At 69.7% G+C, this 56,905-nt stretch carries 49 protein-coding genes (2 of these 49 cut by a window edge); 22 read left to right on the top strand and 27 right to left on the bottom strand.

The genetic code is table 11. The annotated features are described in order from the left end of the window. The 4 genes from C9I47_RS01015 to C9I47_RS01000 form a co-directional block, all read right to left on the bottom strand. On the bottom strand, positions 1-186 hold the 5' portion of the coding sequence (locus C9I47_RS01015; protein ID WP_111265080.1) for a GNAT family N-acetyltransferase. The gene continues 330 nt to the left of window position 1, outside the view; only the first 186 of its 516 coding nucleotides appear in the window; its start codon is at positions 184-186; the stop codon falls past the left edge of the window. Positions 187-194: 8 nt separating this feature from the next. Beyond that, the gene (locus C9I47_RS01010; RefSeq protein WP_407067533.1) at positions 195-758 is read right to left on the bottom strand and encodes a superoxide dismutase family protein; all 564 of its coding nucleotides are present in this window, start codon (positions 756-758) and stop codon (positions 195-197) included. A gap of 195 nt (positions 759-953) precedes the next feature. After that, positions 954-2,381 (bottom strand): nitrogen regulation protein NR(I), encoded by a 1,428-nt coding sequence (ntrC, locus tag C9I47_RS01005; protein ID WP_111265079.1) that lies wholly within the window; start codon positions 2,379-2,381, stop codon positions 954-956. Continuing rightward, positions 2,378-3,457, bottom strand: a complete 1,080-nt coding sequence (locus tag C9I47_RS01000) for a two-component system sensor histidine kinase NtrB (RefSeq protein ID WP_111267883.1) — start codon at positions 3,455-3,457, stop codon at positions 2,378-2,380. Before C9I47_RS01000 ends, ntrC begins: the two co-directional genes overlap by 4 nt. Positions 3,458-3,524: 67 nt before the next feature. Between C9I47_RS01000 and C9I47_RS00995 the strand changes: the two genes are divergently transcribed. Next, positions 3,525-5,321, top strand: coding sequence for an O-linked N-acetylglucosamine transferase, SPINDLY family protein (locus C9I47_RS00995; RefSeq protein ID WP_111265078.1), 1,797 nt, complete (start codon positions 3,525-3,527; stop codon positions 5,319-5,321). An 18-nt stretch (positions 5,322-5,339) separates the two neighbouring features. On the opposite strand, the gene C9I47_RS00990 is transcribed toward C9I47_RS00995, so the two are convergent. The 5 genes from C9I47_RS00990 to glnA all read right to left on the bottom strand — a co-directional run bounded on the left by C9I47_RS00990 (position 5,340) and on the right by glnA (position 9,941). Next, the gene (locus C9I47_RS00990; RefSeq protein ID WP_111265077.1) at positions 5,340-5,534 is read right to left on the bottom strand and encodes a hypothetical protein; all 195 of its coding nucleotides are present in this window, start codon (positions 5,532-5,534) and stop codon (positions 5,340-5,342) included. A 158-nt stretch (positions 5,535-5,692) separates the two neighbouring features. Further along, complete coding sequence (locus C9I47_RS00985; protein WP_111267882.1) at positions 5,693-7,075, bottom strand: ammonium transporter; 1,383 nt, start codon at positions 7,073-7,075, stop codon at positions 5,693-5,695. Between the two features lie 25 nt (positions 7,076-7,100). Continuing rightward, positions 7,101-7,439 (bottom strand): P-II family nitrogen regulator, encoded by a 339-nt coding sequence (locus tag C9I47_RS00980; RefSeq protein WP_111265076.1) that lies wholly within the window; start codon positions 7,437-7,439, stop codon positions 7,101-7,103. 45 nt (positions 7,440-7,484) lie between these two features. Beyond that, complete coding sequence (locus tag C9I47_RS00975) at positions 7,485-8,255, bottom strand: TorF family putative porin (protein ID WP_111265075.1); 771 nt, start codon at positions 8,253-8,255, stop codon at positions 7,485-7,487. Positions 8,256-8,531: 276 nt separating this feature from the next. Next, positions 8,532-9,941: a type I glutamate--ammonia ligase gene (gene glnA, locus C9I47_RS00970; protein WP_111265074.1), complete on the bottom strand. Its 1,410-nt coding sequence runs from the start codon at positions 9,939-9,941 to the stop codon at positions 8,532-8,534. Positions 9,942-10,183: 242 nt separating this feature from the next. Here glnA and C9I47_RS00965 point away from each other — a divergent pair, with 242 nt between their 5' ends. Then, positions 10,184-11,221 carry a LacI family DNA-binding transcriptional regulator gene (locus C9I47_RS00965; protein WP_111265073.1) on the top strand — a complete coding sequence of 346 codons (1,038 nt, stop codon included), beginning with the start codon at positions 10,184-10,186 and terminating at the stop codon, positions 11,219-11,221. Positions 11,222-11,281: 60 nt separating this feature from the next. On the opposite strand, the gene C9I47_RS00960 is transcribed toward C9I47_RS00965, so the two are convergent. Together C9I47_RS00960 and C9I47_RS00955 are read right to left on the bottom strand one after the other, a co-directional pair. Next, positions 11,282-13,018: an alpha-amylase family glycosyl hydrolase gene (locus C9I47_RS00960; protein ID WP_111265072.1), complete on the bottom strand. Its 1,737-nt coding sequence runs from the start codon at positions 13,016-13,018 to the stop codon at positions 11,282-11,284. Further along, the gene (locus C9I47_RS00955) at positions 13,015-14,520 is read right to left on the bottom strand and encodes an MFS transporter (protein ID WP_111265071.1); all 1,506 of its coding nucleotides are present in this window, start codon (positions 14,518-14,520) and stop codon (positions 13,015-13,017) included. The genes C9I47_RS00960 and C9I47_RS00955 overlap by 4 nt, the downstream gene beginning before the upstream one ends. A 360-nt stretch (positions 14,521-14,880) precedes the next feature. On the opposite strand from C9I47_RS00955, the gene C9I47_RS00950 reads away from it, so the two are divergent. From C9I47_RS00950 to C9I47_RS00940, 3 genes are all read left to right on the top strand, one after another. Continuing rightward, the gene (locus C9I47_RS00950; protein ID WP_111265070.1) at positions 14,881-16,497 is read left to right on the top strand and encodes an alpha-glucosidase family protein; all 1,617 of its coding nucleotides are present in this window, start codon (positions 14,881-14,883) and stop codon (positions 16,495-16,497) included. 115 nt (positions 16,498-16,612) lie between these two features. After that, positions 16,613-18,616, top strand: coding sequence for a glycoside hydrolase family 97 protein (locus tag C9I47_RS00945; protein ID WP_223250400.1), 2,004 nt, complete (start codon positions 16,613-16,615; stop codon positions 18,614-18,616). Between the two features lie 79 nt (positions 18,617-18,695). Beyond that, on the top strand, positions 18,696-19,745 hold the full coding sequence (locus C9I47_RS00940; protein ID WP_111265068.1) for an NAD(P)H-dependent flavin oxidoreductase: 1,050 nt from the start codon (positions 18,696-18,698) through the stop codon (positions 19,743-19,745). Positions 19,746-19,829: 84 nt separating this feature from the next. Here C9I47_RS00940 and C9I47_RS00935 read toward each other — a convergent pair whose 3' ends face one another. Further along, positions 19,830-20,333, bottom strand: coding sequence for a MarR family winged helix-turn-helix transcriptional regulator (locus tag C9I47_RS00935; RefSeq protein WP_111265067.1), 504 nt, complete (start codon positions 20,331-20,333; stop codon positions 19,830-19,832). Positions 20,334-20,484: 151 nt separating this feature from the next. Here C9I47_RS00935 and C9I47_RS00930 point away from each other — a divergent pair, with 151 nt between their 5' ends. Then, the gene (locus C9I47_RS00930; RefSeq protein ID WP_223250220.1) at positions 20,485-21,684 is read left to right on the top strand and encodes a serine hydrolase domain-containing protein; all 1,200 of its coding nucleotides are present in this window, start codon (positions 20,485-20,487) and stop codon (positions 21,682-21,684) included. Positions 21,685-21,967: 283 nt separating this feature from the next. Here the strand turns inward: C9I47_RS00930 and C9I47_RS00925 are convergent, their stop codons facing one another. The 3 genes from C9I47_RS00925 to C9I47_RS00915 form a co-directional block, all read right to left on the bottom strand. Beyond that, positions 21,968-22,573, bottom strand: a complete 606-nt coding sequence (locus C9I47_RS00925) for a TetR/AcrR family transcriptional regulator (protein WP_111265066.1) — start codon at positions 22,571-22,573, stop codon at positions 21,968-21,970. Positions 22,574-22,581: 8 nt separating this feature from the next. Further along, positions 22,582-23,067 (bottom strand): hypothetical protein, encoded by a 486-nt coding sequence (locus C9I47_RS00920; RefSeq protein ID WP_111265065.1) that lies wholly within the window; start codon positions 23,065-23,067, stop codon positions 22,582-22,584. A gap of 273 nt (positions 23,068-23,340) precedes the next feature. Further along, entirely contained in the window at positions 23,341-24,861 is a 1,521-nt protein-coding gene (locus C9I47_RS00915; RefSeq protein WP_145985392.1) for a hypothetical protein, read from the bottom strand. A gap of 166 nt (positions 24,862-25,027) precedes the next feature. Between C9I47_RS00915 and C9I47_RS00910 the strand changes: the two genes are divergently transcribed. Further along, positions 25,028-25,333, top strand: coding sequence for a hypothetical protein (locus tag C9I47_RS00910; RefSeq protein ID WP_145985391.1), 306 nt, complete (start codon positions 25,028-25,030; stop codon positions 25,331-25,333). A 264-nt stretch (positions 25,334-25,597) separates the two neighbouring features. Here the strand turns inward: C9I47_RS00910 and C9I47_RS00905 are convergent, their stop codons facing one another. After that, positions 25,598-25,951, bottom strand: coding sequence for a hypothetical protein (locus C9I47_RS00905; RefSeq protein ID WP_111265062.1), 354 nt, complete (start codon positions 25,949-25,951; stop codon positions 25,598-25,600). A 171-nt stretch (positions 25,952-26,122) separates the two neighbouring features. On the opposite strand from C9I47_RS00905, the gene C9I47_RS00900 reads away from it, so the two are divergent. Next, the gene (locus C9I47_RS00900; protein WP_111265061.1) at positions 26,123-28,042 is read left to right on the top strand and encodes a beta-propeller domain-containing protein; all 1,920 of its coding nucleotides are present in this window, start codon (positions 26,123-26,125) and stop codon (positions 28,040-28,042) included. 121 nt (positions 28,043-28,163) lie between these two features. Here the strand turns inward: C9I47_RS00900 and C9I47_RS00895 are convergent, their stop codons facing one another. From C9I47_RS00895 to C9I47_RS00885, 3 genes are all read right to left on the bottom strand, one after another. After that, positions 28,164-29,837 (bottom strand): M56 family metallopeptidase, encoded by a 1,674-nt coding sequence (locus C9I47_RS00895; RefSeq protein ID WP_111265060.1) that lies wholly within the window; start codon positions 29,835-29,837, stop codon positions 28,164-28,166. Between the two features lie 3 nt (positions 29,838-29,840). Then, entirely contained in the window at positions 29,841-30,227 is a 387-nt protein-coding gene (locus C9I47_RS00890; protein WP_111265059.1) for a BlaI/MecI/CopY family transcriptional regulator, read from the bottom strand. Between the two features lie 268 nt (positions 30,228-30,495). After that, a complete protein-coding gene (locus tag C9I47_RS00885; RefSeq protein ID WP_111265058.1) occupies positions 30,496-33,150 on the bottom strand; it encodes an alpha-amylase family glycosyl hydrolase in 2,655 nt (884 codons plus the stop codon). Positions 33,151-33,435: 285 nt separating this feature from the next. On the opposite strand from C9I47_RS00885, the gene C9I47_RS00880 reads away from it, so the two are divergent. Then, positions 33,436-36,225: a TonB-dependent receptor gene (locus tag C9I47_RS00880; RefSeq protein WP_111265057.1), complete on the top strand. Its 2,790-nt coding sequence runs from the start codon at positions 33,436-33,438 to the stop codon at positions 36,223-36,225. Positions 36,226-36,321: 96 nt separating this feature from the next. Here the strand turns inward: C9I47_RS00880 and C9I47_RS00875 are convergent, their stop codons facing one another. From C9I47_RS00875 to glk, 3 genes are all read right to left on the bottom strand, one after another. Beyond that, a complete protein-coding gene (locus C9I47_RS00875; protein ID WP_111265056.1) occupies positions 36,322-36,543 on the bottom strand; it encodes a hypothetical protein in 222 nt (73 codons plus the stop codon). Between the two features lie 198 nt (positions 36,544-36,741). Then, a complete protein-coding gene (locus C9I47_RS00870) occupies positions 36,742-37,056 on the bottom strand; it encodes a hypothetical protein (protein WP_111265055.1) in 315 nt (104 codons plus the stop codon). An 81-nt stretch (positions 37,057-37,137) separates the two neighbouring features. Further along, complete coding sequence (gene glk, locus C9I47_RS00865; protein ID WP_111265054.1) at positions 37,138-38,160, bottom strand: glucokinase; 1,023 nt, start codon at positions 38,158-38,160, stop codon at positions 37,138-37,140. A gap of 168 nt (positions 38,161-38,328) precedes the next feature. On the opposite strand from glk, the gene C9I47_RS00860 reads away from it, so the two are divergent. Together C9I47_RS00860 and C9I47_RS00855 are read left to right on the top strand one after the other, a co-directional pair. Next, complete coding sequence (locus C9I47_RS00860) at positions 38,329-39,141, top strand: undecaprenyl-diphosphate phosphatase (protein ID WP_111265053.1); 813 nt, start codon at positions 38,329-38,331, stop codon at positions 39,139-39,141. 79 nt (positions 39,142-39,220) lie between these two features. Beyond that, positions 39,221-40,054 carry an META and DUF4377 domain-containing protein gene (locus C9I47_RS00855; RefSeq protein ID WP_190238565.1) on the top strand — a complete coding sequence of 278 codons (834 nt, stop codon included), beginning with the start codon at positions 39,221-39,223 and terminating at the stop codon, positions 40,052-40,054. A 52-nt stretch (positions 40,055-40,106) separates the two neighbouring features. Here the strand turns inward: C9I47_RS00855 and C9I47_RS00850 are convergent, their stop codons facing one another. The 4 genes from C9I47_RS00850 to C9I47_RS00835 form a co-directional block, all read right to left on the bottom strand. Beyond that, complete coding sequence (locus C9I47_RS00850; protein WP_111265051.1) at positions 40,107-40,805, bottom strand: hypothetical protein; 699 nt, start codon at positions 40,803-40,805, stop codon at positions 40,107-40,109. Continuing rightward, positions 40,805-41,683 carry a hypothetical protein gene (locus C9I47_RS00845; protein ID WP_145985390.1) on the bottom strand — a complete coding sequence of 293 codons (879 nt, stop codon included), beginning with the start codon at positions 41,681-41,683 and terminating at the stop codon, positions 40,805-40,807. The genes C9I47_RS00850 and C9I47_RS00845 overlap by 1 nt, the downstream gene beginning before the upstream one ends. 167 nt (positions 41,684-41,850) lie before the next feature. Further along, on the bottom strand, positions 41,851-42,504 hold the full coding sequence (locus tag C9I47_RS00840; RefSeq protein ID WP_111265049.1) for a YbhB/YbcL family Raf kinase inhibitor-like protein: 654 nt from the start codon (positions 42,502-42,504) through the stop codon (positions 41,851-41,853). A 130-nt stretch (positions 42,505-42,634) separates the two neighbouring features. After that, entirely contained in the window at positions 42,635-44,704 is a 2,070-nt protein-coding gene (locus tag C9I47_RS00835) for a tetratricopeptide repeat protein (RefSeq protein WP_111265048.1), read from the bottom strand. Between C9I47_RS00835 and C9I47_RS17380 the strand changes: the two genes are divergently transcribed. Then, complete coding sequence (locus C9I47_RS17380; protein ID WP_145985389.1) at positions 44,688-44,918, top strand: hypothetical protein; 231 nt, start codon at positions 44,688-44,690, stop codon at positions 44,916-44,918. The two genes, C9I47_RS00835 and C9I47_RS17380, sit on opposite strands and share 17 nt — an antisense overlap. A gap of 238 nt (positions 44,919-45,156) precedes the next feature. Beyond that, positions 45,157-45,390 (top strand): hypothetical protein, encoded by a 234-nt coding sequence (locus tag C9I47_RS17375; protein WP_145985388.1) that lies wholly within the window; start codon positions 45,157-45,159, stop codon positions 45,388-45,390. A 1,510-nt stretch (positions 45,391-46,900) separates the two neighbouring features. Here C9I47_RS17375 and C9I47_RS00830 read toward each other — a convergent pair. Next, positions 46,901-48,328: an aldehyde dehydrogenase family protein gene (locus C9I47_RS00830; protein ID WP_111265047.1), complete on the bottom strand. Its 1,428-nt coding sequence runs from the start codon at positions 48,326-48,328 to the stop codon at positions 46,901-46,903. Positions 48,329-48,466: 138 nt separating this feature from the next. Between C9I47_RS00830 and C9I47_RS00825 the strand changes: the two genes are divergently transcribed. The 9 genes from C9I47_RS00825 to C9I47_RS00785 form a co-directional block, all read left to right on the top strand. Further along, positions 48,467-49,006, top strand: coding sequence for a gamma carbonic anhydrase family protein (locus C9I47_RS00825; protein ID WP_111265046.1), 540 nt, complete (start codon positions 48,467-48,469; stop codon positions 49,004-49,006). 46 nt (positions 49,007-49,052) lie between these two features. Further along, a complete protein-coding gene (locus tag C9I47_RS00820) occupies positions 49,053-49,487 on the top strand; it encodes an energy transducer TonB (RefSeq protein WP_111265045.1) in 435 nt (144 codons plus the stop codon). Positions 49,488-49,530: 43 nt separating this feature from the next. Beyond that, positions 49,531-50,226, top strand: a complete 696-nt coding sequence (locus tag C9I47_RS00815) for an RDD family protein (RefSeq protein WP_111265044.1) — start codon at positions 49,531-49,533, stop codon at positions 50,224-50,226. A gap of 10 nt (positions 50,227-50,236) precedes the next feature. After that, on the top strand, positions 50,237-51,289 hold the full coding sequence (locus tag C9I47_RS00810) for a stage II sporulation protein M (protein WP_111265043.1): 1,053 nt from the start codon (positions 50,237-50,239) through the stop codon (positions 51,287-51,289). After that, positions 51,286-53,007, top strand: a complete 1,722-nt coding sequence (locus tag C9I47_RS00805) for a DUF4129 domain-containing protein (protein ID WP_111265042.1) — start codon at positions 51,286-51,288, stop codon at positions 53,005-53,007. Before C9I47_RS00810 ends, C9I47_RS00805 begins: the two co-directional genes overlap by 4 nt. Further along, positions 53,004-54,182 carry a DUF4350 domain-containing protein gene (locus tag C9I47_RS00800; protein WP_111265041.1) on the top strand — a complete coding sequence of 393 codons (1,179 nt, stop codon included), beginning with the start codon at positions 53,004-53,006 and terminating at the stop codon, positions 54,180-54,182. The genes C9I47_RS00805 and C9I47_RS00800 overlap by 4 nt, the downstream gene beginning before the upstream one ends. Next, complete coding sequence (locus C9I47_RS00795) at positions 54,179-55,231, top strand: AAA family ATPase (protein ID WP_111265040.1); 1,053 nt, start codon at positions 54,179-54,181, stop codon at positions 55,229-55,231. The genes C9I47_RS00800 and C9I47_RS00795 overlap by 4 nt, the downstream gene beginning before the upstream one ends. Positions 55,232-55,338: 107 nt before the next feature. Further along, positions 55,339-56,637: a DUF58 domain-containing protein gene (locus tag C9I47_RS00790; protein ID WP_111267880.1), complete on the top strand. Its 1,299-nt coding sequence runs from the start codon at positions 55,339-55,341 to the stop codon at positions 56,635-56,637. 76 nt (positions 56,638-56,713) lie between these two features. Further along, positions 56,714-56,905, top strand: partial view of a hypothetical protein gene (locus C9I47_RS00785; RefSeq protein ID WP_111265039.1) — the 5' end (the start) only. The gene runs 225 nt beyond the window's last position; 192 of the gene's 417 nt are visible here — the first part of the coding sequence; it begins with the start codon at positions 56,714-56,716; the stop codon falls past the right edge of the window.

Raw genomic sequence — 56,905 nt, 5'->3', positions numbered from 1 at the left:
CGGCGCATCGCGCATCGCGATCAGATAGCGGGCCCTGGCCGGATCGACGATGCCGGCATGGACGCCGGCCAGCACCGTCTCCGGGTCCAGCCGCTTGTGCTCGGTCTCCCACGCCATCGCCTGCGCCCACTGCGCCAGCAGCGGGGCATCGGCGGCGTGAGCATCGCGGATGCGCAGGCTCGACATCGGCGCCCTCAGCGGGTGACCTTGATGATCCCGCAGGCCACCCGCTTGCCGGCGTTGCCGGAGGGCTGGCTGGCGTAGTCGTCGGCCGCGGCATGGACGATTACCGCGCGGCCGGCGACGTCGTTGACCGCGCCGCCGCCGAGGGTCACGCCCAGCGCATGCACGTTGACCTGGGCCACGCCCTCGCCATTGGCCTGGATGTTGTCCATGTCGCCGCCATGGTGGGGGCCATGCCCGACCCGGCCATGCGGGTTGGCGGAAGGATTGAAGTGGCCACCGGCGCTGGACGCGTCGACCGCACTGCAATCGCCCTTCTCGTGGATATGGATCGCGTGCAGGCTGCCGGGGGTCAGGCCGCCGATCTCGCCGGCCAGGAACACGCCGCCCTCGCCGGGGCGGACATTGAGCTTGCCGCTGACCAGGCTGGCCGAGGCCGAGGCCAGGATCACCTCGCCCGCCTGCGCGGTCGATACCGGGGCCGGCGGCGGCTCGGGGGCGGGCGCCGGCCGCGGCGCCGGCGTGGAGCAGGCCGCCAGCGCGGCCAGCACGGCGATGCCCAGGCAGAGCCTGATCGGCTGCGGCACGGACGGGGCGGTCATCATCGATACGGTCATGGTCGAACTCCCTGGGAGATGGGGCATGCGCCGGCCCTGGGTGGCCGACGGAGGGGGAAGCGGAGGCACCATGTCGTGCCCCCGCACAGTAAGGCGGCGCCGGTCCAGAACCGGTGAAGCGAAGCCGGCGCGGCGGTGGGTTTGCCGCGACACTCAGCCACGCGAACGCTTGGCGCGCAGCTTGCGCGCGACGGTGTTGCGGCCCAGGCCCAGGCGCGCCGCGGCCTCGGCCTGGCGGCCGGCGGTGTGCTCCAGCGCGGCATCGAGCAGCAACTGTTCCATCCGCTGCAACACCCGGGCATGGATGTCGTTGCGACCGGCGGCCAGCTCCTCGCGGACCCAGGCGGCCAGGGCCGCTTCCCAGGCCGGCATGCCGTCGGCGGTCGCTACTGCGGCCCCGGCGCCTTCGCGCGCGATCACCGCGTCGACGTCGGCGGCGCCGATCGACTCGCCCGGCGCCAGCGCCGACAGCCGCCAGCACAGGTTTTCCAGTTCACGCACATTGCCGGGCCAGTCGTGCGCCAGCAGCCGCTCCAGCGCCGCCCGCGACAGCCGCTTGGGCGGCGCCTGGAAGCGAACCGCCGCAGCGGCGAGAAAGCGCTCGGCCAGGCGCGGCACGTCCTCGCGCCGTTCGCGCAGCGGCGGCAGGTGCAGGCGGACGACATCGAGCCGGTGCAGCAGGTCGGCGCGGAAGCGGCGCTCGGCGACCAGGGTATCCAGGGCCTGGTGGGTGGCCGCGATCACCCGCACGTCGACCCGGATCAGCTCGCGCCCGCCGACCCGGAAGAACTCGCCCTCGGCCAGCACCCGCAACAGCCGGGTCTGCAGCGGCAGCGGCATGTCGCCGATCTCGTCGAGGAACAGGGTGCCGCCGTTGGCCTGCTCGAAACGGCCGACATGGCGCTTGCCGGCACCGGTGAAGGCGCCGGCCTCGTGGCCGAACAGCTCGCTCTCCAGCAGCTCGGCCGGGATCGCCGCGGTGTTGAGCGCGACGAACGGCCGCTGCGCGCGCGGCGATTCGCGATGCAGGGCGCGGGCGACCAGCTCCTTGCCGGTGCCGGTCTCGCCGGTGATCAACACCGACAGCGGTGCCTGCGCCAGCCGCCCGATCGCGCGGAACAGGGTGCGCATGGCCGGGGTGTCGCCGATCAGGGCATCGGTCCCGGCCGTTCCGGTCCCGGCCTCCGGCGCCTGTTCGGCCGCGTCCTCGTCCGCGGCGGTGCCCAGCGCCTGCGCCGCCAGCGCCACCGCTTCGTCCAGATCGAACGGCTTGGACAAAAATTCGTGGGCGCCGCCACGGAACGCGCCGGCGGTGCTGGCCACGTCGGTGTAGGCGCTCATCACGATCACCGGCAGCGCCGGATGCGCCTGCTTGAGCCTGTCCAGCAGGACCAGACCGTCGTCGCCGGGCATGCGCACGTCGGTGAACAGCAGATCCGGCGGTCCGTGCAGTTCCAGCGCCCGCAGCGCTTCGGCGGCGCTGGCGAAGTCCTCGGTCGCGTGCCCGGCCTGGCGCAACGCCGCCGCCAGCACGAAGCGCACGCTGCGATCGTCGTCGACCACCCAGACGCGCGAGCTCATGGCGTCGCCTCCGGCGCATCGGCCGGCGCCCCGGCGTCGGCCTCGGGCGCTGCCGGCATCGGCAACAGCAGGGTGAACACCGTGTGTCCGGGACGCGAACGGTAGGCCAGCGAACCGCGATGCTCGCGGGCGACCTGCTGGGCCAACGCCAGGCCCAGCCCGCTGCCCTCGGCACGGCCGGAGACCAGCGGCAGGAACAGGCGCTCGGCCAGCTCGTCGGGAATGCCGCGGCCGTCATCGACGATCTCCAGCCTCAGCGCGACCGGGTACAGGGTCTCGCCGATGCGCACGCCGTGCTCGGCGCGGGTGCGCAGGGTCACGTGGGTGGCGCCGGCCTCGATCGCGTTGCGGACCAGGTTCCAGACCGCCTGCACCAGACGATCGGCGTCGCCCATCAGTTCCGGCAGGCTGGGGTCGTAGTCGCGCAGCAGGCGCACCGCCCAGCCGGCATCGCTCTCGGCCAGCCGCAGCACCCGTTCGAGCACGGCGTGGATGTTGAGCGGCGACGGCGGCCGCGACGGCGCCGGGCTCAACAGCTGATCGAGCAGGCCGGTCAGGCGTGCGACCTCGTCCTCGATCAGCCCCACCAGTTCGCGCGATTCGGCGTCGTCGACGCGACGCGACAGCAACTGCGCCGCGCCCTTGAGGCCGGCCAGCGGATTGCGCAGTTCGTGGGCCAGCCCCTTCAACGAGGCCGACAGCGCCGACGGCAGCAGCAGGGCCGGGTCGTCGCCGGGAAACTCGTCGACCGGATGCGCCTCCATCCGCCAACCGCCGTCGCCGGTACGGCTGAGCCAGACATCGGCGAAACACTCGTCGTGGTCGGTGAATCGCAGCCGCGCGCGGCGCACCCGCAACGGCGCATCGTCGTCGCCGTCGCGGCTCAACGCCGCGGCCAGGCGACCGTCGCCGGCGTCGAGCGCGGCCATCGGCCAGCCCTGCAGGCGCCGCACGCCGACCCCGAGCCAGCCCGACATCGCCGCATTGCTGGCCACGATCGCGCCCGAACCGTCGCACCACGCGACCGGTGTGGTCAGGCTGTCGAACGGGCTGTCGATGGCGGCGGGGGACGGCATGCTGGCATGGTAGAGCAAGTGCCCGCTGCCAGCTTTCGAAGTCATCGTCAGGCCCTACACTCAATCGATGGATGCAAACACCGTTGGTCAGGCCCACGCGCTGCTGCGGCGGGGCGACATCTCCGGCGCGATCGGGCTGTTGCGCGGCGCGCTCACCGCGACGCCGGCGCAACCCCAGTCGTTGAAGCTGCTGGCACGCCTGGCCCTGCGCGAACAACAATCGGCGCTGGCGGCCAGCGCGCTGGAGCGGGCGCAGGCGGCGCTGCCGGACGATGCCGAGATCCATGCGCTGCGCGCCGCCGCGGCCAAGATCGCCGGCGACATCGATGCGCTGGTTCCGGCCGCGCGGCATGCGCTGACCCTGGACCCGGGCGAACCGCTGGCGGCGGCCCTGCTCACCGAAGCACTGCGCGATCGCCTGCAACTGGGCGAAGCGCTCGCGGTCGCCGATGCCTGCCTGGCCCGACGCCCGCACGACTGGGGTACCCGACTGGCCCGCGCCGACGTGCTGCAGTTCGCCGGCGAGGCCGCCGCGGCCGCCGCCGATGCCCGGCATACGCTGGATCACGCCCCCTCGCTGCAGGCCATCACGTTCGCCTGCCAGAGTCTGCTGTACTTGGACGAGCCCGCCCTGGACGAGCCCGCGCGGGACGAATCCGCCCCGGCCGCGCCCGCTGACGGCGCGCCCGCCGCCGCGATCCTCGCCCGCCATCGCGAGCTGGCCGCGCGTATTCCGCCGTTGCGCCTGCCGCCACCGCGCGATACCGGCTGGCGCCCCGGCCAACGCCCGCTTCGGGTCGCGCTGCTGTCGCCGGACCTGCGCCGGCACCCGGTCGGCATGTTCGTCGAGCCGCTGCTGGCCGGCTGGGACCGCGACCGCGTTGCGCCGATCTGCTACAGCGACGGTCAGCCCGATGCCACCACCCAGCGCCTGCGCGCGCTATGCCCGCAATGGCGCGACCTGCGCGGCCAGCCCGACGAGGCGGTGGCGCGGCAACTGCATGAGGACGGCATCGACGTGCTGCTGGACCTGGCCGGGCACACTCACGGCAGCCGGCCGCGCCTGCTGGCCTCGCACTGCGTGCCGCGCCAGCTGGGCTGGCTGGGCTATCTGTTCGACAGCGGCTATGCCAGCAGCGACGGCGTGATCGGCGATGCCGCGACCCTGCCCGAGGGCACGTCCAGCGCGCGCCAGGCGTGGCGGCTTCCCGGCAGCCTGCTGTGCCTGCCGCAGGTCCAGGATGCGCCGGACGTGGTCGCGCGCGCCTCCTCGGGCGCGCCGGTGTTCGGCAGCTTCAACCACCTGGCCAAGCTGTCGCCACGAACGGTGGCGCTGTGGGCGCGGGTGCTGGCCGCGGTGCCCGGCTCGCGGCTGGTGCTGTGCGCGCTCGGCCTGGCCGATGCGCCGACCCGCGAACGGATCGGCGCCCGCTTCGCCGCCGCCGGCGTCGATCCGGACCGGCTGCAGCTGCGCCCGCCGGTGCTCGACCCGCAGGCGTTCCTGTCGCAGTACGCCGACGTCGACATCGCCCTCGACCCGCTGCCTTTCAACGGCGGCACCACCACCTTGCAGGCGCTGTGGCAGGGCGTGCCGGTGGTGAGCCTGCCGGGCGAGCGGATGGCCGCGCGCACCGGACTGTCGCTGCTGGATGCGGCCGGGCTGGCGCAGGGGCCGGAGCGTCTGGTCGCACGCGATGCCGGGGACTATGTCGGCATCGCCGCCGGACTCGCCGAGGACGGTGCACGCCGCGCCCGGATGCGCGGCTCGATGCGCCAGCGCCTGCTCGACTCGGGCTTGTGCGATGGCCGTCGCTTTGCCGACGGCTTCGCCACGCTGCTGGAATCGGCGGCCTCGGCCCCCTGATCGGCGCCGCCGCCGGGGTCAGTCCTGCTGCGACAGGGCCGCGGCAGGCAGGCTGCCGGCCGGACCGGAGCGCTCGGCGGCGGACACCTTGCCGGCAATCACCGCGGTCATCGCGAACAATGCCCAAAGACAGATCCAGCCGATGATTCGCCATCGCCGGTGTCGGCGCCGGCGGTCGCGACGCCCATTGGCGTCATGCAGGGTCTGGTCCATGGCGATGGTGGTCGATCGGGGGAGATTGGCAGCACGTTACGCCGCCCGGAAGTGGAAGTCGTGTGAAGCCCACCCCGAAACTGTTCAGTTTTACAGGGCGCGCCGCGCCATCGCCGATGCGCGGGCGCCGGAGCCGGGCCCCGGCGCCCGCTGCCATATCAACCCTCGTAGGCCGATTCGCCGTGCGAGCTGATGTCCAGGCCCTCGCGCTCGGCCTCCTCGGCCACCCGCAGTCCGACCGTCAGCTTGACCAGCCCGAACGCGGCCACGGCGACGATGCCCGACCAGACCAGGGTGATCAGCACGCCCTCGGCCTGCACCAGCAACTGCGAGGCGATCGAGAAGTCCTCACCACCGGTGCCGCCCAGCGACGGTGCGGTGAACACGCCGGTCAGCAACGCGCCGACGATCCCGCCCAGGCCGTGCACGCCGAACACGTCGAGCGAGTCGTCGGCGTTCAACAGCCGCTTCAGTCCGGTCACCCCCCACACGCACAGTGCGCCGCAGGCCAACCCGATCGCGATCGCCCCCATCGGCCCGACCGAGCCGCAGGCCGGGGTGATCCCGACCAGGCCGGCGACCACGCCCGAGGCCGCGCCCAGCATCGACGGCTTGCCCTTCAGCAGCGCCTCGACCGCGCTCCAGGCCAGCGCCGCCGCCGCCGGTGCCAGCAGGGTGTTGAGGAAGGCGAGCGCCGCGCCCGAGGTCGCCTCCAGGTTGGAGCCGGCGTTGAAGCCGAACCAACCGACCCACAACAGCGAGGCGCCGACCATGCAGAAGGTCAGACTGTGCGGCTTGAGCGCCTCGCGGCCGTAACCGATGCGCTTGCCGACCAGCCAGGCGCCGACCAGACCGGCGACGCCGGCATTGATGTGGACGACGGTACCGCCGGCGAAGTCGAGCGCGCCCTTGCCCAGCAGGTAGCCGCCCTCGCCCCAGACCATGTGCGCGATCGGCAGGTAGGCGAAGGTGAACCACAGCACCGAGAACAGCAGCACCGCGCGGAACAGGATGCGCTCGGCCAGGGCACCGACGATCAGCGCCGCGGTGATGCCGGCGAAGGTCGCCTGGAACGCGATGAAGGCGTACTCGGGCAACGACACACCGTCGGTGAAGGTCGCCGCCAGACTGTCCGGGGTGACCCCCGCCAGGAACAGCTTGTCGAACCCGCCGATCACCGGCCCGGCGCCGCCGAACGCCAGCGAGTAGCCGTACACCGCCCACAGCAGCACGATCACCGAGAACACCACCAGCACCTGCATCAGCACCGACAGCACGTTCTTGGCCCGCACCAGGCCGCCATAGAACAACGCCAGCCCGGGCACGGTCATCAGCAGCACCAGCAGGGTCGAGGTCAGGATCCAGGCGACGTCGCCCTTGTCCACGACCGGCGCCGCCGCCGCGGCGTTGCCGGCCAGGTCGGCGGCCTGGGCCAGGCCATCCTGCGCCTGCGCGCCGCCGGCCAGCAGCAGCGCCATCAACGGCAGCGCACGCCACCGGGACGCCGGAAGCGCGCCACCGCGCGGGGTTCCGGCCTGCATGTTCGTCGCGGTCGTCGCGGTCGTGTCAAAGCGCATCATCGTCGAGCTCCCCGGTGCGGATACGGATGGTTTCTTCCAGGTGGCTGACGAAGATCTTTCCGTCGCCGACCTTGCCGGTGCGTGCGCCGGCCTGGACCGCTTCCAGTGCGGCCTCGAGCATCGCGTCGGGGACGGCGCACTCGACCTTCAGCTTGGGCAGGAAGTCGACGACGTACTCGGCGCCGCGATACAGCTCGGTATGCCCCTTCTGGCGGCCGAATCCCTTGACCTCGGTGACGGTGATGCCCGACACGCCGACTTCGGTGAGCGCTTCGCGCACCTCGTCGAGCTTGAATGGCCGGATGATGGCGGTGATCAGTTTCATTCACGTGCTCCGTAGCGACATGGTTTGCAGTCGAATGGGTGGGATTCAGAAGGACTTGGTGATGGCCACGGTCAAGGTCTCGTCGGGACCGATCAGGTCGTTGTCGTTCCAGGCGACGGCGACATCGATGCCGTTGTCGAAGGCCTTGCCGACGCCGAGCTTCCAGTACGCGTAGTCGCCGCCGTCGAGGTTCTCGACCCACTGCTTGCCGACCGCGGCGTCGAGCGTCCACGAGGGCACGAACTCCCAGCTCGCGCCCAGGTCGAGCGCGTGGCTGCCGTCGGAGTCGGGAATGCCGAACAGGTCGGTGAGCGCGTAGGAGTACTTGGCGCTGAGCACGGACCAGCCGAGACCGGCGTAGACCTCGGTGGTGTCGGCGCTGTTGAAGCCCGACGGGTAGTCGCCCGGGTACCAGTAGTGGATCGCGCCGACGTCCCAGCTGACGCCGCTGTCGGCGAACTCGCCGCGCAGGCCAAGGTAGCCGTCGAGTTCGAGCTGGCTGGAGATGTCCGGATCCGAGTCCGAAAGCCAGCTGATGCTGCTGCCCCAGACGCCGGCGTAGAAGCCGCTGTCGGTGGCGTACTCGACGCCGGCCTGCAGCGCGGGCTCTTCATCGGTCTGGGTGATGCCGCGGAACAGATAGTCGCTGGTCAGGCTGACCGATCCGGACAGCTCCCCTGCCCGTGCCTGCCCCATTGCCAGCATGGTGGCCATCGTCGCGATGGCGGTCAGCGCCGCGAGCGGCGCCGGTGCGGTTTCCCTGATCCCCTGGATGCGCCCACCGGGCGCATGGAATGCGGTGTGCTGAGACGACATGACGCAGGCTCCTCATAAGCGGTGGCCCCTCCCGTGGTCATTGGTCCGTGCTCGTTTTGCGTCGGCGTCCGCGTGCCGTTCGCTGTTTCTCCGGGCCGCAGTCGCCCGGCGCCGGGCATTGCCCGTCGTTTTCATGCCCTCCTGTGTTGTGGGGGTGGCGGCCGTCCGCTCCGCCGGGACCGGAGACGGTGGCCGGCTCTGCGTCCGGTCCACCGCCGCCTTCACCGGCCGACCGCGCACCCTGCGCGGCCAGCCGTTTCGATCAGTTCGCGCGCATCAGTTCGCGTAGTACAGCTGGTATTCCAACGGGTGGGTCGCGGCGCGGAACTTGGTGACCTCCTGCATCTTCAGCGCGATGTAACCGTCGATGAAGTCGTCGGAGAACACGCCGCCGGCCTTGAGGAAGTCGCGATCCTTGTCGAGCGCCTCCAGCGCCTGGTCGAGGCTGTGGCAGACGGTCGGGATGTTCTTCTCCTCCTCCGGCGGCAGGTCGTACAGGTCCTTGTCGCTGGGCGCGCCCGGATCGATCTGGTTCTTGATGCCGTCCAGGCCGGCCATCATCAGCGCGGCGAAGGTCAGGTAGCCGGACTGCACCGGATCCGGGAAGCGGAACTCGATGCGGCGCGCCTTCGGATTGGACACGAACGGAATGCGGCAGCTGGCCGAACGGTTGCGGGCCGAGTAGGCCAGCATCACCGGCGCCTCGAAGCCCGGCACCAGGCGCTTGTAGCTGTTGGTGGCGGCATTGGTGAAGGCGTTGATCGCGCGCGCGTGCTTGAACACGCCGCCGATGTACCACAGCGCCAGCTGACTCAGGCCGCCGTAGCCGTCGCCGGAGAACAGGTTCTTGCCGTCCTTCGCCAGCGACTGGTGCACGTGCATGCCGCTGCCGTTGTCGCCGACGATCGGCTTGGGCATGAAGGTCGCGGTCTTGCCGTTGCGGAAGGCGACGTTCTTGATGATGTACTTCATCATCAGCAGCTCGTCGGCCTTCTTGACCAGCGAGTTGAACTTGGTGCCGATCTCGCACTGGCCGGCGTTGGCGACCTCGTGGTGGTGGACCTCGACTTCGATGCCGACCTCTTCCAGGGTCTTGCACATCTCGGCGCGGATGTCGTGCAGCGAGTCGACCGGCGCGACCGGGAAGTAGCCGCCCTTGACGCCCGGACGGTAGCCGCTGTTGCCGCCCTCGTACTCGCGCGCGGAGTTCCAGTGCGCTTCCTCGGAGTCGATGTGGAAGAAGGTATGGCCCATCTCATTGCCGTAGCGGACCGAGTCGAAGATGAAGAACTCCGGCTCCGGGCCGAAGAACGCCTGCTCGGCGATGCCGCTGGCCTTGAGGTAGGCCTCGGCGCGCTTGGCGACGCCGCGCGGGTCGCGCGAGTAGGCCTGCATCGTGGTCGGGTCGAGCACGTCGCAGGTCATCACCAGGGTCGGATCGGCGGTGAACGGGTCCAGGAACGCGGTCGAGGCGTCCGGCATCAGCACCATGTCGGACTCGTTGATGCCCTTCCAGCCGTTGATCGAGGAGCCGTCGAACATCTTGCCTTCCTCGAACAGGCCGGCATCGACGATCGACTTGGGATAGGTGACGTGATGCTGCACGCCGCGCATGTCGGCGAAGCGCAGGTCGACGAATTCGACCTTGTGGTCACGGATGAGCTTTTCGACGTTCTCGAGCGACATGGAGGTACGGCCTTTCCGGTTGGAGGGGATACCCAGATAGATAGCAAGCCCTGTGCCAACCCACAGACTCTCGCAACCCATTGATTTAAAAACACTCCGGATCTGAGTTCGCACGCGATTGCACCAATGTGGTGCATCCCTTCCTGCCAATTGCACTAATATGGTGCAATCGCCGCACGGTTCCGGCCCCTCGCGACCGGGCCATTACACTGTTGCGGTTCCGTCCCAGGGAGGAGGGCCCGGTGGGCAGGCGCTCGAAGACCACATCCATCGACATCGCACATCGCGCCGGCGTATCGCAGGCGACGGTGTCGCGGGTGCTGCGCGGCAGCCCGCTGGTCAACGCCGAGACCCGGCGCCGGGTCGAGGAGGCGGTGCGCGAACTCAACTACAAGGTCGACCGCCACGCCTCCAGCCTGCGCACCCAGCGCTCGGGCACCCTCGCCCTGCTGCTGTTCGAGGACCCGACCCCGGACGACTCGCACATCAATCCGTTCTTCCTGTCGATGCTGGGCTCGATCACCCGCGCCTGCGCCCGCCACGGCCACGACCTGCTGGTCTCGTTCCAGCAACTGTCCGACGACTGGCACGCCGACTACGAGGACAGCATGAAGGCCGACGGCCTGATCCTGCTCGGCTACGGCGACTACCTCGCCTACCGCGGCAAGCTCGAGAGCCTGGTCGAGCAGGGCACCCGCTTCGTCCGCTGGGGCGCAGTGCTGCCGGGCCAGCCGGGGATCTCGATCGGCTGCGACAACCACCATGGCGGCCGCCTGATCGGCGAACACCTGCTCGGCCTGGGCCGCAAGCGGATCGCCTTCCTCGGCGACGCCTCCAGCCACTATCCGGAGTTCTTCGACCGCTACCGCGGCTGCGACGCCGCGTTGCGCGAGGCCGGCCTGGCCATGGAAGAGGGCCTGCAGGTGGATGCGGTCAGCTCGGAGGAGGCCGGCTTCGACGCCGCCCGCACCCTGCTGGAGCGTGCGCTGCCGTTCGACGCAGTGTTCGCCGCCAGCGACCTGATCGCGATCGGCGCGATGCGCGCACTGGCCGAGGCCGGACGGCGGGTCCCCGAGGACATCGCGGTCGCCGGCTTCGACGACATCCCGATGGCCCGCTTCGCCCAGCCCGCACTGACCACGGTGTTCCAGGACACCTCACGCGCCGGCGCCCTGCTGGTCGAATCGCTGCTGGCGCAGATCCGCAGCGAGCCGGTCGAGAGCATCACCCTGCCCGCCTCGCTGGTGGTGCGCCGCTCCAGCGGCGCCGGTCCGGCCTAGACCAGACACCCCGTAGGAGCGGCGTAAGCCGCGAGGGCCTTCCCATGAACCTCGCCGCGGCTACCGGGTCCCGGGTGCCTCCGGGCCGCCGAGACGGCCGGCCATTGCGGTGTCCAGCGCCGCGCGCAGGTCGGCGCGACGGATCGGGGCGTTCAACACCCAGACCTCGACCCCGTGTGCCGGCACCCGGGTGTTCAGAGTCCCGCCCTCGCCAACCTCCTGCGCCTCGCCCGCGATCGCCGCCTGCCAGCGGCCGGCCTGCAGCCAGCGGGCGATCTCGAAATCCGCCGGCGCATCGCCCTTGTTCAGCAGCACCAGGGCGATCTGGGCGAAGTCGCCGTCCTGCAGCACCCGGTAGAACGCGGCGCGGTCGCCGGCCATCTCCAGGTTCAACTGCAGCCCGCGCTGCAGCGCCGGAGTCGCCTCGCGCACCCGCGCGATCCGCCGCAGCGCATCGTGGATCGGGTGGCCGGCGGCGCCATCGATGCGGGCCTGGCCGAAGTAGTTGCGGTTGCCGGCGTGCTCGGCGGCGCCACGCATGAAACCCACCTCCGAGCCCTGGTAGACCACCGGGATGCCGCGCGCGGTGAACAGGAAATTGTGCGCATCGATGAAACCGTTGTCGCCGGCGTCCATCCGCGGCATGTCGTGGTTGTCGTAGAAGGTCATCAGCTCGTACGGATTCGCGTACGGCCCGCCGCTCAGGTACAGGCGCTCGGCGATGCGTTCGTAGCCGGGCGCCGGCGCGCCGTCCGGGCGCCGTGCGAACACCTCGTCGATACGCTCCTTAAGCGGGAAGTCGAGCACGCTGACCGCGCCGTTCTGCGGCCAGGTGAACGGCGCGATCTTGTCCGGATCATGGTCGAAGGCCTCGCCGAACATGAAGAAGCCCGGGTGATCGGCGCGGATGCAGTCGCTGAACCCCTTCCAGAACGCCCCCGGCATGTGGCGGATGGTGTCGATGCGGAACGCCGCCGCGCCCTGGTCGATCCACTGCCGGTAGGCGCGGCAGAAGTAGTCCAGCACCTGCGGACTGGTATCGTCGTTGTTGGACAGCTGGGCCAGGTCGGGCTCGGTGTGGAAGAAGCGGTGCAACGGGTTGTGCGCCGGGTCCAGCTGGTCCGGCGCCAGGTTCTGGTGGTCGGCGACCAGGCGGCCGTCGGCGTCGTATATCTCGCCGAAGCCGGGCTGGTCGACCGGCATCGTGAACGACGGCGAGCCGTGGTTGCCGACGATGTCGAGCACGGTCTTCAGTCCGTGTTCCTGCAGGCCCGCGGTCAGGCCGGCGAAATCGAGGTCGCGGCTGGGCAGGTGCTCGTCGAGGCGGAAGAAGTTCACCCCCCAGTAGCCGTGGTAGCCGGTCTTGCCTCGATCCTTGAAGAACGCGTCCGAGCCGACCGGATCGCCACCGGTGAAGGCCTCGTCGGGGTTGTCGACGATCGGGGTCAGCCAGACCGCGCCGAAGCCCATGTCGGCGATGTAGCCGGCATTGTCGAGCAGGCCGCGGAAGTCGCCGCCCAGATAGCCGATGTTGGCATCGTTGGCGTCAGGCAATGGGCGATCGAAGGTGCGCCGCTCGGGGTCCGGGCCGCCCTGCTCGCGGTGGTCGTTGGACCGGTCGCCGTTGACGAATCGGTCGGTCATCACGAAGTAGACCGCATCGGAGGCGAACGGCTCCAGGGTGCCGTAGTAGGGCGTGCGCAGGGTCGGCGCCGGCGCCGCGGGCGCGACCGGTTCGACGTGCGCGCAGCCTCCCAGCAGGGCGACGGCGACGGCCAGTGCCGACAGCCGCCTCATCGCAGCGCCTCCGTGGCCGTCGCGGCGCCGGCGATGCGCGGCTCGCGCACCCACAGCACGCACAGGCCGGCGACCAGCAGGCTGACCCCGCCGACCGCCAGCGCGTTGATCGGTGCGCCGCCGAGGAACTGCTTGAGCAGGAAGCCCAGCAGGCTGGCGGCGACCAGCTGCGGGATCACGATGAAGAAATTGAAGATGCCCATGTACACGCCCATCTTGCCCGCAGGCAGGCTATCGGAAAGCAGCGCGTAGGGCAGCGACAGGATCGAGGCCCAGGCGAAGCCGACCCCGACCATCGACAGCAGCAGCCAGTGCGGGTCGCGGAACCACAGGAACGACAGCAGCCCGAGCCCGCCGAGGCCGACATTGACCAGGTGGCTGATCCGCAGCCCCCAGGCCCGCACCATCAGCGGGATCACGATCGCCGCCAGCGCGGCGAAACCGTTGTAGGCGGCGAACAGCACCCCGACCCAGTTGGCGCCGGCGTTGTAGGCGGCCGAGCCGGTGTCGGTGCTGCCGAAATGCACTTCGGTCACCGCACCGGTGGTGTAGATCCACATCGCGAACAGCGCGAACCAGGAGAAGAACTGCACGACCGCCAACTGCACCATGGTCCAGGGCATGTCGTACAGGTCGTCGACGATCCGCGCGAACGCGTTGTCGCCGCCCACCTGCTGGCGCAGCAGGATGGCGATGCCCAGGGCGGCGATCATCCCGCCCAGCACGGTCAGCGCCTTGTCGAAGCCGTAATGCAGGATCGTGAAGACCGCGCCGGCGCCCAGCAGCAGGCAGGCGATCCCGATCGCGCGCAGCAGCCCCTGGTTGCGCGGCCGCCGCGCCAGCGTCGGCGCCTCGTCCCAGCGCGCGTTGAGTTCCGGTGGGTACTCGCGGGTGCTGACGATGGTCCAGCCGACCGCGGCCAGCAGCACCGCGCCGCCGGCGTAGAACGCGTAGCGCACCGTCGCCGGCACCTCGCCCGGCGCGGCGGTGTTGGCCACGCCCAGGTGTTCGAGCAGATAGGGCAGCAGACTGGCGACGACCGCGCCGACGCCAATGAAGAAGCTCTGCATCGCGTAGCCGCTGGCGCGCTGGCGGGCCGGCAGCTGGTCGCCGACGAAGGCGCGGAACGGCTCCATCGAGATGTTGATCGAGGCGTCGAGGATCCACAGGGTGCCGGCGGCGACCCACAGCACCGGCGAGTTCGGCATCACGAACAGGGCCAGGGTCGACAACAGCGCGCCGATCAGGAAGTACGGGCGGCGCCGGCCGAGCCCGGTCCAGGTGCGGTCGGACAGGTAGCCGACGATGGGCTGCACGATCAGACCGGTCAGCGGCGCGGCGATCCACAGCATCGGGATGTCGTCCATCTCCGCGCCGAGGGTCTGGAATATGCGGCTGGCATTGGCATTCTGCAGGGCGAAGCCGAACTGGATGCCGAGGAAGCCGAAGCACATGTTCCAGATCTGCCAGAACGAGAGCGCCGGCTTGGCGGCGGACGTCATGGGCGCGGTGTCTGCGGTTGTCGCTGAAGTCATTCGGTTTCCCTGGCGGGTGGACGCATGCCGGCGCGGGGACGCCGCATGCTGGATCTGGCGCCATTGTTCGTGCCGGCGCCCGGTATCGCCAAGCCAGCCGCGCAGAAGCATCCTGCGACGCAGCACGGGCCGCGCCGGCGGCACCGTCGCGCACGCACGGGCGATGCCGCCAACTCTGGCAAAGGCAGGGACGCATGCTAGTCAGGCATCGCACTGCAACATGCGCAGGTGCAAACGTATTCACCGGTCGCGGCCGCGAAACGCCTGTTCCGGCAGGGTCCGACCGTGGAATAGTTGCCGCCCGGAACCGAACCGCTGGGGACAGGCATGACGACGGCTTCATGGTGGCACGGCGCGGTGATCTACCAGATCTATCCGCGCAGCTTCCTCGACACCAACGGCGATGGCGTCGGCGACCTGCCGGGCATCGTCGAGAAGCTCGATTACGTCGCCAGCCTCGGTGTGGACGCGATCTGGATCTCGCCGTTCTTCAAGTCGCCGATGGCCGATTTCGGCTACGACATCGCCGACTACCGCGATGTCGATCCGCTGTTCGGCACCCTGGACGATTTCGACCGCCTACTGGCCAAGGCGCATTCGCTCGGGATCAAGGTGATGATCGACCAGGTGCTCAGCCACACCTCGGCGCAGCACGCCTGGTTCCAGGAAAGCCGCGAGAGCCGCGACAACGCCAAGGCCGACTGGTACGTCTGGGCCGACGCCCGCGAGGACGGCACCCCGCCGAACAACTGGCTGTCGATCTTCGGCGGCGTCGCCTGGCAGTGGGAGCCGCGCCGAGAGCAGTACTACCTGCACAACTTCCTGACCTCGCAGCCGGACCTGAACTTCCACTGCGCCGACGTGCGCCAGGCGACCCTGGACAACGTCGACTTCTGGCTCGATCGCGGCGTCGACGGCCTGCGCCTGGACGCGATCAACTTCTGCTACCACGACGCCCAGCTGCGCGACAATCCACCCAAGCCCGCGCACCTGCGGGTCGGCCGCGGCTTCAGCGCCGACAACCCCTACGCCTACCAGTACCACTACTACAACAACACCCAGCCCGAGACCCTGTTGTTCATGGAGGAACTGCGCGGGCTGATGGACCGCCACGGCGACGTCGCCGCGCTGGGCGAGTTCTCCTCCGAGGACTCGCTGGCGACCATGGCCGAGTACGTCGGCGACCAGCGCCTGCACATGGGCTACAGCTTCGAGCTGCTGACCGAGGACTTCAGCGTCGGCTACATCCGCGGCACGGTCGAGAACCTGGAGTCGAAGATGCCGCACGGCTGGCCGTGCTGGGCGATCTCCAATCACGACGTCGAGCGCGCGGTCAGCCGCTGGGGCCGCGAGCAGGCCTCCGACGCGCTGGCCGCGCAGCTGGTCGCGCTGGTGTGTTCGCTGCGCGGCTCGGTCTGCCTGTACCAGGGCGAGGAGCTGGGCCTGCCCGAAGCCGAGGTGCCGTTCGAGGCGCTGCAGGATCCCTACGGCATCTCGTTCTGGCCGAACTTCAAGGGCCGCGACGGTTGCCGCACGCCACTGCCGTGGACCGGCGCCGACGATGCCGGCTTCTCCAGCGGCGCGCCGTGGCTGCCGATTCCCGACGATCACCGCGTCCGCAGCGTGCAGGCGCAGGAGGCCGACCCGGCCTCGGTGCTCAACCTCACCCGCCGCTTCCTGCGCTGGCGCAAGTCGCTGCCGGCCCTGGTCCACGGCGACATCCAGTTCCTGGATACCCACGAGCCGGTGCTCGCCTTCACCCGCGGCCTCGGCGACGAGCGCCTGCTGGCGGTGTTCAACCTGTCGGCCAGCGAGGTCGACTGGCGCCTGCCCGAAGGGTTGGAACCACACCCGCTCGACGGTCACGGCCTGCTCACCGGCACGCTCGCCCGCGACGAACTGAAGCTGCCGCCGCGCGGCGTCTACTTCGCCCGCCTGGGCTGAGGCGGACGCCCGGGGACAATCTGGAGGACACCCGATGCTGAAGAACACTCTCTCCCCACGCGGCCTCGCCCCACGCGCCCTCGCCCCGCTCGGCCTCGTCACCGCACTCGCACTGATGCCATGGGCCGACCTGCGCGCCGAGACCGTGGCCCGGATCGAATCGCCCGGCAAGGTGCTGACGGTGGAGCTGGACCTCAGCGAGGGGCGCCTGGCCTACCGGGTGCTGCGTTTCGGCGAGCCGGTGATCGACGACTCGCGACTGGGCTTCCGTCTGCGCGGCGCCGAGAAGCTCGAGCGCAACCTCGCCCTGCTCTCCACCGCCACCGACAGCGCCGACGCCACCTGGGAGCAGCCCTGGGGCGAGAACCGCTTCGTCCGCGACCATCACAACGCGCTGCGAGCGCGCTTCCACGAGACCGCCGCGCCGGGGCGCCGCTTCGACGTGGTGGTGCGGGTGTTCGACGACGGCCTGGGCTTTCGCTACGAGTTCCCCGAGCAGTCCGGCATGGACGAGGCGATCATCGACGACGAGCTGACCGAGTTCGCCGTCCACGATCCGGCCACCGCATGGTGGATTCCTGCCGGCGAATGGAACCGCTACGAGTACCTGTACCAGCGCACGCCGCTGGCGCAGGTCACCCAGGCGCACACGCCGATGACGGTGCGCACCGACAATGGTCTGCATATCGCCTTCCACGAGGCCGCCCTGGTCGACTACGCCGGCATGTGGCTGCGCCGCACCGAGGGGCAACGCTTCCGCGCCCAGTTGGCGCCGGCTTCGGAGGGCTGGAAGGTGCGGCGCTCGCTGCCGTTCCACACGCCCTGGCGCACCGTGCAGATCGCCGACAGCGCGGCCGCCCTGTACGAGTCCTCCGATCTGACCCTCAACCTCAACGAGCCCAACAAGCTCGGCGACGTCGGCTGGTTCACCCCGGCCAAGTACGTCGGCGTCTGGTGGTCGCTGCATCTGGACACCGAGACCTGGGCGACCGGGAAGAAGCACGGCGCGACCACCGCCAACACCCGCCGCTACATCGACTTCGCCGCCGAGCACGGCTTCCGCGGGGTGCTGGTCGAGGGCTGGAACCCTGGCTGGGACGGCAACTGGTTCGGCAACGGCTACGACTTCGACTTCACCCGCGCCACCTACGACTTCGACATCGAAGCGCTGTCGGCCTATGCCGCCTCCAAGGGCGTGCACCTGATCGGCCATCACGAGACCGCCTGCGCGGTCAGCCACTACGAGGACCAGATGGAGGACGCGTTCGCGATGAACGCGCGCCTGGGCATCGACGTGGTCAAGACCGGCTACGTCTGCGACGCCGGCCAGATCGAGCGCCGCATCGACGGCGGTAGCGCATCAGGCAAGGGCCGCGTCGTCCGCGAATGGCACGACGGCCAGTGGAACGCCAACCACCACCTGCGCGCGGTCGAGGCCGCCGCCCGCCACCGGGTCGCGATCAACGCCCACGAGCCGATCAAGGACACCGGACTGCGCCGCACCTATCCGAACTGGGTCTCGCGCGAGGGCGCGCGCGGCATGGAATACGGCGCCTGGGGCAACCCGACCAATCCGCCCGAACACGAGGTCAACCTGGTGTTCACCCGCATGTTGTCCGGGCCGATGGACTACACCCCCGGCATCCTCAGCCTGCAGGGCCGCGGCCAGGCGATCCAGACCACCCTGGCCAAGCAGCTGGCGCTGTACGTGGTGCTGTACAGCCCGGTGCAGATGGTCGCCGACCTGCCGGAGCACTACGCCGAACACAGGGACGCATTCCAGTTCATCGAGGACGTGCCGGCCGACTGGTCCGAAACCCGCGTGCTCGACGGCGAGGTCGGCGACTTCGTGACCTTCGCCCGCAAGGACCGCCACAGCGAGGACTGGTACCTGGGCAGCATCAGCGACGAACACGGCCGCCTGCTGGAAGTGCCGCTGTCGTTCCTGCAGCCCGGCCGCCGCTACACCGCGCAGATCTACCGCGACGGCGACGGTGCCCACTGGCGCGACAAGCCGTTCGCGTTCGCGCGCGAGCAGCGCGAGGTCACCAGCGCCGACGTGCTGACGCTCAAGCTCGCCGCCGGCGGCGGCCAGGCGATCCGCTTCGTCGCCCACTGAGGCGGACCGGGCCGGCCTCGCACGAGGTCCGGCGAACCGGTCCGGCTAGACTGGGTGCATCGTTGAGCGGAGCCACGCGATGCACCCCCTGCAGGCGATCGCCGGCATCGAGCTGCCGGTCATCCAGGCGCCGATGGCCGGCGTCCAGGACGAGGCGCTGGCGATCGCGGTCGCCGATGCCGGCGGCCTGGGCTCGATGCCCTGCGCGATGCTCGACCACGCACGCATCGAAGCCGCGCTGCAACGCTTCGCGACGCTGGCGCGGCCGATCAACCTGAACTTCTTCTGCCACACCCTGGCCGCGCCCGATCCCGCCCGCGAGCAGGCCTGGCGGCAGGCGCTGGCGCCCTACTACGAGGAACTGGGCCTGGCGATGCCGGCGCCGGACGGCACCGGCGCGCGACGGCCGATCGACGCCACCACCGTCGACCGGCTCGAACGCCATCGCCCGCGCATCCTCAGCTTCCATTTCGGACTGCCGGCGCCGCCCCTGCTGCAACGGATCAAGGCCTGGGGCGCGACCGTGCTGGCCACGGCGACCACGCCCGAGGAAGGCCTGTGGCTGCAGCGCAACGGCGCCGACCTGGTGATCGCCCAGGGCATCGAGGCCGGCGGCCATCGCGGCCACTTCCTCGCCGACGACCTGTCCGGCCAGCGCCCCACCGCCGAGCTGGTCGCGGCCCTCGCCGCCACGCTGACGGTGCCGGTGATCGCCGCCGGCGGCATCGGCGGTCGCGCCGATGTCGAAGCGCACCTCGCCGCCGGGGCCTGCGCGGTCCAGGCCGGCACCGCCTACCTGCAATGCCCGGAGGCGACCACCAGCGCCGTGCATCGGACCGCGTTGAGCCAGGCCGCCCTGGACCCGCCCGGACGCGAGGCCGCGATCACCCGTCTTTTCAGCGGCCGCCCCGCCCGCGGCCTGGTCAACCGGCTGATGCGCGAACTGGGCCCGATGTCGCCCCAGGCCCCGTCCTTCCCCTGGGCCTCGCAGGCCCTCGCCCCATTACGCGCTGCGGCCGAAGCCCGCGGCCGCGACGACTTCAGCCCGCTATGGTCGGGCAGCAGGCCCGGTCGCTTCGATGGCCTGGATGCGGCGGCGGTGACGCGGGTGTTGGCGGGGGTGGGGTGAGGGGACTCGATAGCGAAGTGGGGCGGCTTTCGGCCAGAAGCAGCCGCTCATGATCGGCCTGAGGCATTCGCTCGGAGGCTTGCGCTAGTCTGCCCTCTTGAACAATTTCGCACGGTCGCAGACTGATCGCTTTTCGAGCGCGCGTTCCAATCGATCAAGCATTTTCACAACCCCTCCCGCTTCTCCATCCAGAGCTTCTGCAGCAGCCGATAGAGCCGCCCACGCAGGCTTCAAGCGGTTCACGAGGGCTCGCCCTTTCCTTGAAAGACTGAGCATTCTGCGGCGGGCGTCTTCCGGATCCACCGTTGTTTCGACCAATCCAGCTCTATGCAATGAGTCACGCGTCTGGCTCACCGAAACATGACGTATGCCCAACGCCTCGGATAGCTCCCCCACCGTGAGCGAATCAAATTGATCCAGCAGGTTCAGTGTGCCGTACCAACGTTGTTCGAACTCCACACCCAGTTCCGCATAGAACTGCGCGACTTCTCGATCGATCCGTTCTGAGAGACGCCGAAGCCTCGCGCCTAAAGCGGCGCCACCTGCGCGCGATGTGTAGTTGCTCAGATCCGCTTTGCTATCGACCATTGGCTTGACAATATATGTAGGCGCCTACATAGTAATCGAGAAAGGCCTGCCGCGCAACTCGATGGCAGGGCCACTACCTCGTATTCAAGCCAATCCGACTTCTTCCTTCTTTTGCGCAAAGCCATTACCCACCACACAAAGGGCCAAGTACGTGACCGATCCCGACACCCTCGATGCTTTCCTGATGCAACGGCGCAGGCTGATGGGTGCAGGGCTCGCAGCCCTTGCCCTGCCCGCCATGGGCAAGAACAGAAGTGGCCATGCCACAACGCCCGATGCATTCGATACGTTCGTCGCCGAACAAATGCGTCTGGCCAACATCCCGGGATTGGCGGTGGGTTTGGCCCGGGAAGGTAACGTTCGCCTCGTGCGGGGCTATGGCTATGCCAACATCGAGAAGCGCCGGCCCGTGACCGTCGATACGCAGTTCCACATTGCTTCGATCACGAAGACGGTGACCGCCGCGGCAATCATGCAACTCGCCGACGATGGGCGATTGACGCTGGACGAACCCGTGGCTCGTCATCTCGATTTCCCGCTCAACAATCCGAACCACCCGACTGCGCCGATCACCTTTCGGGAGCTTCTGACGCATACCTCCAGCCTGTCGGACGCCAAATACTATGAAATCGACTTTCGTGTGCGGGGTCAGGATGCGACGTTGTCACTTTCCGATTTTCTGAAGAACTACCTTGTGCCGACTGGATCGGTCTATTCCAGCGACAAATGCTTCTCGAAGGCGATGCCTGGCTCGACATGGGATTACAGCAATGTCGGCTATGCCCTGCTCGGCTATCTCGCCAGCCGCATCGCCGCAAAGGACATGCGACAACAGACCCGCGAGCGAATATTCGCGCCACTGGGCATGCACGATACTCACTGGAGACTAAGTGATACGCCCAGGAGACGGAGCGCAATTCCTTACGACATGATCGATGGCGTTCTCAAGCCGTTGGAGCCGGTTGGTTTCCCCGATTGGCCGGCCGGCATGCTTCGCTCCTCCGTCGCCGACTTCACACGCTTCGTGGCCGCCTCCGCCAATGGAGGTACTGCTCAGGGCGTCAGGATCCTCAGGTCGGAAACCATGGCGCAGATGCTGGACATGCAGACGCCAATAGGGTTGCCCGATTGGCTCACTGGCCAAGGCCTCGGCTGGATGGCTTCGCGATTGAACGGCGCAGTGAAGCCAAATCACTGGGGTGGCGATCCGGGTGTTTTTACGGCCGTCTATTTGGACCCCGCTAGCCAAGCTGGTGTTGTTCTTTTCTCCAATGCAAGCGCTTCGAGCCAAAGTAAATCGGCAATCAGAAGCATCGCCAGTCGGTTGTTAAGCGTGGATGCCCACGGTTGACGCCCAGGAAACACCGCTGTTTCTTCGGCCACAAAGGCAAGAGAAATGGCCATCTGACCCATATCTCCGGTATCCGCTGATCGGCTCTATGGCAGCTTCGGGCCGAAACCCGCCATTGCCACCCGTTCCCGGAAACGACAGACCCCGGACGCACTCCAGCATCCGGGGCCGATCGCGACAGCTTGAACTCGGCCGGCCGGAACCGGCCCAGGTCCGCTGGACGTCGCCACCAGCCAATGCGCTCTCGAACAGGCGCGCGTCCTCCGCGGCCCGGCGCGCGTAGCTAAGCCGCGCTCATGCGATCCAAGGACAGCTTGGCGATCTTCCAGAACATCGACGCATCCCCTGTGGCCCGGGCAGACAGCATCGCTCCGTGTATCGACGCAATGAATACGGCCGCTTCGGCCGAGGGGGTGTCGGCCAACCGTATCCGTCGCGTCGAAGCGCCCGCCTCCAGGGTCGAGGCAACCCAGGCCTGGAGGTCTTCGAAATGCGCTCTGACCTCACTCGCGACCTCCGCCGGAACGGCCGGAAGTTCCGCCGCCAGGAGCGCACAGATGCAGATCGGTGGATTCGAGGCCTGGATGCATTCCGCCCAGAAATTGCAGTAGGCGCCAAGCCGGTCCAGGGGGTCCGGAACCGATTGATCCAACGACTGCAGCCCCCGCCGCGTCGCGTCCCGATGGAGCGCGACCGTCGCCTTCACCAGATCCGCCTTGGCGGGGAAGTGGTAGTGGATGCTCGCCTTCCTCACCCCGACCCGCTCGGCGATGTCCGCATAGCTGAAGCCGTGGTACCCGCCCGATGCGAGCCGCTCGTTGGTGTGCTGGATGATTTCCAGGGCTTTCGGCGAATACTGCGGGTGCGGCTCGGGGCTGGGTGTGGACATCAGTCGTCTCAGTTGCGGGTCACGGCACCTTGCTTGTACAGCGCGCGCATCTGCAAGGGAATGCCGATCATCAGCGCCAGAAGCAGCAGCCCCTGCACCGCGAGCAGCAGCGGATCCTTCAGGTCGGTCGCGAGCGGATTGCCGACGGGCAGCCTGCGCAGGCTCTCGCTCACCGTGGGCACCATCAGCAGGAACACGCTGATGCTGAGCGAAGCGGTCTCGATGTACTTGCCGAACCGTCCCGCCGCCGACCATTTCGAGATGCCGTATCCGAGAAGCAGCATCGCCAACGCGATGGTCGCGACGGCCAGACTCACCGGCTGATGCGCAATGGGATACACCGTGAGTATGCCCAGCAGCATGAACCAGAAGTAGGCGCGGCCCGCCCCGCTTCCGGGAACGATCCGCCCATGCCTGACCAGCATGTAGGCGGCCAGCGGGATGGCCGGAAGGCTGCCCAGCGTGTGGATCCAGCCAACAAGAGAAATGCCCATGGGGTCGTTCCGATTGAGGAGTGGCGCACTCTACCTACTAGTAGGTAGATAATCAACCGATCTCCCAGGAATCCCCTGCAGTCCCCGGCCGCTCCGATGGCATGGATGCGGCGGCGGTGACGCGGGTGCTGGCCGGGGTGGTATGAGGAGCTTCCGGTCGCGGATACGTGGGTGCGGCGGCTTGCGATCGGAGGCGGACACCGCCGATCGGCCGGCAGGCCAGCCCTACCGCCTGGCAAGCGGCATCGACACCGCGGCGATGATCCACCCGCTTCAGTGGCGAAGAAGCGCCGCCTGGATCTGCGATACACGCGCCGGCCCCAGCTCTGCGGCACGTTCGGTGGTCGCGTCGAGCAGGGCGCGCTTGCGCATGTCCCCCAGCGGGGCATAGGTTTCGCTTCGCCCGATCCAGTCGTCGACGGCGGCCAGCCACCATCGACGATCGACATCGCCGGTCCGCGCGGCCAGCAGCAGTTTGAGGCCGGCCCACAGTCCGGCGAATCCGAGAAGCCCGATCAGGCGTACCCGCCCGTCATTCCCGACTTCCGGATCCGCCAGGACGCCCAGGACCAGGCTGGGGTCGATCACAATCGCACTGTCCCGAACCGCAGCGGCCAGGGTCGCCAGCACCCGACCGCCACCGAGCTGGAGCTGTTGGCCAACCACTTCCGGCGGGATCGGCTGACCGATTCGCAACAGTCCCTTCAGGGCATGCTGGCGAACAACGGATCGCGTCTCGGGCAGGCATCTGCGAAACCGTGCCGCATCCTCCTCCTGTGGGTCCTCGGCCAACGATGCCAACGCCCCGGCATGGGCCTGCGCCGCCGGGCGATCGAGAGCGGCGCGCCAGGTCGCGCGCGCATCGGCGCCGCCCTGACGCGCGAGGTAGGCGGCGAGGCGCCTGACACCCGCCGACCTGTCGAGCAGCGCAGCCGGCAGCGCCGCCCGGGCGGCCACGACATCGACCGCTGCGAGCGCACGCAGGCCTTCCCGCCGGACGACCGGATGCGGCGCCCTCAACCCGGACGCGGCCAGAGCGCCCATGGACCGTGCATCGAGCGTCGCTTGCGCGTGGCGCAACGCATGCAGGCCGATACGCGGATCGGGCTGCATCAGGGCCTGCGGGAGGAGCGACGTCTCGCCGCGTTCCAGCGACTTGCGATAGGCCCAGACACGAACGTCCGGACCGCCGGCCTGACGCGCCCGGCACAGGAACCCATCGCTGGCCGAAGCAAACGCCCAGCCTTCGACTTTCTCCGCAAGCCATCCATCGGTCGAGCGTTCGCGATGCTGCAGCTGTAGCACGATCGGCCACACCGCCACGACGTCGTCGATCGCACAGGTTCGAAGCATCCGCACGACCGCGTCGCGCGCGGCAGACCGGACCTGCGGCACCCAGTCCACGGAACGGATCAGGGCCGCGGCGAGCGTGAGAGAGCCCGGGAACTCGCCAAGATGCCCGACTGCCTTCTCCCGTTCCCGCCCGTCCCGGTGCGAACACGCCACGAACAGCAGCGACTGCCGCGCCTCCTCGCTCATGGGACACGTCACGATGCATCGCAAGGTGTCGGACGGCCAGGTGCAATAGGCAGGGCTCAAGTATCCGCGAAGCCGCTGGTCGATGACCATCAACCTGCCCGCGCGAACGGTATGAAGAAAGAGTGCGGCATCGATCGGCCGGCTCTGGCCCGTCAACGGGTTGAGCGCATCGCTCAGGCGCCGCGGCAGCGCGGCACAGGGATTGACGGCCCGCACCAGGATCTCGGGAAATCTAAAGGAAGTACGCCAGTCCATCGGCTTTCTATTCGTGTAGGGGAGCGGAAGGACTCTGGCATTGGCGGTGGGCGCTGCCAAGTGGGGCTGGCTACGTCCCGCTCATCGTGATGTCTGCCCCGCTACGCGTCACCGCCGAAGCGCAATGTCGTGTCGACTTCGCTCCGCTATCGCCAGGCGGCCATCCGTGGCAGCTTTCGGCCAGAAGCGGACACTGGTCCCATCCGTCGGTCACCGGATGTCAGGCCGGGGAAACACCCATCCCGGTGTTCCGACCGGCCGGCGCGCATGGAGCGACGCGTCGGCCAAGCGCGTACTGAAGAACGTCGCGCAGTGGCTGGACGCGCCCGTGCGCCGCGCCCTGCTCAACGCCACCGACGATTTCGTGGTCGCGGTGGCCGACAACACCGGCAGTATCGACCCATTGCCCGGCCTGCGGCGCGCGATCGAGCCGGAGCGGTGGGCGCGGCTGAAGGAACGCGGTTACGTCTGAGCCATGGCCGGGCGTACCCCCGCGCCTTGCCACGACCGACGTGGCCGATGCCTAGACGCGGGCAGCGCAGACTGGGGCGTAGCGGCCGTGGCCAATGGAAAGGTGGCCTTTGGTAGGCAGTCTCGTATATCGCTGGGCTCTGGGATGCGCCGGATCCGCTATCGGTCGAGGCCGCCAATGTTCGAAATCGCGGCCCCGACGCCGCCCGCCTCTCACCCGGCAGCCTTGCCGTAGCCAAATGCCCGCACTGGCGGTGCGCAACCGCTAGTCGCCGTATCTGCGTTCGAAGCTCTCGCGCGAGACTTCGAGGTAGTACTGCGCCGCGTCGATCGCCTGTCTGCGGCCGACCAGTCTCGTCTGGATGTGACACCCGCCGAACAATCGCGCCAACAGCCCACGGCGATCGCAGATGCGATCCGAATGGAGCAAGAACGTGTCGTTGCCGACTGGAGCGATTTCGATGAAGTCCTGTTCGCTGCGGTAGAGACCGATCCCGAAGCCCTCGTCACCCGCCCCCGACAGCGACGCCTCGGCATCGGCAATGAGTGCCTGGACCTGTTCACTGGAGACCGGTCCAAGCTCCTCGATCCCCCGCCTAGAAAGTCTGTAGGCGCGCATGCATGCTCCGAAGTTCGCGACGACCACGGGTGAACCATTCCCCGCACCCGCGCAGCGTTCATGTTGGGGAGATTGGCAAACCCTGGCCGCATTGGCCAGACTCGACGGCGGGCTCCCGCCACCCACCGCTGACAGGCGCTGTTCCAGCTCCTCACTCCCAAGGAGATTTTCATGAGCACAAAGGGAATTGCCTTGCCCGTCGCCCTCTGCCTGGCGGCGCTGTTGTCGCCGTGCACGCCGGCTACGGCGTCCGGGGACACGCTGAACGCGTTCTCGAACGACGAGGAGATCCTTGAGCAGTGGCGCGCCTGGCAAAACACGCTGAACAAAGTACGCCAGCAGCAGGCGCGCGCATTGCCCATGCCTCCCGCGGAGCCTCCACTCGAAGCGACTGTGCTCGAAAAAATCGCGGTCACCGGCTCAAAGATCGCGCCGGTGGACCTGGTCTCGATCACCAACGTACAGACCCAGGGCGTCGACGAGGGCGACATCGTCAAAGCCAGCGGCGAGCATCTGCTGATCCTCCGCCGCGGCCGTCTGTTCAGCGTGCGCATCGGCAACGACACCCTGCAGCCGGTCGCCTCCATTGATGCCTTCGCACCCGGTAGCGACCCGTCCGGAACCTGGTACGACGAGATGCTGCTGGCCGGCCGCACGATCCTGGTGATCGGCTACAGCTACGATCGTGGCGGCACCGAGATCGGCATGTTCGAGCTCGGCGAAGACGGCTCGCTGGCCTACCGCGCGACCTACCATCTGCGCAGCGACGATTACTACTCGGCACGCAACTATGCGAGCCGTCTGCTTGACCGCACCCTGATCTTCTATTCGCCGATACCGATCGATCTCGACGCAGCCTCGCCTACCGTGTCCATGGCCGCCCTGCGTCGCTGGCGGCGCGACAGTACTCCCACCGATTTCATGCGGATCCTGCCCGCGCAGTCCATCTACCGGGTGCCGGGGATTGAACCGACCCGGGTCGGCGATTTCTACAATCTGACCCTGCATACGGTCAACCGCTGCGAGCTGGGCGGCGACACGATGGACTGCCGGGCCACTGCGATACTGGGCCCTCGGGGCCGGGTCTTCTACGTCTCGCAATCGGCGGTCTACCTGTGGACGAAGGCATGGCAGGATGATTCCATCGAGACTGAGTCATCGATGCTGTTCCGACTGCCGCTGGATGGCGGTGCGCCCACCGCGCTTCGCACCAGCGGCACTCCGCTCGACCAGATGTCCTTCCTGGAGCACGACGGCTTCATCAACGTATTGGTCGGCAGCGAATCGGATGGCGAGGGCATGTGGTCCTCCTACAGTCGCGCGGGGGAACTGGCACTGTTGCGAGTGGCCATCGACCGGCTCGGCGACGGGAGCGAGGCCGCGAGCGGTGCCGACTACCAGCCCCTGCCCGGTGCCGACACCGAGCAATCCTGGGTCTCCGGCCGCTTCATCGGCGACTGGCTGGTCTACGGCAGCGGCGAGTCCTGGGACAACGAAGAAGCGCCGCGCAGGCATGCCTACGCCCTGCGCTATGGCGAACGCGGTACGCCGGTGGCAATCGGCGTCGGCCATGATGTCCAGCGCATCGACGCGCTGGGGCACGATGCGATCCTGGTCGGCCCGGCCGGGCCCGACCTGCACTTCACCGGTGTCCGTCTCGACCGCTCCGCGTCGGCGGTCAGCGCCTACGTCCATCCCGACAGCACCCAGGGCGACGATCGCACCCACGGATTCTTCTACCGTCCGACCGGGGACGCGGAGGGTATCGTCGGCCTGCCAGCGCTGCACTTCGATGGCGACGGCGAGGGGGACGGCGCCAGCGTGGTCTACCTGCGCAACCGGCAACTGCAGTTGCGCGGCATGGGTACGCTGGATGCCGGCAAAGGTGACACCCTCGAAGATGCCTGCGTGATCAGCTGCGTCGACTGGTACGGCAACGCCCGCCCGATCTTCATCGGCGACCGGGTGTTCGCCTTGATGGGTTACGAACTGGTCGAGGGCCGCGTGCGGGGCGAACGGGTCTTCGAACGCAGGCGCACGAACTTCTTCGTGCCCGTGACCAGGGCTTCCTCACCGGTGATCGACGACTAACGCGAGGGCACCCGGGTGCAGGTTCCGGGCCCGGATACCGGGCATCGAACGAAACGAACCCCGGACGCATTCCTGCATCCGGGGCCCGATCGCGGCCACTTGAGCCGGTAAGCGCGGCGGCTCAGAGCCGCTTGGCGGCGCCGCTGGCCAGGGCGTTCTCCAGCAGGCGCTGCACGCCCTCCTCGGCACGGCGGCTGGCTTCGGCCTGGCGGGCACCGAGCTCGCTCTGCTGGCGGCCCAGCTCGGCCTGGCGCTGGCCCAGTTCGCGCTGGCGGGCGCCGAGTTCCTGCTGGCGGGCGCTGATCTCGGCCCGCTCCTCGCGCTTGGCGTCGGCACGGCGGCCGGCGCCCTCGCGGGCACGCCGGGCGGTCTCCAGCGACAGCTCGGCCTGACGCATGCCCAGTTCGCCCTGCTCCCGGCCCAGCCGGCCCTGTTGCTCGCCGAGGCGGCCCTGGCGGTCGCCCAGCTCGCGCTGCTGGCGGCCCAGTTGTTCGACCGGTTCGTACAGCGCATCGAAGCGGCGCAGCAGGGCCGGATCGCTGATCAGGTAACGGGCATCGCCCTGCCGCAGCCACAGCCCCTCGTCGCCGTTGGCGACCGTGCGGCGCGCCTCGCGTAGATCGCCGATGGCGCCGTTGACGATGGCGGTCTCGTTGCCGTTGCGGAAGCGCACGTAGGCACGGGCGGGGTTGTCGCCGGACAGGTGCAACTGCCCGTGGACGACCTCGTCGGCATCGGTCACGGTGGTGGTGGTCGCAGTGGTCGCAGTGGTCGCGGTGGTGGTGGCAGAGGTGGCGAGCGCGGCCGTCGGCAGGGCGTCGGCGGACGCGGCGACCAGGCGCAGCGGCATCACCCCGACGAGGGCGACCAGCGACAGCAGCGCGATGGCGCCTGCGCGCGGGACGGGGGAGGCGTTCTGCAGCATGGTGAGTCTCCTCTTGAGGCTGTGGAAGGTGGGCGAGGCGCTGGCCAGCCCGGGTTGCGGAGAAGGCGCGGTGCCCAGCCGCAGCAGCAGGCGGCCGTAGTCGTGGCGGGCGCGTCCGGCATCGCCGACGACGGCGGCGTCGCAGGCGGCTTCGCGGGCGATGCCGTACTCCCGCACCGCCAGGTGCAGCAATGGATGGAAGAAGAACAGGTGGCGGGCCACGGTCGGCACCCAGCCCCACCACAGGTCGCCGCGGCGCAGATGCGCCAGCTCGTGGGTCAGCGCCATGTCGAGTTCATTCGCGTCCAGCGCGGTGCCGGCCGGCAGCAGCAGCACCGGCCGCCAGGCGCCGACCAATTGCGGCGAGCCGATCCGTTCCGACACGCGCAGTTCCGGCGCATCGCGCAGGCCGTGGGCCTCGGCCGCCAGCATCAGTGCCTGCACCAGCGCGACGTCGCGGCAGGGCACCGACGCCTGGAGCAGCGCGCGGCTGCGGCGCCAGTCGCGCCAGGTCGCCGCAGCCATCACCAGCACCCCGGCCAGCCACAAGGCGGCGACGATGGTCTGCCAGGACGGCACCAGCCAGGTCGCCGGGGTCGCCGCCGGCAACGCGGCGACATCACCGGTTGCCACGGCCGGCACCGCCAGCACCGAGGGGGCCGCCGCCGACGGCAGCCAGGGCAGTTCCAGCGGGCTGAGGAACAGGCCCAGCAAGGCCTGCAGGGCGACCAGCCACCACAGCCAGCACTGGCTGGCGGCGGGCAGCCGCGGCAGCAGGCGGCACAGGCTCCAGACCACGGCGACCAGCAGCGCGGTCTGCACGCCGGTCGCCAGCAGGCGCTCCAACCAGGAAGCGAGCAGGGTATCCATCGATCAGTCCTCCGAGCGCCGGGTCTGCAACTGCGCGACCAGCGCTTCGAGTTCGGCGAGCTCCTCGTCGCTGACCTCGCCGCGCTTGGACATCCAGGCCACGAACGGGCTGACCGAACCGTGCAGGGTCTTCTCGACGAAGCGGCCGACCGCGCCCTGCACCACGTCGTCCTCGCCGGCGGTGGCGGAATAGCCGTAGCGGCCGTCGACGCGGCGGCGCTTCAGATAGCCCTTGCCGCGCAGGCGCTCCATCATCGTCAGCACGGTCGAACGCGCCAGCCCGTGGGCCTCGCCGAAGCCGGCGGCGACCTCGGCCACCGAGGCCTCGCCGCGTTGGCCGATGTACTGCAGCAGGGCCAGCTCCTGGCCTCCGATGCTCCTGGCTTGCATGGTCCCGCGCCTCCGCCTGGATGACTACATGTGTAGTCACACTAGGATTGACTACAGATGTAGTCAAGCATGACCGATGGCAGGGGGGCTGTTTTCGCGCGGACTATCGACCGCGTGTCGACGACAGCGCGTCGACGACAGCGTGCCGACGGTCCTGCCCCGACCTGCTGGGATGCGGCGGCGGACGGGCCAGCTACGGACGGGCAGGTTGCGTGGCGGCCGATCCGACGCGGCGACCGGACCCCGCCGCCGCTCAGGGCCGGGGGCGCTATTCCAGTGTCACTTCGATCGCATCCATCACCCTGGGCGACTGCGCATCGCCGCCGCCGAAGCGCATCGGCCCGGCCTCGGGAGCGAGCGGGCGGTAGCCGCCGTCGTAGTCCCAGGTGGTGATGTACAGGACGGCGCCGGCCAGGTCGGCGGGCGAGGCGAACGCGGTCGCCGGGAAGATCGCGGTGATGGTGGCGGCGCCGCGGTCGACCGCGATCGTCGGCACCGGGGTGACCGCCGCCCCCTCGTTGTCGGCATCGGCGCCGTCGGCGGTCGTGAGCGCGTTCGACCAGCCGTGTGCGCGCCAGCGGTAGTGCCAGCGGCGGCCGTCGGGCAGGCGCGCCTGCTGCTGCGGCATCACCGTGGCGCCGCCATCGCGACCGGGCAGCGACAGATAGGCGGTGAACGCGACATGGTCGAAGCCGTTGGCCGGGTGCCAGGCTTCGCTGATATCGGCCATCGTGATCTCGACCCGCAGCGCGCCACCGGCGCTCCAGGCGCGGACGCGGCGGATGTCGGCCGGGCGCAGCGCGCGCCAGCCGGGCCCGGTCGGATAGACGTAGCCACCGTCGGGGCCGGTGTCGTCGCCGGCCGGGTCGTCGCGTTCGGCCCGCAAGCGCCAGTCCAGGGCGACGCGGAACGCGCCGGCCGCACTGCTCGCGCCGCGGTCCGGGTCGTGGGCGACCAGGCGGTGGACGGTCGCCGGGTCGATCATCGCGTCGCTGCGGACCCGCGCCCGCCAGCGGCCGTCGGCGGCCACCGTCACCGTCTGCGCGCTGCCGAGGTCGCCGTCGATCACCAGTTGCAGGCGTCGCGAACCCGGCGCTTCGCCATGGACCTCGAAGTCGCCGCGGACCGGCGCCGCCGGCAACGGATCCAGTCGCGGCAGGGCGGCGGGCGCATCGAGCGTGGAAGCCGCCACAGCCGCTTCTGCCCGCCACACCTTGCCGCTGCGTGGCGGCAGCACCAGGCTCAGCGCGCCATCCGCGCCGACTTGGAGGTCGCGCGGATCGCCGTCGATCGCGAACACCCCGCGCAACCACGTCCCCGGCGCCAGCCCGGTATCGAGTCGATCCAGCAGCACCGGGGTGTCGGCGCTGTTGAGCACGACCAGGGCGCGGCCGTCGTCGCCGTCCATGCGCCAGGCGATCGCGCCCGAGCGCGCGGCGTTGGCGGTCAATACCGTCGGTCGGCCGCGCGAGAATGCGCGATTGCCGCGACGCAACGCGATCGCGCGTTGCAGGTAGCGGTACAGCGGCGCATCGGTGGCGAAGTGGTCGCGGCCGCCGCTGCCATGACCGGCGGCGAACATCGACGGTCGTTGCGTGGCGAAGCCCTGCTCGGTGCCGTAGTAGATCACCGGGATGCCGGGCAGGGTCAGCATCGCCAGCAGCGCCTGCTTCAGCCCGGCCTCGCTGCCGCCGGCCAGGAAGCGATCCACATCATGGTTGTCGACGAAGCTCGGCATCCGCCACGGATCGGCGTGCAGCGCCATCATCGAGTCGATCCGGTAGGCCAGTTCGGCACTGGGACGGCCGCGCGCGAACACCTCGCCGAGACTGCCGTACAGCGGGAAATTGATCATCGACGGCAGCCCGCCCGGGGTGCGCATGTAGCCATCGAGCTTGCGCGCCTGCGCGTCGGCGAAGGCCTTGTCGCTGCCGAAACCCTCACCGAACGCGAGGAAGTCGTCGCGACCGGTGGCGGCGGCGACGCGGGCGACGCCCGGCGCCTGCGGCTCGTCTGCATGCAGGAAGTCGGCGAAGAAGTCCGCGGGCACGTGGAAGGCGGTGTCGACCCGGAACGCATCCACCCCGACCTCGCGAATCCAACGGCCGTAGCTCTCACGCAGCGCGCGCCGCACCGCCGGGTTCTCCGTGTTCAGGTCGTCCAGGTCGGCCAGCTGGCCGTCGAGTTCCTGGCGTCGGTCGGTGTAGTCGGCGATCGGCGCGGTCCAGTGGTAGATCGCGGCGGCACGGTCTCCGGCATCGGCGGGATCGTTGCGGTCGAACGGCGGCTGCGCCGGCGCGCTCCGGCCCTGAGGATCGCTGCGCAGATGGCAGCGCGCGGCGGCGGTATCGGCCGCACCGGCACGGTCGCAGGCGAGCCAGTCGCCGGTATGGTTCACCACCACGTCCTGGATCAGGTACATGCCGCGCGCGTGCAGCCCCCGCGACAGCGCGCGGTAGTCGTCGAGGCGGCCGTAGTGGGGGTCGACCGCGGAGAAGTCGCTGGCCCAGTAGCCGTGATAGCCGCTGAAGCTGCGCGACGGGTTCAGCCACTGGTTGGCGACCGGCGGGGTGATCCACAGCGCGGTCGCGCCGAGCCCGCGGATGTAATCCAGGCGCCGGTTCAGCCCGCGCAGGTCGCCGCCGCTGTAGCGGCCGCCGTCGGCAGGGTCGTACTCGCCGACGCCCTGGTCGTTGTTGGACGGGTCGCCGTCGTCGAAGCGGTCGACCATGGCGAAGTAGACGACCTGGTCGCGCCAGTCCGGCGAGGCGACATGCAGTTTGCCGGCATGCAGCTCACCGGCACGCAAGCCGTCGGCACGCGGTTCGCCGGCGCTGACCGGCGCCGTCGCCGACACCATTGCCAGCGCGGTCAGCCACGCGAGCGACGACGGCAGCGGCCTGGATTTGGATCGATCCTGCATGACATCCCCCGTCGCGGCACCGAGGTCACATGTTCCCCGCCGCCGCCACCGCGGCGCGAGTGCAAACGTCTGCAACTTCAGTGAATACGTTTGCAACGTCCATTGTGCAGCTGCACCCGCGTCTACTATCGCCCCACGCCAGATTCCGGAGCGGCCCGAACGCCGGCTCCGTGGTGCCGCCGGGGGCGGCGTCCGAGGCGTTTTTCGGGCCTGCCGGGACAAGGACGCACAGACGTCCGCCGTTCGAACCACCGGCGGCCAACACCAACCGTGTGGAGGGGAAGCATGTTGCAACTCAGGCGTAATCTACTCAGCGTGGCGCTGGCCTCGGCGGCCGCGCTGATGGCGACGGGCGTGCACGCACAGTCCGCCGCCGAGCCTGCCAACGATCAGGAAACCGGCAACGACGCGTCGGCGCAGACGTCCGACACCACCACGCTCGACAGCGTGGTCGTCACCGGCATCCGCGCCGGCATCGAAAGCGCGATCTCGTCGAAGAAGGAGTCGACCTCGATCGTCGAGGCGATCTCGGCCGAGGACATCGGCAAGCTGCCTGACATCAGCATCGCCGAGTCGCTCGCCCGCCTGCCCGGCCTGGCCGCGCAGCGCGTCGCCGGACGCGCGCAGGTGATCAGCGTGCGCGGCCTGTCGCCGGACTTCGCGACCACCCTGCTCAACGGCCGCGAGATGGTCAGCACCGGCGACAACCGCAGCGTCGAGTTCGACCAGTACCCCTCCGAGCTGTTCAACAGCGTCACCATCTACAAGACCCCGGACGCGGCGCTGATCGGCCAGGGCCTGTCGGGCACGATCGACATGCGTACCGTGCGCCCGCTCAGCCACAGCGAGCCGGTGATCTCGATCGGCGGCCGCTACCAGCGCAACTCGCTGGGCTCGGCGGCCAATGCCGACGACGACGGCAACCGCTTCAACGCCAGCTACATCGACCAGTTCGCCGACAACACCTTCGGCTTCGCGATCGGCTACTCGCACTCCGAGACGCCGATCCAGGAGAACCAGGTCGGCCTGTACGAGCCATGGAAGGACAGGGAATCGGACGGCAGTGCGCTGAATCGGCCCGGGCTGCCGCCGTTCACCTACTACTCCGACGGCATCAAGGCGCTGCGCCGCACCGGCGAGACCGAGCGCGACGGCGTGATGGCGACCCTGCAGTACCGCCCGTCCAATGCCTGGAACAGCACCCTCGACCTGTTCTACTCCAAGGCCGAGCAGGTCGACACCGCCAACCAGTTCGAGGTCAACCTGGGCAACTACAACGGCGGTTACACGCCGGGCCTGGACATCCTCGATCCGGAGATCAACGGCAACGGCACCTTCACCGGCGGCACCGTGACCGGCGTGTACCCGCTGGTGCGCGGCATGTACAACAAGCGCGAGGACAAGATCCGCGCGTTCGGCTGGAACAACGAGTTCAACGTCGGCATGGTGCAGCTGGTCGCCGACGTCAGCTACTCCAAGGCCACCCGCGACGAGATCAACCTGGAGAACAACACCCAGCTGGCGCCGATGCCGCAGTTGGACAGCCTGCGCCTGGACTACTCCAACCGCGACTTCTCGCAGATCGTGCCCGGACTGGACTACTCCAACCCCGGCGCGCTGTTCCTGACCAACACCATCTACGGCTCCGGCTACGGCAAGGTGCCGCAGGTCGAGGACGAGCTGCGCGGCTACCGCTTCGCCGCGCTGATGCCGGCGCCGCAGGCACTGAGCTGGCTCTCCGACATCGAGGTCGGCATCAACTACTCCGATCGCGAGAAGAACAAGCGCCAGCCCGAGGGCAACATCCTGCTCGGCGCGCAGGGCGACACCACCATCGCCGACGACCTGCAGTACGGCCTGGTCGACCTGGGCTTCGCCGGCATCGGCCGGATCCCGACCTGGAACGTGCCCGGCGCGGTCTCGCGCTACATGGTGTTCAACCCGACCGAGGACGCCTCCTACCTGGTCTCCAAGGCGTGGACGGTCAACGAGAAGATCACCACCGGCTACGTGCAGGCCGACATCAACACCCAGTGGGGCTCGGTGCCGGTGCGCGGCAACATCGGCGTCCAGCTCCAGCACACCGACCAGTCCTCCAACGCGAACTACTGGGACGGCACCCAGCCGGCCGGCAGCAACGTGCGACCGTTCGAGGACGGCAAGACCTACACCGACGTGCTGCCGAGCCTGAACCTGGCGTTCGAGCTGCCGCACGAGCAGACCCTGCGCGTCGCCCTGGCGCGCCAGCTGGCGCGCGCCCGCGTCGACCAGATGCGCGCCGCGCTGGAGTTCGGCGTCGACAGCTCGACAGGCCGCCCCGGCGCCAGCGGCGGCAACCCGCGTCTGGACCCGTGGAAGGCCAACGCACTGGACATCTCCTACGAGAAGTACTTCGGCAACCGCGCCTATGTCGCCGCCGCCTACTTCTACAAGGACCTGCGCAGCTACATCTTCACCGAGACCCGTGACGGCTACGACTTCAGCGATCTGGTCGCCGACTACGTGCCGCCGCCGGGCTCGCCCCCGGCGCAGACCACCGGCAACTTCACCGCCCCGTACAACGGCAAGGGCGGCAAGCTGCAGGGCCTGGAACTGAGCGCGTCGCTGCCGCTGGACCTGCTGTGGGAGCCGCTGCAGGGCTTCGGCATCATCGCCAGCGCCAGCTTCAACGACAGCGACATCAAGATCCGCGATCCGGAAAGCGCGTCCAGCGTGGGCGACGGCGACATCAGCCTGCCGGGCCTGTCGGACGAGGTGTACAACCTGACCGCCTACTTCGAGCGCAACGGCTTCGAGGCGCGGGTCAGCCAGCGCAAGCGTTCGGACTTCATCGGCGAGATCGGCAACTTCGCCGGCAACCGCACGCTGCGCTACGTGGTCGGCGAGGACATCATCGACGCCCAGGTCAGCTATACCTTCCCCGAAGGCAGCCGCCTGGGCGGCGTCAGCCTGCTGCTGCAGGCGCAGAACCTGACCAACTCCCCGTACCAGACCTACGCCGCCAGCAAGGACCGGCCGCTGGAGTACATCGAGTGGGGCCGCACCTACCTGTTCGGCGTCAACGTCAAGTTCTGACCTCGAGCGCGCGGATGTCCCCAGCGGGCATCCGCCGCGGACAGCACCCACCGACATCCCTGCCCCGCCGGCCTCCGGCGGGGTTTTTTTGTGGCGTCAGCGGCCGTGGATACGGCGGATCAGGCGCCAGCCCCTCCGGGCAAAGGAATGAACGGCAAGCACCGTCATCACCAGCATGCAGAGCATCCCCGAAACGATCGCCAGCCCCATCAGGAACAGCGCGAACAGGAACAGCCAGTCCTGTTCCGCCATCCGACCGATGAACCCCAGGACGAAGGCGAGCACTGCGACCCCGACGGCCGCGAACGCATAATCCAAGCACCCGGTAGTAGACCGGGTCTTCGCGCCTCATATGCGACGCGATCAGGGCAAACAGCGATCTCATGCGCGGCCCCTCGATGGCAGCGACCGCACCGCCGTGCCCGGACCGGCACGCCGCCTTTCCGGCATCGCAACGAGCCCGCTCAACCACCGCCTCACGGTTGCAGGCGTTCGAGCAGACGCCCATTCGCTCTCTCAGGTTCGGCTCGGCCGCGTTCCGGCAGACGCGGCACGACGCGCGCGCCGTCCATGCCGGAACTCGCATATGTGCCCCAGGATCAGGCCCAACAGACAGGCGGACGCCGCGAGCCAGGCCCCGAACCCGCCTATCGCGTCCTCGGGCAGGATCAGACACCCTTTGAACACGAACAGGACCCAGGCAACCGGGAATACGATCGTCCAGCCGCGCCCCAGGCGGGCATGTATGCGCAGCAGCCCGAAGGCCACCGCCAACGCCACCGCGCAGATCGCCACGATGACAATTCCATTGTCCATGCCTGCCTCCTGCATCCTGCGTGCCCAGCCGGCAGTGGTGCATGCCGACGGCGACCGCCGCATCTTCGCACGGACCGAAGACCGAACCGGCAGTGCTCAGCCGTTCGAACTTCCCCGCATCGACATCGCCGCGCCGAGCAGGCCCGGGTAGGGGTGGGTGATCGCCTGCACGGCGATCGCTTCCAGGTAGGCGACGAAGCGGCCCTTGGCGAGGAAGCGCTCGCGGAACGCGCTGCTGCGCAGGAACGGCAGGAAGCGCGGCACCATGCCGCCGGCGATGGTCACGCAGCGCGCGCCGTGGACCAGGGCGATGTCGCCGGCGACGCTGCCCAGCACCGCGCAGAAGCGGGCCAGCGCGCGCCGCGCGGCCTGGTCGTGGCCATCCAGCGCCAGTGCGACCACCTCGGCCGGCGCGCGCAGCACCGCGGCGCGGTCGGCCGGCTCGCCGCGCAGCACCGCGTCGATGCACGACAGGCCCTGGCCGCACAGCAGGCGTTCGTTGGATACCCGCCCGTGGCGAGCGGACAGCCAGCGCGCGATCGCTTCCTCCTCCTCGCCCAGCGGCGCGAAACTGGCATGCCCGCCCTCGGTCTCGACCACCTGCCAGCCGTCCTGCGCGGAACCGACCAGCATCCCCACCCCCAGTCCGGTGCCCGGGCCGAGCACGCTGATCGGCCCCTGGCCGGTGGCCTCGGCGGGGCCGTACAGGTGCACGCGATCGTCCGCCTGCAGCGCCGGCACCGCCCAGGCGACCGCGCCGAAGTCGTTGACCATCCGCAACCGCCGCAGGCCCAGCGCCTCGCGCAGCTCGGACTGGCTGAACGACCAGGCGCGGTTGGTCAGGCGGATCTCGTCGTGGCCGACCGGACAGGCGACCGCGATCGCGGCGCGGCGCGGGCGGGCGCCGGTCAGCGCCAGGTAATGCTCGATCGCATGGCGCAGGCTGGCGAAGTCGGCGTTGGCCAGGGTCAGCGGCGCATGCATCCGCGGCGCCGTGCCGTCGATGTCGGCCAGTGCGAAGCGCGCATTGGTGCCACCGATGTCGCCGACCAGCACCGCGTCCGGACCGGCTTCGGCGGCGCTGGCCGGGTCGTGCTGGGGAACGGAACTGTCGTGCATGCCTGGACCGGTTCTATGGCGGAAACCACAGCCTAAACGCAGGCGCCGGTCGCCCCGGTCTGCATACGATTGCACCCGAGGCAGCGGCGCAGCACGCCCCCGGCTTACCCTCGCCGGGGGGCTGGCCTATCCTAGCCGGCCCGTCCCCAGTCCGTCCGCCCTCCGCCGATGCCCAGCCCTCTCGCCGTCTCCGACCTGCTGTCCGCCCTGCTGCTGGGCATTCTGGAGGGGCTGACCGAGTTCCTGCCGATCTCCAGCACCGGCCACCTGCTGATCGCCCAGCACTGGCTGGGCGCGCGCTCGGACCTGTTCAACATCGTGATCCAGGCCGGCGCGATCATCGCGATCACCCTGGTGTTCCGGCAACGGCTGTGGGCGCTGGCGACCGGCCTCGGCCAGCGCGAGAACCGGCTCTACCTGGCCAAGATCGCGCTCGCCTTCCTGGTCACCGCGGTGGTCGGACTGCCGGTGCGACTGGCCGGCTGGGAGCTGCCGGAGACGGTGTCGCCGGTCGCCGCGGCGCTGATCCTGGGCGGCGTGTGGATGCTGATCGCCGAACGCCTGGCCGAGCGGCGCGCGCCCAGCGCCGAGATCACCTGGAAGGTCGCGGTGCTGGTCGGCCTGGCCCAGGTGGTCGCCGGCGTGTTTCCCGGCACCTCGCGCTCGGCGGCGGCGATCTTCATGGCGATGCTGGCCGGCACCGGCCAACGCTCGGCGGCGACCGAGTTCGTGTTCCTGGTCGGCATCCCGACGATGTTCGCAGCCAGCGGCTATGCGCTGCTGGAGCACTTCATCGACGGCGGTGCGCAGCCGGAAGCCTGGGGCGAGCTGGGCCTGGCCTTCCTCGCCGCGGCGGTCACCGGCTTCGTGGTCGTGCGTTGGCTGCTGGGCTACATCAAGCAGCATCGCTACACGGTCTTCGCGTACTACCGGATAGCCTTGGGCGCCGCCCTGCTGCTGTGGCTGCCGACCGGCGGCTGAACGCCGGCGCCGCTGCGCAACCCCGCGGCCGGCGCCGGGCCGTTGCAGGGTGGGTCCGATTCCAATGGAGATCCCCCGCATGACCCTGTCCGCCTCCCTGCTTCGCCTGTCGCTGGCCGCCTCGATCGCCCTGGTCCTGGGCGCCTGCGACCCGCAGCCCGAAGCCCCGCCCTCGAATGCCGTGACCGCGGCCGAGCCGGACGCCGTCCAGGTCGAGCTCGGCGACTACGACTGGCGCCTGACCCGGGTGCTGGGCGCCGACGGCCAGGCCGGCAGCGGCCCGCTCGCCGATCCCGCCGTGATCGGGCGACCGCTCGAGCTGCAGTTCAAGGACGGCCGGCTGTCCAGCAACGGCGCCTGCAACATCATGGGCGGCGGCTACAAGGTCGAGGACGGCAAGCTGCGGATCGACGCGCTGATGCAGACCGAACGCGCCTGCCCGGGCGAGGTGCTGATGCCCGCCGATGCCGAACTGTCGGCCCTGCTCGAAGGCGGTCCGGATTTCGCCCAGGCCGGCCTGACCCCGCCGACCCTGACCCTGACCGCCGCCGACGGCCGCGCCCTGGTGTTCGAGGGCGTGCCGACGCCGGAAACCCGCTACGGCGGCGAGGGCACGCAGGTGTTCATGGAGGTCGCGGCCGAGCGCCAGCCCTGCTCGCATCCGCTGATTCCCGACATGAAGTGCCTGATGGTGCGCGAGGTCGAGTACGACGATGCCGGGGTGCAGACGCGGGTGTCCGAGGAGTGGCAGCCGCTGTACCAGGAGGTCGAGGGCTACGAGCACCAGCCGGGCGTGCGCAACGTGCTGCGCCTGAAGCGCTTCGACATCGCCAACCCGCCGGCCGACGCACCGTCGGTGGCCTATGTGCTCGACATGGTGGTCGAGTCGGAGATCGTTCCGGGCAAGGACTGACCGGCTCCCGGCCGCCCGGGCCCTGCCCGGGCGGCGACCTGTCGGTCGTCGGCTAGCGCAGCCTGTCCTCGAAGCGTTCTGCCACCGGGTCCCATTCGAACACCACGCCGGGGCAATACGGCGTCTGTGCCATCCGCAGCTGGGTGAGGCCGCGCTCCAGCACCACCTGCACCGTGTCCATCCCGCGGTTGCAGCCCGGCTGCGCCAGTTCGAGGGTCTGCCAGCGCTTGCCGCTGGACTTGTCCATCACCTCGATGGTGCGTACCGCCGCATCGCTCTCGTCCATCGGGACCTGGAAGTAGAACCGCTCGCTGGACGCCGCCTGCAGCAACGGGTGGCGCCCGGCCGGCCAGGCATCATCGGAGTCGAGATAGGCCACCAGTTCGAGTTCCAGCGGCAGCGCCTGGCGGCTGCGGTAGTCGGTCCAGGTGCCGGTGAGCCGGGCGGTGGAGCGGAAGAAGTCCGCGCGGTCGAAGCGCAGCCGGGCGACCGGCAGCCCGGCCGCATCGAGCTCGTCCATGCCGAGGTCGCGTGTCTGGTGCAGGAAGGCCGGCTTCAGCCTGATCGGCGTGCGATAACGGTCGTAGAAGTAGATCGCCCGCTGCACCGCATTGCGCCTCTCGACCACGAAGGTGATGTCGCTGCCACCGATGCGGCCGCTGTAGATCGCATACGAGGCCAACGCCGGCGAGGACGCGGCCAGCAGTGCGAGTCCGGCGAGCCACGCGCGCCATCCGCGGAAGAGTTCCATCAGAAGCGCTCCTCGCTCTGGCTCTGCAGTTCGAGCCGGTCGGGCTCGACGAAGCGGTAATGACGCCACTGGATGGTGCCGGCGCGGTAGTCGATACCGCTTTCCGGCCGCAGGCTGACCCGTCCCCCGGAACCGAACTCCAGCGCGCCCTGCGCCGCCAGCGCTTCGATCTGCGGGTCGCGGCCGTAGCCGCCCGCTTGCTGCCGGTAGACGAAGTAGTGCCGATGCTCGCCGGTGCGCGAGGGATCGTCGGCCCGCATCGGCATCGCCGAGAAGTCGACGATGCCGTCGCCGTTGAAGTCCTTCAGCACCAGGGTGTCGGTGCCGGAGAAGAACAGGTCCAGTCCGTCCAGCACCTGGACCGGCTCGCCGCTGGCGCGATCGATGACCGTGATGGCATCGACGCGGCCGGCATGTTCGCCCCGCGCCTTGCGCGCATGCACCCGGAAGTGGAAACGCGCATCGGACGGCCCCTGCAGCAGCTCGCCCTCGTAGCTGTCGTTCGCGTCGCTGGAGAACCGCGTCACCCGCTCGAGGCGGACCTCCCGTTGCGCGCGGCTGCGCAACTCTATCGAACGGCCGCGCAGGCTCTTCGCGCCGGGCACGAACGGACGCAACGCGATCGCCGACGTCGGCAGTCGCGGATCGCCCAGGACATTGATCATTAGGCTCTCGCCCTCGGTGTACGGCGTCTTTTCCAATGGCAGCAGCGTGCGCCGGTCTTCGTCGAACAGATAGCCGCCCATGCCGTCGAGCTGCCAGTCGTGGACCAGCAGCAGCTCCACCGGCGCGTCGCCGACCGTGCCCCGGTAGGTCGTGATCGGCCGTGCCTGGGCGAACACCGACCCCGCCAACGGCAACAGCGCCAATACGAGCACCCAGCCACTCCCGGCGCGGTGACGGCGGGCTTGAGCCCGGAATTGCTTTGTCAAACCCTGCTCCTTGCAGACCCGCCGCGCGGCGGTGCCTGAATCAGTCCGGACACGATGCGGCGGCCGACGGAATCAACCCCGCCGTGCCGGCAGGACCGCGCCAGCGCCGAAGTTCATTGCGCGTTCTCGCCGGCCACGTCCGGATGCAGCGAATAGGTCCCGTGGATCGAGGCCTCGGCCAGCACATGTCCGTGCATCGCCGCGAACACCTCGGCGGCGCTGAAGTCGTTGCCGGCCGCCAGCCCGCAATCGGACAGGCTGTCGACATCCAGCGCGAACAGGCGGAAGAAGTAGCGGTGCGGGCGCAGGTCGTTGGGCGGCGGGAACGGACCGTCGTAGCCGTGCCATTGGCCGGCCATGTCGGCATCACCGGCGAACCAGCCGGTGTAGTCGTTCAAGCCCTGGCGGGCGCCGGCCGGGCCGGCGGGCTCGCCCTTGCCGTGCGGCACGACACCGTCGCTGCAACTGCCGGCGGCGATCTCGCGCAGGTCGGCGGCGATATCGACCATCGCCCAGTGCACGAAGTCGCAGCGCGGCTGCGCGGCCGGAATCTCGACCCCGGGCTTGCCGACCATCTCGGCGACGGTCGGCACGTCCGGATCGATGCACAGCAGCGCGAACGAGCGGGTGCCCTCGGGCACCTCGTCCCAGGCCAGGTGCGGGTTGCGATTGGCCGCGAACCCGAAGCCGTCCGCGGTCGGTCGACCGGCGGCGAACTCGACCGGCAGGGGCTTGCCATTCTTGAAGCTGTCGCTGCGAATCTTCACGTCGTTCTCCCTTCGCTTCCAATCGAAAACCGGTTCGGGCCGCCGCAGAAACAGCGCAAGCCACGACCGCGCGTTCCCATCAACACCTCATCGCGGCTTACGCCGCTCCTACGGGCGCCTCCACGCCAGACTAGCGTGCCGGGTAGCCCAGCCGCTCAGCCACCGGCGCCAGTGCCGCGAACGCGGGCGCCAGCGCCCCGACGTAGTGGCGCCAGTGCCCGGCCGGGTAGCGGTCCGGCCCCTGCGCGCCGGCCGGCAGGGCCGGCAGCGACACCCCCAGCACATCGCTGAGCGACTGCGCGATCGCGGCGTTGTCATGGGCGATGTCGTCCAACCGGATCAGGCTGTGCGGGAACAGCCCGCCGTCGCGCAGATCGGCGATCTGGCCGAGCGTGCGCGCCATCCACTCGGCGGCGGCCTCCGGCGACTCGATCGCGAACGGCATCGGCGCACCGAACGCCAGCCAGTCCACCAGCATGTCGCGCGGGTCGCGCAGCGCGAAGATCAGCCGTGCTTCGGGCAGGTGCGGTCGCAGCGCGAGCAGCAGCGCGTTGTCCCACCACAGCAGCCAGTCGATGATGCGGCCGTCGCTGACGCCGCGGGTGGCGTGGGTCGCCCGCCACTGGTTGATCAGGAACGAGGGATCCAGCGAACCGTCGGTCAGCGCCGCGACGGTGCCGTAGCGCTGCATGGGATCGCGCGGCGGCTTGGAACCGAAGCGGTCGGCCAGCAACGGCAGGCGGGCATTGTCGAGGGTCAGCGCGACGCGCTCGACCAGCGAACCCGGCAACCCCCACAGGAAGGCGACGCCCGGCGCCTGCTCCGGCACCGGCGCCATCGCCGGCAGTTCCGGCAGCCCGTCGTTGAGCGGCGGCAACGGCAAGCGCTGCGACACCACCTCCGCGTGCAGTTCGGCCCAGGTCGCCGTGGCCGCGTCGTACTGGCCGGCGGCGTCGAAGGTGCGGCCGAGCAGCTGCCGCAGCATCCGCTTCACGTTCTCGTCCTTGGCCCGGGCCAGCAGGCTCTCGACCTGGGCGACCGCGGCGTCGGGGTCGCTGCGCATCAGGTTGTCGACCACGCGCAGCTCGGCGCCGGCGTGGCCGGGATTGATCTCGGTGATCCGACGCGCGATCGCGTCGGCCTGCTCGGTCTCGCCGACCTGCTGATGGATGGTCGCACGCGCCTCCAGCGCCGGCACGAAGTCCGGCATCGCCGCCAGCCAGCGCTCGACCACCTCGCGCGCGTTGTCGCTGGCGAAGGGTTCGAACATCAGCCGCGCGTACCACAGGTCGGCCGCGTCCGGATTCCCCGCCAGCAGCATCTCCAGGGTCGCGCGGGCATCGTCGGCCTGATCGCAACGACGCCAGGCTTCGGTCAGCGCGACCACCGTGCGGCGGTCGCGCGGCTGCTCGACCAGCACGCTCTTCAGTCGCACCACCGCACTGTCCGGACGCCCCGCCTCCAGCTCCATCTCGCCGATCAGGCGCCGCAGCGCCGGGCTGTCGCCGCCCTGGTCGAGGATCGGCAGCAGCTCGTCGACCGCCTCGCCCGGGCGGCCCTGGCGACGCACGAGGTCGGCGACCATCGCCCGCAACGGATTGGACGGATAGCGCTCGAGCAGGCCGCGGAAGGCCTGCTCGGCGAACGCGTAGTGGCCCTTGGCGGCGTAGGCGAAACCCAGCGCGTGACGCAGGATCGCCTCGTCGGGATGGCGCTGCGAGGCCTGGCTGAGGATCGACAGCGCACGGTCCGGGTTGCCGCGCCGCAGCGCCAGGGTGCCCTCCAGGGCGAGCACCTGCGGGTCTTCGGGCGCGATCCGGGCGGCGGTCTTGATCAGGCTCTCGGCCTGGTCGAGATCGCCACGCCCCACCGCCAGCTGCGCCTGCATCACGTAGGCCGGGAACTTGTTCGGATCCAGCCCGACCGCCTGCGCCAGCGACACCTGGGCCTCGTCCAGCGCGCGCTCGTCCAGCAGCAGACCGGCACGCTCCATGTGCGCCTGGGCGTCCTCCGGCAGCAGCTCGATGGCGCGGTCGATCGCCGCCAGCGCACCGGCGCGGTCGCCGCTCATGCGCAGTGCGGCCGACAACAGGCGCTGGGCGACCGGGTCCTGCGGCTGCGCCTCGACGACTTCACGGGCGGCGGTCACGGCTTCGGCGGCGGCGCCGCGGCGGAGGGCGTCGATGGTGGGTTCGTACATGGGACGGTTCGGATTCGGCGAAAACGCCGATTGTACCGGGCCGGCAGCATTCAAGCCGGCCCGGCCGGCCAGCCGTGCCGAGACCGACTTCCTGAACCGGGCTCCGCCGTTGCCGTTGCTCCTGATTCCCACCTTTGATCTCAAGATCAAAGGTTTCCGCCTTCGGCGGGTTCCTTTTGTCTTGGCAAAAGGAACCAAAACCGCCCGCTCCTGACGCCCGCCGGGTCGGCTGCGCCGCCCCGGTCCCCTGTGCGCCTCGAGGCCGGCGGCACGGCGGGCTTTAAGTCGCTGAAGGTCAAGGTCAACAGCCCTGCTTTTGATCTTCCTGAAAGCGAGCAGCCCGCATCGCCTGCAGACCCGGAGGGCGGCGCGCACGGACGCGCGCCGTTTTTCGGTCGAGCCAGGATGGCGAGTCGAAAAATCCTGGGACGCTCACCACTCACGATTGAGCCTTGTCGGGACGGCCCTTTCTTTTGGTGACTTTTCTTTGGGCCAGCAAAGAAAAGCCACCCGCCGCCTCGGTGGCGGAAGCCGTTGATCTTGATCTTGGCGATCCGGCCGCTCATCCAGAGCAGGCCAGTGCCTCCATTCCTGACCGGAGGTCATTGTCGATCACGATCAAAGGCTTCCGCCTTCGGCGGGTTCCTTTTGTCTTGGCAAAAGGAACCAAAACCGCCCGCTCCTGACGCCCGCCGGGCCGGCTGCGCCGTCCCGGTCCCCTGTGCGCCTCGAGGCCGGCGGCACGGCGCCCAAACTCGCTGCGCTCAAACATGGGCGCCTCTACGGCCGCCGTCCTTTCCGGTGCGCGGCGGGCTTTAAGTCGCCGAAGGTCAATGGCAACGCAACAGCCCTGCTTTTGATCTTCCTGAAAGCGAGCAGCCCGCATCGCCTGCAGACCCGGAGGGCGGCGCGCACGGACGCGCGCCGTTTTTCGGTCACGACAGGATGTCGTGTCGAAAAATCCCGGAAGGCCCTCCGCTCGCGATTTTGCTCCGTCGGGGAGGCCCTTTCTTTTGGTGACTTTTCTTTGGGCCAGCAAAGAAAAGTTACCCGCCGCCTGGGTGGCGGAAGCTGTTGATCTTGATCTTGGTGATCCGGCCACCCATCCGGAGCAGGCCAGGAAGCCCCCTTCCTGACCGGAGGTCTTCTCGATCGAGATCAAAGGCTTCCGCCTTCGGCGGGTTCCTTTTGTCTTGGCAAAAGGAACCAAAACCGCCCGCTCCTGACGCCCGCCGGGCCGGCTGCGCCGCCCCGGTCCCCTGTGCGCCTCGAGGCCGGCGGCACGGCGCCCAAACTCGCTGCGCTCAGACATGGGCGCCTCTACGGCCGCCGTCCTCTGCGGTGCGCGGCGGGCTTTAAGTCGCCGAAGGTCAACGGCAACGCAACAGCCCTGCTTTTGATCTTCCTGAAAGCGAGCAGCCCGCATCGCCTGCAGACCCGGAGGGCGGCGCGCACGGACGCGCGCCGTTTTTCGGTCGAGCCAGGATGGCGAGTCGAAAAATCCTGGGGCGCTCACCACTCACGATTGAGCCCTGTCGGGACGGCCCTTTCTTTTGGTGACTTTTCTTTGGGCCAGCAAAGAAAAGTTACCCGCCGCCTCGGGGGCGGAAGCCGTTGATCTTGATCTTGGCGATCCGGCCACCCATCCGGAGCAGGCCAAGCCCCCCATTCCTGACCGGAGATCTTCCAGATTACGATCAAAGGCTTCCGCCTTCGGCGGGTTCCTTTTGTCTTGGCAAAAGGAACCAAAACCGCCCGCTCCTGACGCCCGCCGGGTCGGCTTCGCCGCCCCGGTCCCCTGTGCGCCTCGAGGCCGGCGGCACGGCGCCCAAACTCGCTGCGCTCAGACATGGGCGCCTCTACGGCCGCCGCCCCCTGCGGTGCGCGGCGGGCTTTAAGTCGCTGAAGGTCAACGGCAACGGCCGATCCTGGCGCTTCTGGCTGTCGAACAGCCCGTACCGATCGCAGACCCGGAGGGCGGTGCGCAGGGACGCGCGCCGTTTTTCGGTCACGACAGGATGTCGTGTCGAAAAATCCCGGAAGCCCTCCATTCACGATTGAGCCCTGTCGGGACGGCCCTTTCTTTTGGTGACTTTTCTTTGGGCCAGCAAAGAAAAGTTACCCGCCGCCCTGGGTGGCGGAAGCTTCTTGATCTTGATCTGGCCGGTCCAGGCCGACCGCTGAGCGGCCTGCCCCCTACTTCGCCAGCCAGCGGATCATCCGATCGATCCGCCCCTTGTATGGCGGCTTGATCAGGTCGCTGCCCGCCCAGCGCGCCTGCCGGAACACCGGCAGCAGCTTGCTGAAGGTCTCGAAGCCGTAGCGGCCATGGATCGCGCCGATGCCGCTGGGACCGATGCCGCCGAACGGCAGGCCATGCACGCCGAAGTGCACCAGGGTGTCGTTCACGGTGACGCCGCCGGGCAGGATGCCGTCGAGGATCCGGTTCACGTTGGCGTCGTCGTGACTGAACGGGTACAGCGACAGCGGGCGCGGCAGCCGCTGGATCGTCGCGATCGCCTCGTCGAGCGAGCGGTACGACAGGATCGGCAGGATCGGCCCGAAGATCTCGTGGCGCATCACCTCGGCCTCGGCGTCGGGCTCGATCACCAGGGTCGGCGGCAGCAACCGTCCGCTCTGTTCCGGTCCGGTCGAGGCCGCCTCGCCCAGCGGGGTCAGCACGCGCAGTCCGCGGGCGTGGGCGTCGTCGATGTACCCCTGCAGGCGGGCGTACTGGGCATCGTTGATGATGCGGGTGTAGTCCGGCGAGGCCGCGATGTCGCCGTAGCGCGCGCGCAGCTCGGCGCCGATCGCCTCGACGAAGGCATCGCGGCGCGCGGCATCGACCAGTACGTAATCGACGCCGATGCAGGTCTGGCCGGCATTGATCCACTTGCCGGTGGCGATACGGGCGGCGGCCTTTTCGATCGGGAAGTCGGGGCAGACCACCGCCGGCGCCTTGCCGCCCAGCTCCAGGGTCACCGGGGTCAGGTTCGGCGCCGCCGCCGCCATCACCTTGCGGCCGACCGCGGTCGATCCGGTGAACAGCAGGTGGTCGAACGGCAGCGCGGCGAACGCGGCCCCGACCTCGGGCCCGCCCAGGGCGACCGCGACCCGGTCGGCCGGGAACACGTCGGCCAGCAACTGGCGCAGCCAGGCGCTGGTGCGCGGGGTGTGCTCGGAGGGCTTGAGGTAGACGTGGTTGCCGGCGGCGATCGCCGACACCAGCGGCATCAGCGCCAGATTCACCGGGTAGTTCCACGGCGACAGGATGCCGACCACGCCGACCGGCACCGGTCGCACCTGCGCCCGCGCCGGCCAGAACCGCCAGCCCACCGCCGCCCGCCGTGGCCGTGCCCAGCGCCGCAGGTGGGCCAAGGCGTGGTCGATCTCGGCGATCACCACCATCGCCTCCGAAATCAGGTTCTCGTGCTCGGAACGGTGGCCGAAATCGGCGCGGATCGCCGCATCCATCGCCGGCACCTGGGCGCGGAAGGCCTCGCGCAGCCGCTCCAGGTCGGCGCGGCGGCTGTCCAGATCGGGCTTGCGGGCCTGCCAGGCCGCGCGCAGCGCGCGATGGGTGGAGACGAGCTCGTCGGGCGTGGTGTCGGCGGTGATGTCCATACGGTCGAGTTTAGAGCCTGGCGGGCGGCACGGAAGGGGGGATTCCGGTCGTGCCGGAATGGCCGGTTTTCCCCGTCGGCGCCGCCGCGGCCGTTCGCGCCCACATCGGGCAAGCCGCGGCCCGGTAGAATCGGCGGCATGACCCTGCGTCCCTATCTCGACACCTTTCCCGATCTCGGCGAGCGCGTCTACGTCGATCCCGCCGCGACCGTCATCGGCGCGGTCAGCCTCGGCGACGACGTCTCGATCTGGCCCGGCTGCGTGGTCCGCGGCGACGTCAACTCGATCTCGATCGGCGCGCGCACCAACATCCAGGACGGCAGCATCGTCCACGTCACCCACGAAGGTCCGTTCACCCGACCCGGCGGCTTGCCGACGGTGATCGAGAACGACGTCACCGTCGGCCATGGCGCGATCATCCACGCCTGCACGGTGCACGAGTTCGCGCTGATCGGCATGGGCGCGAAGATCCTCGACGGCGCGACGGTCTCGCGCCTGGGTTTCGTCGGCGCCGGCGCGGTGGTGCCACCGGGCAAGACCGTCGGCGAGGCCGAGCTGTGGCTTGGCAATCCGGCGCGGTTCGTGCGAAAACTGGACCCGCGCGAGATCGAACAACTGCAGTACAGTGCGCAGCATTATGTGCGGTTGAAGGACCGCTACCTCGACAGCCGGAGCTGAGCCTGGCCGGAGCCACGGGATCGGGCGGGGAGAACAGAGGCAGGGAATGGAAGGCAAGAACGCGGCGCTGGCCGCATGCATGGTGGCGCTGGCGGGCTGCACGTTCGGGGACAACAACTACCTGCGCCCGAACGAATCGATCGTCGACGATGGCGTGACCCCGGAATGCGTGGGCGACTACGACCGCGCGCCGGTGCTGGTCGCGGCCAAGGCGCCGGTATTTCCGGTCAGCATGCTCAACCCGACCCTGATCGAGGACCGCAAGACCCGCCACCTGCCGATGAGCTGGCAGGTCGACGCCCGCTTCGACGTCGGCACCGACGGCGTGCCGCTCAACGTCCGCGCCTCGGCGACCGACCCGGCCAGCTTCGGCCACCACACCGCGATCGCGATCCGCGCCTGGCGCTTCAAGCCCGCGCTCCGCGCAGGCGTGGCGGTGACCGCGGCCTGCACCTTCACGATGACCTTCGAGCTGGGATGAGCGGCTCGATCGGACCACACCGGCGGCGGCGCCGGACTCGCTGATGCGCGCGCCCATCCTCGACACCAGCCGCGACGTGATCACGCCCGAAGGCGTGGCCCTGCGCCTGCCCGCGGCGGGACCGATGCCGCGCGCACTGGCCTGGCTGATCGATTTCGCGCTGCGCCTGGCCCTGCTGTTCGCCGGCAGCCTGCCGCTGGGCGCGATCGGGCGCGGCGGGGTCGGTCCCTACCTGATCCTGCTGTTCTCGCTGTTCTGGCTGTACCCGATCGCGTTCGAGGTGCTGTGGCGTGGCCGCACCCCGGGCAAGCGCGCGCTCGGACTGCGGGTGATCTCCGCCAACGGCGCACCGGTGGGCTGGATGCCGGCGATCACGCGCAACCTGCTGCGGGTGGTCGACATGCTGCCGTTCGGCTATGCGCTGGGCCTGCTGGTCAGCTTCGGCGATCCATGGGGCCGGCGCATCGGCGACATGGTCGCCGGCACCCTGGTCGTGCACGACGGCCGCTCGCTGCCGCCGGCCTCGACCCCGCCCGCCGAAGCGATCGCCGCACCGGTGGTGCTGCTGCCGCACGAGCAGGCCGCCCTAGTCGCGTTCGCCGAGCGCGCGCCACGGCTGACCGCGGCCCGCCAGGTCGAACTGGCCGAGCTGGCCAGTCCCTGGCTGGGCGTCCGCGGGCAGACCGCGGTGCAGCGCCTGTACGGGATCGCCAACGGTCTGCTGGGGCGGCGGCGATGAGGGCGACGCGATGAAGCAGGAGAATTTCGTCCGCCGGCACGAGGCCGAATGGCAGGCGCTGGAGCACTGGCTGCGATCCCGCGACGTGGCCCGCAAGGCGCGCGCCGAGCGCCGCAACTGGGACGGCATCGCCGATCACGAAATGCCGGCGCGCTACCGCCGGCTGTGCCAGCAACTGGCGCTGGCGCGCCGTCGCGGCTACAGCCCGCAGCTGACCGAGCGCCTGCAGCAGATCGTGCAGCGCGGCCACAGCCAGCTGTATCGCAGCCCGCCGCCACGCTGGCAGACGGCGCTGGAATTCCTGGTCGCGGGCTTTCCCCGCCAGGTCCGCTCCGAACGCGCCTGCATGCTCGCGGCGCTGGCCCTGTTCGTCGTGCCGCTGGTTGCCATCTTCGTGGCGATCCAGATCAAGCCCGAGCTGGCCAGCAGCCTGTTCGACCCGATCCAGCTGGCCGGGTTCGAGAGCATGTACGACCCGGACGATCCCGACCGCAAGCTGGGACGCGACAGCGGAACCGACCTGGCGATGTTCGGTTACTACATCTGGAACAACGTCAGCATCGGCTTTCGCACCTTCGCCACCGGCCTGGTCGCCGGCTTCGGCTCGATCTTCGCGCTGGTGTTCAACGGGATCACCATCGGCGGCGTCGCCGGCCACCTGCAGGCGGTCGGCCACGGCGATCCGTTCTGGCGTTTCGTCGCCGGCCACTCGGCACCGGAACTGACCGCGATCGTGATCGCCGGCGGCGCCGGCCTGCGGCTGGGGCTGAACCTGGTCGCGCCGGGCCGGCGACGGCGCATCGATGCGCTGATCGACGGCGGCCGGCGCGGCGCGCGCCTGTGCCTGGGCGTATTCGCGATGCTGGTGTTCGCCGCCTTCGTCGAGGCGTTCTGGTCGTCGATCGCGTGGATGCCGGCGGTGGTCAAGTACAGCGTCGGCGCGCTGCTGTGGACGCTGGTGCTGGGCTGGCTGCTGCTGGGCGGACGCCACCAGGGTCCGACCTCGGCCGACATCGATCCGATCCGCGATCCGCAACGCGATGGCGGGGGCGACGGCGCATGAATCTGGAGTCGCTGACCGTCGCACTGCGTCCGCGCACCGCCTGGGAGGCGGTCGAGCTGGGCACCGCGCTGACCCGCCGCCACGCCGCCGCGATCTGGACGCCGTGGCTGCTGTTGACCGTGCCGATGCTGGCGCTGTGCAACCTGCTGACCTGGTCGCTGGACATGATGTGGCTGGCGCCGCTGCTGATGTGGTGGCTCAAGCCGGCCTACGACCGGATTCCCCTGTACGTGCTCTCGCACGCGGTGTTCGGCGACGTGCCCGGGACCGCCCGCACCCTGCGCGCGCAGCTGGGCTGGGGCCTGCGCTGGCTGCCGGCCTACCTGAGCTGGCGCCGGTTGAGCCCGGTGCGCGCGCTCAACATGCCGGTCGACCTGCTCGAGGGCGGCAGCGGCCCGGCCGCGCGCCAACGCCGCCGCGCCCTGACCGGGCCGGTGTACGGCGTGGCGCTGCTGACGACGGTGATCTGCCTGCACTTCGAGCTCGCGGTCTATCTCGGCCTCAATGCGCTGGCGGTGCTGTTCGTGCCGCCCGATCAGCTGCCCATGGCCTGGCGCGACTTCATGACCGTGGTCAACGAGCAGCCGCTGTGGCTGGACCTGCTCACCAACACCCTGACCTGGGCGGCGACCTGCGCGATCGAGCCGTTCTACGTCGGTGCCGGCTTCGGGCTGTACCTGAACCGTCGCACCGAGATCGAGGGCTGGGACATCGAGATCGTGCTGCGCCGGCTGGGCGCGCGCCTGGCCGGCGCCGGCACCTCGCTGCTGCTGGTGCTGGCGCTGGCCGGCGGACTGCTGTTCGGCGGCCTGGCCAGTCCGCCGGCGCACGCGCAGCAGGCCGACGCCGGCGAGGCCACCGAGGCCCGCGCACGGCCGCTGTCGCAGCGCAACCTCGACAAGAGCGTGATCGACCACGGCGCGGACGAGGACGAGGCCGCTGACGAGGAAGCCGCCGACGCGGCGGCCGGCGCCCGCGTCCGCGAGACCCTGCGCAAAGACACCCTGCCGCGCGTCTTCGGTCACCCGCTGGCCGATGCCGGCTCGATGCGCGAAGCGGTCGAGCGCGCCTATGAGGACCCCAGCGTCAGTCCCAAGCGCACGGTGACCACCTGGGAGCCCCGCGACCGCGACGAGAAGGAAGAGGACGACGAGGACGACGTGCTCGAGGACTCGCCGCTGCTGGAGGGCATCGGCAAGATCATCGGACTGATCGGCGCGTATGGCCTGTGGGTGCTGCTGGGCGTGCTGGCGGTGATCCTGCTGGCGACCTCGCCGCGCTGGATCGTCTGGCTGCGCAGCGCGGTCGATGCGCAGCGCCGCGAGCCCGAGCCGGTCGCACGCGATCCGCTCGCCGAGACGGCGCCGCTGCCCGACGACATCCCGACCGCGATCCGGCGGCTGTGGGCCGAGGGCCGCCAGCGCGAGGCGCTGGCGCTGCTGTACCGCGCCAGCATCGAGACGATGACCGCGCGTACCGGCGTGGTGCTGGTGCCGGGCGCGACCGAGGCCGCCTGTCTGCGCGCCTCGCGCAAGATGCCGGTCGCCGCCGACCGCGATGCCTTCGCCGCGGCGGTGCGGCTGTGGCAGTACGCCGCCTATGCCGGCCGGCTGCCCGACGACGCCGCGTTCCAGCACCAGCTCGACACCCTCGCCGAGCGCTTCGGCTGGACCGGCGCAGGCGCGCCCGACGCCACCCCGGATGGAGCAGGCGCATGAGCGCGGCATCGACGACGACACGGCGCCCGACGCGCCTGCCCTGGGCCGCGCTCGCCGTCGTCGCGGTGCTGGCGCTGGCCGGCACGTTCGGCTACTGGTGGCTGCAGACCCACGAGCGGGTCGAGAAGGAGATCGACCTCCCGCGCAGCGGCGAGATCACCTACAACCCGCTGTACGTGCTCGGTCTGGCCCTGCGCGAGGACGGCTGGAAGGTCGATGCGCGCCAACAGCTCGACCCCGACGAGGTCGCGCTCGGCGACGACGACACCGTGGTCGTGCTCAACGATCCCCGCCGGCTGTCGGAAACCGACACCGAGGCGCTGCTGGCATTCGTCGCCGCCGGCGGCCACCTGGTCGTGCGCACGCCGCCGCGCGACCAGTTGGCGGCGGACACCGAACGGCTGCAGGCGCCGCTGCTGGAAGCGCTGGACCTGCGCGTCATCGACGACGCCAACGGCGGCTGCGTGCAGTTGTCGGTCGCCGGGGAGGACGAACACATCGAGTTCTGCCAGGGCATGCGCTTCGAGGTCGGCGCGATCGAACCGCTGCACGAATGGCGCGACAAGGACGGCGACACCGTCTACGCGCGCCTGCCGCATGGCGAGGGCAGCGTCGACGTGATCGCCGGGCTCGACTTCCTCACCAACGACGACCTGCGCGACGGCCCGCACGTGGTGCTGGCGCGGCAGTTGCTGGCGCCGAACTGGAAGGCCGGCACCGCGCACCTGCTGTACGCGGCCGAGATGCCCTCGTTCTGGCGCTGGCTGGCCGAGAACAGCTGGATGGCGTGGCTGCCGCTGTTGCTGGCCCTGCTGGCCTGGCTGTGGGCGCGCATGCAGCGGTTCGGACCGTGGCGCCCCTCGCCCCTCGGCGAGCGCCGCTCGCTGCTCGAACACGTGACCGCCAGCGGCGAGCACATCTACCGCTATGGCTACGCCCACATCCTGTACGACGCGGTGCGCGCGGCCTTCCTCGCGCGCCTGCGCCGACGCGATCCGCAGGCCGCCGCGCTGGACGGCGAGGCGCAGGCCGCGCTGATCGCCGAACGCTTCAAGGACACCCTGGCGATCGGCCCCGACGAGGTGCGCACCGCCCTGTCCACGCCCGTCGCCCGCGACCACGTCGCGTTCCGTTCCCGCATTGCCACCCTGATCCGGTTGAGGAATCAGCTATGACCGCCAACGACCTTCCGCTGCCGCCCGACACCCCGACCGCGGGCCCTCCGTCCGCGGCATCGCCCGCGACCACGGCCGGCAGCGCGCCGCTGACCGGCGACGCCCTGACCGAACGCGCCGGCGCGCTGCGCGACGAAGTCGGCAAGGCCTTCATCGGCCAGCCGGAGGTGCTCGACCAGATCCTGGTCGCGCTGCTGGCCGGCGGCCACGTGCTGATCGAGGGCGTGCCCGGACTGGGCAAGACCCTGCTGGTGCGGGCGTTGTCGCAGGCGCTGGACTGCAGCTACGCGCGCGTGCAGTTCACCCCCGACCTGATGCCCAGCGACATCAGCGGGCATGCGGTCTGGAACCCGAAGAGCGAGACCTTCAACATCCGCCGCGGCCCGATCTTCACCCACCTGCTGCTCGCCGACGAAATCAACCGCGCGCCGGCCAAGACCCAGTCGGCGCTGCTGGAGGCGATGGCCGAACTGCAGGTCACGATCGAGGGCCGGAGCTTTCCGCTGCCGCCGCCGTTCATGGCGATGGCGACCCAGAACCCGGTCGAGCAGGAAGGCACCTACCCGCTGCCGGAGGCCCAGCTCGACCGTTTCCTGCTGAAGGTGATGATCGGCTACCCGGACCGCGAGGACGAGAAGCGGATGGTCGCCGCGGTCAGCCAGGGCCGCAATGCGGCGGCGTTCGAGCTGTCGCAGGTGCAATGCGTGCTGGGCCCGGAGGAGATCGTCGCGATGCAGGCGGGCACCGCCCTGGTCTCGGTCGACGACGCGGTGATCGACTATGCGGTGCGCATCGTCGCCGCGACCCGCGACTGGGCCGGCATCGCGCTGGGCGCCGGTCCGCGCGGCAGCCTCGCCCTGGTACGCGCCGCGCGCGCCCAGGCGGTGCTGTCGGGCCGCGACTTCGTCACCCCCGACGACATCCGCGAGATCGCCCTGCCGGCACTGCGTCACCGGATCGCGCTGTCGCCGGAACTGCAGATCGAGGGCCAGACCCCCGACGCGGTGCTCAAGGCGCTGCTGGCCAAGGTCGAGGCGCCGCGCCAGTGACCCAGCGCGCGCCAGCCGGCAACGGCGACGGCGGACCCGCCGCGACCGGCAACCGTGCGATACGCGCGGCGGTGCAGGTCGCGCGCGCGCTGCCGCGTCCGGCGCCGATGCTGCTGGTGCTGCTGGTCGCCTGGGCCGCGCTCGGCCTGGCCGCCAGCATCGGCTGGCTGGCTCCGGTCGGCTGGCGGTATGCCGGAGCCGCGCTCGCGGTGATGGCGCTGATCGACCTGCTGCGCCTGCGGCGGCAGTCCCTGCCGCAGATCGAAAGAAGCGTTCCCGACACCTGGCCGATCGGCATCGAACGACCGGTCACCCTGGCCTTCGAGGCCCGGCAGCGGCAGCGTCTGGACGTGTACGACCTGCATCCCACCGGCTGGCGGGTGCACGGGCTGCCGCGCCGCCTCGATCTGCGCGAAGGCGAGTCGACCCGCTTCGACTATCACCTGCGCGCGCACGAGCGCGGCGACTTCGTATTCGACGGTACCCACCTGCGTCTGCACTCGCCATGGCGGTTGTGGCGCGAGCTGCGCACCGCCGGCGAACCGCAGCCGGTGCGGGTGTTCCCGAACTTCGCGCCGCTGGCCAAGTTCGCGATGTTCTCCGCCGAGCAGGCCTCGCGACTGGTCGGCGCCCACCTCAAGCGGCGGCGCGGCGAGGGCACCGACTTCCATCAGATGCGCGAGTACCGGGTCGGCGACAGCCTGCGCCAGATCGACTGGAAGGCCACCGCGCGCTCGCACAAGCTGATCTCGCGCGAGTACCAGGACGAGCGCAACCAGCAACTGGTGCTGCTGCTCGATACCGGCCGTCGCCTGCTCGCCCGCGACGACCTCGACGATGCCGACGGCATGGCCCACTTCGACCATGTGCTCGACGCCGCCCTGGTGGTCGCCTACCTGGCCTTGCGCCAGGGCGATGCGGTGGGCCTGCTCGCCGCCGGTGGCGACAGCACCTGGGTCCCGCCGCGACGCGGGGCCGGTGCGATCGAAGGCCTGCTGCGCGGCAGCTACGCGCTGCAACCCTCCGCGGTCGCCACCGACTTCCTCGCCGCCGCCACCGAGCTGTCGCTGCGCCAACGCCGCCGCTCGCTGGTGATGCTGGTGACCAACCTGCGCGACGAGGACATGGACGACCTCCTCGCCGCGGTGCAGCTGCTGCGCAAACGGCACCTGGTCTGCGTCGCCAGCCTGCGCGAGGTCGCGCTCGACCGGACCCTGGCCCGCGAGGTCCACGACCTGCCCGATGCGATCCGCGCCGGCGCCACCGCGCAGTACCTGCAGCAGCGCTCGGCCGCGCACGAGACCCTGCGCAACCACGGGGTGATGGTGCTCGACGTCACCTGCGACCAGCTCGCCGCCTCGCTGGTCGAGCGCTACCTCGCGGTCAAGCGCGACGGCCTGCTCTGACCGGGCGTTCACGGAATCTCCCAAGCGGCGTTCATTACAGGGGCCGCGGCCTGTCGCCGCCCTGCGAGGACCCGTCATGCGCACTTCCAGCCTCATCGCTTCGCTGCTCGCCGCCACGTTTGCCCTGGTCGCGTTCGCGCCCCCGGCCGCGGCCCAGCAGGTCACCTTCCCCAATCCGCTGTTCGTCACCACCGGTACGATCGGGTGGAGCGTCACCCTCGACGACAGCGACCCCAACCGTGGCGTCGAATACAGCCTCGTGTTGCCC

Origin of the sequence: Marilutibacter maris, from assembly GCF_003233695.1 — a bacterium.
In the GTDB taxonomy this organism is placed as follows: domain Bacteria; phylum Pseudomonadota; class Gammaproteobacteria; order Xanthomonadales; family Xanthomonadaceae; genus Marilutibacter; species Marilutibacter maris.
This window is presented reverse-complemented; position numbering and strand designations above follow the sequence as displayed.

Excerpts from the sequence above, each read along its gene's own strand:
- C9I47_RS00920 (WP_111265065.1), bottom strand. The coding sequence starts at position 23,067 with ATGGGCATTTCTCTTGTTGGCTGGATCCACACGCTGGGCAGCCTTCCG.
- C9I47_RS00805 (WP_111265042.1), top strand. The coding sequence starts at position 51,286 with ATGAATCTGGAGTCGCTGACCGTCGCACTGCGTCCGCGCACCGCCTGG.
- C9I47_RS00905 (WP_111265062.1), bottom strand. The coding sequence starts at position 25,951 with ATGCGCGCCTACAGACTTTCTAGGCGGGGGATCGAGGAGCTTGGACCG.
- C9I47_RS00880 (WP_111265057.1), top strand. The coding sequence starts at position 33,436 with ATGTTGCAACTCAGGCGTAATCTACTCAGCGTGGCGCTGGCCTCGGCG.
- C9I47_RS00860 (WP_111265053.1), top strand. The coding sequence starts at position 38,329 with ATGCCCAGCCCTCTCGCCGTCTCCGACCTGCTGTCCGCCCTGCTGCTG.
- C9I47_RS00995 (WP_111265078.1), top strand. The coding sequence starts at position 3,525 with ATGGATGCAAACACCGTTGGTCAGGCCCACGCGCTGCTGCGGCGGGGC.
- C9I47_RS00960 (WP_111265072.1), bottom strand. The coding sequence starts at position 13,018 with ATGAGGCGGCTGTCGGCACTGGCCGTCGCCGTCGCCCTGCTGGGAGGC.
- C9I47_RS00985 (WP_111267882.1), bottom strand. The coding sequence starts at position 7,075 with ATGCAGGCCGGAACCCCGCGCGGTGGCGCGCTTCCGGCGTCCCGGTGG.
- C9I47_RS01000 (WP_111267883.1), bottom strand. The coding sequence starts at position 3,457 with ATGCCGTCCCCCGCCGCCATCGACAGCCCGTTCGACAGCCTGACCACA.
- C9I47_RS00800 (WP_111265041.1), top strand. The coding sequence starts at position 53,004 with ATGAGCGCGGCATCGACGACGACACGGCGCCCGACGCGCCTGCCCTGG.
- C9I47_RS00885 (WP_111265058.1), bottom strand. The coding sequence starts at position 33,150 with ATGCAGGATCGATCCAAATCCAGGCCGCTGCCGTCGTCGCTCGCGTGG.
- C9I47_RS00945 (WP_223250400.1), top strand. The coding sequence starts at position 16,613 with ATGCCATGGGCCGACCTGCGCGCCGAGACCGTGGCCCGGATCGAATCG.
- C9I47_RS00990 (WP_111265077.1), bottom strand. The coding sequence starts at position 5,534 with ATGGACCAGACCCTGCATGACGCCAATGGGCGTCGCGACCGCCGGCGC.
- C9I47_RS00815 (WP_111265044.1), top strand. The coding sequence starts at position 49,531 with ATGCGCGCGCCCATCCTCGACACCAGCCGCGACGTGATCACGCCCGAA.
- C9I47_RS00810 (WP_111265043.1), top strand. The coding sequence starts at position 50,237 with ATGAAGCAGGAGAATTTCGTCCGCCGGCACGAGGCCGAATGGCAGGCG.
- C9I47_RS00900 (WP_111265061.1), top strand. The coding sequence starts at position 26,123 with ATGAGCACAAAGGGAATTGCCTTGCCCGTCGCCCTCTGCCTGGCGGCG.
- C9I47_RS00850 (WP_111265051.1), bottom strand. The coding sequence starts at position 40,805 with ATGGAACTCTTCCGCGGATGGCGCGCGTGGCTCGCCGGACTCGCACTG.
- C9I47_RS00950 (WP_111265070.1), top strand. The coding sequence starts at position 14,881 with ATGACGACGGCTTCATGGTGGCACGGCGCGGTGATCTACCAGATCTAT.
- C9I47_RS00915 (WP_145985392.1), bottom strand. The coding sequence starts at position 24,861 with ATGGACTGGCGTACTTCCTTTAGATTTCCCGAGATCCTGGTGCGGGCC.
- glk (WP_111265054.1), bottom strand. The coding sequence starts at position 38,160 with ATGCACGACAGTTCCGTTCCCCAGCACGACCCGGCCAGCGCCGCCGAA.
- ntrC (WP_111265079.1), bottom strand. The coding sequence starts at position 2,381 with ATGAGCTCGCGCGTCTGGGTGGTCGACGACGATCGCAGCGTGCGCTTC.
- C9I47_RS00955 (WP_111265071.1), bottom strand. The coding sequence starts at position 14,520 with ATGACGTCCGCCGCCAAGCCGGCGCTCTCGTTCTGGCAGATCTGGAAC.
- C9I47_RS00975 (WP_111265075.1), bottom strand. The coding sequence starts at position 8,255 with ATGTCGTCTCAGCACACCGCATTCCATGCGCCCGGTGGGCGCATCCAG.
- C9I47_RS00895 (WP_111265060.1), bottom strand. The coding sequence starts at position 29,837 with ATGGATACCCTGCTCGCTTCCTGGTTGGAGCGCCTGCTGGCGACCGGC.
- C9I47_RS00855 (WP_190238565.1), top strand. The coding sequence starts at position 39,221 with ATGACCCTGTCCGCCTCCCTGCTTCGCCTGTCGCTGGCCGCCTCGATC.
- C9I47_RS00940 (WP_111265068.1), top strand. The coding sequence starts at position 18,696 with ATGCACCCCCTGCAGGCGATCGCCGGCATCGAGCTGCCGGTCATCCAG.
- C9I47_RS00820 (WP_111265045.1), top strand. The coding sequence starts at position 49,053 with ATGGAAGGCAAGAACGCGGCGCTGGCCGCATGCATGGTGGCGCTGGCG.
- C9I47_RS00890 (WP_111265059.1), bottom strand. The coding sequence starts at position 30,227 with ATGCAAGCCAGGAGCATCGGAGGCCAGGAGCTGGCCCTGCTGCAGTAC.
- C9I47_RS00980 (WP_111265076.1), bottom strand. The coding sequence starts at position 7,439 with ATGAAACTGATCACCGCCATCATCCGGCCATTCAAGCTCGACGAGGTG.
- C9I47_RS00835 (WP_111265048.1), bottom strand. The coding sequence starts at position 44,704 with ATGTACGAACCCACCATCGACGCCCTCCGCCGCGGCGCCGCCGCCGAA.
- C9I47_RS00870 (WP_111265055.1), bottom strand. The coding sequence starts at position 37,056 with ATGCAGGAGGCAGGCATGGACAATGGAATTGTCATCGTGGCGATCTGC.
- C9I47_RS00935 (WP_111265067.1), bottom strand. The coding sequence starts at position 20,333 with ATGGTCGATAGCAAAGCGGATCTGAGCAACTACACATCGCGCGCAGGT.
- C9I47_RS00830 (WP_111265047.1), bottom strand. The coding sequence starts at position 48,328 with ATGGACATCACCGCCGACACCACGCCCGACGAGCTCGTCTCCACCCAT.
- C9I47_RS00795 (WP_111265040.1), top strand. The coding sequence starts at position 54,179 with ATGACCGCCAACGACCTTCCGCTGCCGCCCGACACCCCGACCGCGGGC.
- C9I47_RS00825 (WP_111265046.1), top strand. The coding sequence starts at position 48,467 with ATGACCCTGCGTCCCTATCTCGACACCTTTCCCGATCTCGGCGAGCGC.
- C9I47_RS17380 (WP_145985389.1), top strand. The coding sequence starts at position 44,688 with ATGGTGGGTTCGTACATGGGACGGTTCGGATTCGGCGAAAACGCCGAT.
- C9I47_RS00925 (WP_111265066.1), bottom strand. The coding sequence starts at position 22,573 with ATGTCCACACCCAGCCCCGAGCCGCACCCGCAGTATTCGCCGAAAGCC.
- C9I47_RS00790 (WP_111267880.1), top strand. The coding sequence starts at position 55,339 with ATGCTGCTGGTGCTGCTGGTCGCCTGGGCCGCGCTCGGCCTGGCCGCC.
- glnA (WP_111265074.1), bottom strand. The coding sequence starts at position 9,941 with ATGTCGCTCGAGAACGTCGAAAAGCTCATCCGTGACCACAAGGTCGAA.